Origin of the sequence: Flavobacterium sp. (assembly GCF_040379285.1) — a bacterium.
Taxonomy (GTDB): domain Bacteria; phylum Bacteroidota; class Bacteroidia; order Flavobacteriales; family Flavobacteriaceae; genus Flavobacterium.
In genome coordinates this window covers 1-46,594 of the sequence record NZ_JBEILJ010000018.1, presented here as the reverse complement: position 1 = coordinate 46,594, position 46,594 = coordinate 1, and the positions used below count along the sequence as shown (strand labels likewise).

38 protein-coding genes and 1 tRNA gene are annotated in these 46,594 nt (G+C 41.6%); 28 read left to right on the top strand and 11 right to left on the bottom strand.

Annotation, left to right across the window (positions count from 1 at the left end; translation table 11 throughout):
- Positions 1-62: 62 nt before the first annotated feature.
- Together purN and rnhA are read left to right on the top strand one after the other, a co-directional pair.
- Complete coding sequence (gene purN, locus ABWO12_RS05800) at positions 63-635, top strand: phosphoribosylglycinamide formyltransferase (protein ID WP_353087827.1); 573 nt, start codon at positions 63-65, stop codon at positions 633-635.
- Positions 636-672: 37 nt separating this feature from the next.
- Positions 673-1,149: a ribonuclease HI gene (gene rnhA / locus ABWO12_RS05795; RefSeq protein WP_353087826.1), complete on the top strand. Its 477-nt coding sequence runs from the start codon at positions 673-675 to the stop codon at positions 1,147-1,149.
- Here the strand turns inward: rnhA and ABWO12_RS05790 are convergent.
- On the bottom strand, positions 1,144-1,470 hold the full coding sequence (locus ABWO12_RS05790; RefSeq protein ID WP_353087825.1) for a helix-turn-helix domain-containing protein: 327 nt from the start codon (positions 1,468-1,470) through the stop codon (positions 1,144-1,146). The two genes, rnhA and ABWO12_RS05790, sit on opposite strands and share 6 nt — an antisense overlap.
- A gap of 320 nt (positions 1,471-1,790) precedes the next feature.
- On the opposite strand from ABWO12_RS05790, the gene ABWO12_RS05785 reads away from it, so the two are divergent.
- Together ABWO12_RS05785 and ABWO12_RS05780 are read left to right on the top strand one after the other, a co-directional pair.
- Entirely contained in the window at positions 1,791-2,714 is a 924-nt protein-coding gene (locus ABWO12_RS05785) for a PfkB family carbohydrate kinase (protein WP_353087824.1), read from the top strand.
- A gap of 121 nt (positions 2,715-2,835) precedes the next feature.
- Positions 2,836-4,734 carry an amidophosphoribosyltransferase gene (locus ABWO12_RS05780; RefSeq protein ID WP_353087823.1) on the top strand — a complete coding sequence of 633 codons (1,899 nt, stop codon included), beginning with the start codon at positions 2,836-2,838 and terminating at the stop codon, positions 4,732-4,734.
- Positions 4,735-5,150: 416 nt separating this feature from the next.
- Here the strand turns inward: ABWO12_RS05780 and ABWO12_RS05775 are convergent, their stop codons facing one another.
- Entirely contained in the window at positions 5,151-5,759 is a 609-nt protein-coding gene (locus ABWO12_RS05775) for a superoxide dismutase (RefSeq protein WP_353087822.1), read from the bottom strand.
- Between the two features lie 109 nt (positions 5,760-5,868).
- Here ABWO12_RS05775 and ABWO12_RS05770 point away from each other — a divergent pair, with 109 nt between their 5' ends.
- From ABWO12_RS05770 to ABWO12_RS05750, 5 genes are all read left to right on the top strand, one after another.
- The gene (locus ABWO12_RS05770) at positions 5,869-6,402 is read left to right on the top strand and encodes a GNAT family N-acetyltransferase (protein WP_353087821.1); all 534 of its coding nucleotides are present in this window, start codon (positions 5,869-5,871) and stop codon (positions 6,400-6,402) included.
- On the top strand, positions 6,399-9,569 hold the full coding sequence (locus tag ABWO12_RS05765) for a UvrD-helicase domain-containing protein (RefSeq protein ID WP_353087820.1): 3,171 nt from the start codon (positions 6,399-6,401) through the stop codon (positions 9,567-9,569). Before ABWO12_RS05770 ends, ABWO12_RS05765 begins: the two co-directional genes overlap by 4 nt.
- Positions 9,570-9,573: 4 nt before the next feature.
- The gene (gene kbl, locus ABWO12_RS05760) at positions 9,574-10,764 is read left to right on the top strand and encodes a glycine C-acetyltransferase (protein ID WP_353087819.1); all 1,191 of its coding nucleotides are present in this window, start codon (positions 9,574-9,576) and stop codon (positions 10,762-10,764) included.
- An 86-nt stretch (positions 10,765-10,850) separates the two neighbouring features.
- Positions 10,851-12,266 carry an OmpA family protein gene (locus ABWO12_RS05755; protein ID WP_353087818.1) on the top strand — a complete coding sequence of 472 codons (1,416 nt, stop codon included), beginning with the start codon at positions 10,851-10,853 and terminating at the stop codon, positions 12,264-12,266.
- A 66-nt stretch (positions 12,267-12,332) separates the two neighbouring features.
- The gene (locus tag ABWO12_RS05750) at positions 12,333-15,101 is read left to right on the top strand and encodes a PD-(D/E)XK nuclease family protein (protein WP_353087817.1); all 2,769 of its coding nucleotides are present in this window, start codon (positions 12,333-12,335) and stop codon (positions 15,099-15,101) included.
- On the opposite strand, the gene ABWO12_RS05745 is transcribed toward ABWO12_RS05750, so the two are convergent.
- A complete protein-coding gene (locus tag ABWO12_RS05745) occupies positions 15,098-15,880 on the bottom strand; it encodes an alpha/beta fold hydrolase (RefSeq protein ID WP_353087816.1) in 783 nt (260 codons plus the stop codon). The genes ABWO12_RS05750 and ABWO12_RS05745 overlap by 4 nt on opposite strands.
- Positions 15,881-16,224: 344 nt before the next feature.
- Positions 16,225-17,520 (bottom strand): aminopeptidase P family protein, encoded by a 1,296-nt coding sequence (locus ABWO12_RS05740; RefSeq protein WP_353087815.1) that lies wholly within the window; start codon positions 17,518-17,520, stop codon positions 16,225-16,227.
- Between the two features lie 181 nt (positions 17,521-17,701).
- On the opposite strand from ABWO12_RS05740, the gene ABWO12_RS05735 reads away from it, so the two are divergent.
- The 7 genes from ABWO12_RS05735 to ABWO12_RS05705 all read left to right on the top strand — a co-directional run bounded on the left by ABWO12_RS05735 (position 17,702) and on the right by ABWO12_RS05705 (position 27,104).
- On the top strand, positions 17,702-18,553 hold the full coding sequence (locus tag ABWO12_RS05735; protein WP_353087814.1) for a ChaN family lipoprotein: 852 nt from the start codon (positions 17,702-17,704) through the stop codon (positions 18,551-18,553).
- A 28-nt stretch (positions 18,554-18,581) separates the two neighbouring features.
- Entirely contained in the window at positions 18,582-19,451 is an 870-nt protein-coding gene (locus tag ABWO12_RS05730; RefSeq protein ID WP_353087813.1) for a hypothetical protein, read from the top strand.
- A 171-nt stretch (positions 19,452-19,622) separates the two neighbouring features.
- Positions 19,623-20,513: a succinate dehydrogenase cytochrome b subunit gene (locus tag ABWO12_RS05725; RefSeq protein ID WP_353087812.1), complete on the top strand. Its 891-nt coding sequence runs from the start codon at positions 19,623-19,625 to the stop codon at positions 20,511-20,513.
- Positions 20,514-20,526: 13 nt separating this feature from the next.
- The gene (locus tag ABWO12_RS05720) at positions 20,527-22,536 is read left to right on the top strand and encodes a fumarate reductase/succinate dehydrogenase flavoprotein subunit (protein WP_353087811.1); all 2,010 of its coding nucleotides are present in this window, start codon (positions 20,527-20,529) and stop codon (positions 22,534-22,536) included.
- 7 nt (positions 22,537-22,543) lie between these two features.
- Positions 22,544-23,305, top strand: a complete 762-nt coding sequence (locus tag ABWO12_RS05715; RefSeq protein WP_353087810.1) for a succinate dehydrogenase/fumarate reductase iron-sulfur subunit — start codon at positions 22,544-22,546, stop codon at positions 23,303-23,305.
- Between the two features lie 224 nt (positions 23,306-23,529).
- The gene (locus tag ABWO12_RS05710; protein WP_353087809.1) at positions 23,530-26,340 is read left to right on the top strand and encodes a GH92 family glycosyl hydrolase; all 2,811 of its coding nucleotides are present in this window, start codon (positions 23,530-23,532) and stop codon (positions 26,338-26,340) included.
- 2 nt (positions 26,341-26,342) lie between these two features.
- Complete coding sequence (locus ABWO12_RS05705; protein WP_353087808.1) at positions 26,343-27,104, top strand: amidohydrolase; 762 nt, start codon at positions 26,343-26,345, stop codon at positions 27,102-27,104.
- Positions 27,105-27,106: 2 nt separating this feature from the next.
- Here ABWO12_RS05705 and ABWO12_RS05700 read toward each other — a convergent pair whose 3' ends face one another.
- Both ABWO12_RS05700 and ABWO12_RS05695 read right to left on the bottom strand, forming a co-directional pair.
- A complete protein-coding gene (locus ABWO12_RS05700; RefSeq protein WP_353087807.1) occupies positions 27,107-28,708 on the bottom strand; it encodes an Ig-like domain-containing protein in 1,602 nt (533 codons plus the stop codon).
- Positions 28,709-28,784: 76 nt separating this feature from the next.
- Positions 28,785-29,465 carry a ComF family protein gene (locus ABWO12_RS05695; RefSeq protein WP_353087806.1) on the bottom strand — a complete coding sequence of 227 codons (681 nt, stop codon included), beginning with the start codon at positions 29,463-29,465 and terminating at the stop codon, positions 28,785-28,787.
- Positions 29,466-29,549: 84 nt separating this feature from the next.
- Here ABWO12_RS05695 and ABWO12_RS05690 point away from each other — a divergent pair, with 84 nt between their 5' ends.
- Positions 29,550-31,094, top strand: a complete 1,545-nt coding sequence (locus tag ABWO12_RS05690) for a glycine--tRNA ligase (protein WP_353087805.1) — start codon at positions 29,550-29,552, stop codon at positions 31,092-31,094.
- A gap of 51 nt (positions 31,095-31,145) precedes the next feature.
- Here ABWO12_RS05690 and ABWO12_RS05685 read toward each other — a convergent pair whose 3' ends face one another.
- On the bottom strand, positions 31,146-31,469 hold the full coding sequence (locus ABWO12_RS05685; protein ID WP_353087804.1) for an ArsR/SmtB family transcription factor: 324 nt from the start codon (positions 31,467-31,469) through the stop codon (positions 31,146-31,148).
- A gap of 464 nt (positions 31,470-31,933) precedes the next feature.
- Between ABWO12_RS05685 and ABWO12_RS05680 the strand changes: the two genes are divergently transcribed.
- The 7 genes from ABWO12_RS05680 (at position 31,934) to ABWO12_RS05650 (ending at position 39,612) form a co-directional block, all read left to right on the top strand.
- Positions 31,934-32,941 (top strand): LytR/AlgR family response regulator transcription factor, encoded by a 1,008-nt coding sequence (locus ABWO12_RS05680; protein ID WP_353087803.1) that lies wholly within the window; start codon positions 31,934-31,936, stop codon positions 32,939-32,941.
- Positions 32,942-32,982: 41 nt separating this feature from the next.
- Positions 32,983-33,645, top strand: coding sequence for a response regulator (locus tag ABWO12_RS05675; RefSeq protein WP_353087802.1), 663 nt, complete (start codon positions 32,983-32,985; stop codon positions 33,643-33,645).
- Between the two features lie 114 nt (positions 33,646-33,759).
- On the top strand, positions 33,760-34,149 hold the full coding sequence (locus ABWO12_RS05670; RefSeq protein ID WP_353087801.1) for a hypothetical protein: 390 nt from the start codon (positions 33,760-33,762) through the stop codon (positions 34,147-34,149).
- 219 nt (positions 34,150-34,368) lie between these two features.
- Positions 34,369-36,387, top strand: coding sequence for a sensor histidine kinase (locus ABWO12_RS05665; protein WP_353087800.1), 2,019 nt, complete (start codon positions 34,369-34,371; stop codon positions 36,385-36,387).
- A gap of 244 nt (positions 36,388-36,631) precedes the next feature.
- Positions 36,632-36,853 (top strand): hypothetical protein, encoded by a 222-nt coding sequence (locus tag ABWO12_RS05660; protein ID WP_353087799.1) that lies wholly within the window; start codon positions 36,632-36,634, stop codon positions 36,851-36,853.
- A 395-nt stretch (positions 36,854-37,248) separates the two neighbouring features.
- On the top strand, positions 37,249-38,925 hold the full coding sequence (locus tag ABWO12_RS05655; protein WP_353087798.1) for a tetratricopeptide repeat-containing sensor histidine kinase: 1,677 nt from the start codon (positions 37,249-37,251) through the stop codon (positions 38,923-38,925).
- An 18-nt stretch (positions 38,926-38,943) separates the two neighbouring features.
- On the top strand, positions 38,944-39,612 hold the full coding sequence (locus ABWO12_RS05650) for a DNA-binding response regulator (RefSeq protein WP_353087797.1): 669 nt from the start codon (positions 38,944-38,946) through the stop codon (positions 39,610-39,612).
- A 3-nt stretch (positions 39,613-39,615) separates the two neighbouring features.
- Here the strand turns inward: ABWO12_RS05650 and thiL are convergent, their stop codons facing one another.
- Both thiL and lepA read right to left on the bottom strand, forming a co-directional pair.
- Positions 39,616-40,665, bottom strand: coding sequence for a thiamine-phosphate kinase (gene thiL, locus ABWO12_RS05645; RefSeq protein ID WP_353087828.1), 1,050 nt, complete (start codon positions 40,663-40,665; stop codon positions 39,616-39,618).
- A gap of 274 nt (positions 40,666-40,939) precedes the next feature.
- Positions 40,940-42,736 (bottom strand): translation elongation factor 4, encoded by a 1,797-nt coding sequence (gene lepA / locus ABWO12_RS05640; protein WP_287785102.1) that lies wholly within the window; start codon positions 42,734-42,736, stop codon positions 40,940-40,942.
- A 377-nt stretch (positions 42,737-43,113) separates the two neighbouring features.
- Here lepA and dusB point away from each other — a divergent pair, with 377 nt between their 5' ends.
- Positions 43,114-44,103: a tRNA dihydrouridine synthase DusB gene (dusB, locus tag ABWO12_RS05635; protein ID WP_353087796.1), complete on the top strand. Its 990-nt coding sequence runs from the start codon at positions 43,114-43,116 to the stop codon at positions 44,101-44,103.
- On the opposite strand, the gene ABWO12_RS05630 is transcribed toward dusB, so the two are convergent.
- Positions 44,100-45,299 (bottom strand): ABC transporter permease, encoded by a 1,200-nt coding sequence (locus tag ABWO12_RS05630; RefSeq protein ID WP_353087795.1) that lies wholly within the window; start codon positions 45,297-45,299, stop codon positions 44,100-44,102. The genes dusB and ABWO12_RS05630 overlap by 4 nt on opposite strands.
- Positions 45,300-45,692: a 30S ribosome-binding factor RbfA gene (gene rbfA / locus ABWO12_RS05625; RefSeq protein ID WP_353087794.1), complete on the bottom strand. Its 393-nt coding sequence runs from the start codon at positions 45,690-45,692 to the stop codon at positions 45,300-45,302.
- A 102-nt stretch (positions 45,693-45,794) separates the two neighbouring features.
- Here rbfA and mce point away from each other — a divergent pair, with 102 nt between their 5' ends.
- The 3 genes from mce (at position 45,795) to ABWO12_RS05610 (ending at position 46,534) form a co-directional block, all read left to right on the top strand.
- The gene (mce, locus tag ABWO12_RS05620; protein ID WP_353087793.1) at positions 45,795-46,196 is read left to right on the top strand and encodes a methylmalonyl-CoA epimerase; all 402 of its coding nucleotides are present in this window, start codon (positions 45,795-45,797) and stop codon (positions 46,194-46,196) included.
- Positions 46,197-46,306: 110 nt separating this feature from the next.
- Positions 46,307-46,380: transfer RNA gene (locus ABWO12_RS05615), tRNA-Ile, on the top strand.
- A 46-nt stretch (positions 46,381-46,426) separates the two neighbouring features.
- The gene (locus ABWO12_RS05610) at positions 46,427-46,534 is read left to right on the top strand and encodes a GIY-YIG nuclease family protein (RefSeq protein WP_353087792.1); all 108 of its coding nucleotides are present in this window, start codon (positions 46,427-46,429) and stop codon (positions 46,532-46,534) included.
- Positions 46,535-46,594: the final 60 nt, after the last annotated feature.

Genomic DNA, 46,594 nt, shown 5'->3' with positions numbered 1-46,594 from the left:
TATCTCGTCATTTATTCGTTTTTTTGTAGGCGGTATTTTTGTCGAAAAACACAACCCGTTTTATGTCCAAAATTGTTCTATTTGCCTCGGGAGAAGGCACCAATGCTGTGGCGATTATCAAGAATTTTCAAGCAAAATCTACCGCTTCGGTTGCGGCTGTTTTTTGCAATAATCCGCAAGCGGCCGTGTTGCAACGCGAGTCTGATTTAGGGGTTCCCACCGTGTTGTTTGGGAGGCAAGATCTTGAAGAGGGCAAAGTGCTACAAAAGTTGCAAACGTTTGCCCCCGATTGGATTGTACTGGCGGGATTTCTGTGGAAGTTTCCCGAAGCGATTTTGGATGTTTTTCCCAAAGTTATCAATATTCATCCCGCTTTATTGCCTAAATTTGGAGGGAAAGGCATGTATGGTAAGCATGTTCATGAAGCGGTATTGGCTCAGGGCGAGACGGTGACCGGCATTACAATTCACTATGTCAACGCGCATTATGATGAGGGTGCTGTTATCGCTCAATTTGAAACCTCGATTGCAGAGTGTACTACCGCAGCGTGTATTGCAGCCAAGGTACATGCCCTCGAACAAGAACATTTTCCAAAAGTTATTGAACAACTTCTTCATGCCCAACTAAACTCATAATTCATAACTCATAACTCATAACTCATAACTTTTATAAATGTATCAAATTCACTTATACACCGACGGCGCGGCCAAAGGAAATCCCGGTAACGGTGGGTACGGTGTGGTTTTGGAGCAAGTAGGTACAGGCTATCGCAAAGAGTTTTATGAAGGATTTCGCCTAACGACCAACAACCGTATGGAATTGCTGGCTGTGATTGTGGGTTTGGAAAAGTTAAAACAACCGGGCATGTCGGTATTGGTGGTGTCGGACAGTAAGTATGTGGTCGATGCCGTTGAAAAAGGTTGGGTAATGGGTTGGGAAAAAAAGGGATTTCAAGGCAAAAAAAACCCCGACTTATGGAGGCGTTTTTTAAAAGTATACCGCCAGCATAAAGTTGATTTTCAATGGGTAAAAGGCCACAATAACCATCCGCAAAACGAGCGGTGCGACCAATTGGCGGTCATGGCATCCATGCAATCAAATTTGTCGGTAGATATATATTATGAGCAGCATCAGGATACCCTGTTATAAATCGTCTTTATTCTTTAAAAGTAGCGAATTATAGGCTTCTAATAATTTGATGTACTTATTTTTCCAATAATCTACTGTTTCCACATCAGGATATTCTTCTGGGGGTTCGTGAAGGATTTTGGGATACATTTCCTTGATTTCTTGGGTAAAATCGTAATGGATGATTTTACCGATGGTGAGAATCGTATCGATGGAGACATTTTTTTGGTCAAATATTTGATAAAACCAACGTCGGCTTTTCCCCATCTGTTTCGCTATAGCACTGATAGGCATGCCGCTTTGGTAAATCGCATTTTTGATTATTTCTCCCCGGTGTTCCATCCCTGCAAAGTTTTACACTTATGTGGGAAAAATATTTCTCAAAAATTTCTCAGATGTGTGTATTTTTTTGTAAGTTAGCTCAAGAAAATGGATTATTTCAAAAATACTTACCGCATGGGCCTTTTCGGAGGTGCAGCAGGTCGTGTGTTTACACGGTAGTTTTCAAGACTAACGACTTGAGGACTATAATTCGAAAGTGACGCAACCCGGTTTAGGCCGGGTTTTTTTTATGAAAAAATTATACCGTTTCATTTACAAGAGAAGTTTTATTCTTATCATATGAATACGTATCTTTGCGCCTTTATTCTAAAAACGAGTTCATGAACAAGCTTTTAATCGTGGGAACCGTGGCTTTTGATGCGATCGAAACGCCCTTTGGAAAAACCGATAAAATACTAGGAGGAGCAGGTACCTTTATTGGGTTGTCGGCTTCCCATTTTAATCTTCAATCGGCTATCGTTTCGGTTGTGGGTGATGATTTTCCTCAAGATTACTTGGATTTACTTACGGCTCGCAACATTGATATTTCTGGTTTAGAAATTGTGCAAGGTGGCAAAACGTTCTTCTGGAGCGGCCGTTACCACAACGATATGAATTCCCGCGATACGTTGGCTACCGAGCTTAACGTATTGGCTGATTTTAATCCAATTGTGCCCGATAACTTCAAAGATGCTGAAGTGGTGATGTTGGGCAATTTGCATCCTTTGGTACAAACCGGTGTTTTGAATCAATTGACCGCAAAGCCTAAGTTAGTCGTATTAGACACCATGAATTTCTGGATGGACTGTGCGTTACCCGAGTTGATGGAGGTGATTAAGCGCGTTGATGTGATTACCATTAACGATGAGGAAGCCCGTCAATTGTCGGGAGAATATTCGCTAGTCAAAGCAGCGGACAAAATCCATGCGATGGGTCCAAAATATGTGGTGATTAAAAAAGGCGAACATGGAGCGTTGTTGTTCCATAACGAACATATTTTCTTTGCACCTGCGTTGCCTTTGGCCGACGTGTTTGATCCCACAGGAGCGGGCGATACCTTTGCGGGTGGATTTGCCGGGTATGTGGCGCAACAAGGGGATACTTCTTTTGAAACGTTAAAAACTGCGATCATTCAAGGGTCCAATTTGGCTTCCTTTTGTGTAGAGCAATTTGGAACGGAGCGAATGGTGCGCCTAACAAAAGAAGAAGTGGCCGAGCGCTTGAAACAATTTAAAGCACTCACCCAATTTGAAATAGAATTATAGTAACTTTATGCCTCGAAATTTCGGGGCATTTTTGTTTACTTCAACAATAGAAGTTCCGAGAATTTCATTGGTTTTCAGAACACTAAATCCCAACAATACAAACACAACATAACTACCATTTATGAGTGACGCCGTAAAACACGAATGTGGAATTGCACTCTTACGGTTGAAAAAACCGTTGGAGTATTACAAACAAAAATACGGTTCGGCTTTTTATGGGGTACAAAAAATGTACCTACTCATGGAAAAGCAACACAACCGTGGCCAAGATGGTGCCGGATTTGCCTCGATCAAGTTTGATGTGGCTCCTGGCGAACGCTACATAAGTCGTATTCGTTCCAATGACGCACAATCGATTCAAGATGTCTTTGCCCAAATCAATCAACGAATTTCCAACGACTTAACAGCACATCCCGACAAAGCCGATGACGTAGCTTGGCAAAAAGCCACTATACCCTATATTGGTGAATTGTTTTTGGGGCATGTGCGTTATGGAACGTTTGGCAAGAACAGTATCGAAAGTGTACATCCTTTTTTACGTCAAAACAACTGGATGCACCGTAATTTGATTGTCGCCGGGAATTTCAATATGACCAATGTTACCGAACTCTTTGCCAGTTTGGTCGAGTTGGGACAACATCCCAAAGAAATGGCCGATACGGTAACGGTTATGGAAAAAATAGGTCATTTCTTGGATGATGAGGTCACGGATCTGTATTTGGAATGCAAAAACGAAGGCTTGTCCAAACGAGAAGCCTCTCCAGTCATCGCCGAACGACTCAATATACAACGCATTTTAAAACGCGCTTCCAAAGGTTGGGATGGCGGTTATGCTATGGCGGGATTGTTTGGCCATGGGGATGCTTTTGTATTGCGCGATCCCGCAGGAATTCGCCCTGCCTTTTTCTACGAAGATGATGAAGTGGTCGTTGTGGCCTCAGAGCGTCCCGTAATTCAAACCGTATTTAATGTAGCGTTCGATTCGGTTCAGGAATTGCAACCAGGTCATGCGTTAATTATCAAAAAAAATGGGGCGGTTACTTCGGAGTCAATTATACCAGCGGTTGAAAAAAGAGCTTGTTCGTTTGAGCGGATTTATTTCTCCCGCGGGAGTGATGCGGCTATTTATCAAGAGCGAAAAGCCTTGGGGAAACTTGTTTTACCCGATGTGCTGGAATCCATTCAAAACGATACAGACAATACAGTTTTTTCATACATTCCCAATACGGCCGAAACTTCCTTTTTTGGAATGGTAGAAGCGGCCAATGACTTTTTGAATCAGCGCAAGAACCAATATATTTTGGACTACCAAAAAACCTTGACCAAAGAAAAGTTGGAAGAAATTTTAGCGGTCAAAATTCGCACGGAAAAAATTGCCATAAAAGACGCCAAGTTACGCACATTTATTACAGAAGACAGCAGCCGTGACGATTTGGTGGCCCATGTTTATGATGTGACGTACGGTGTGATCCAGCCCAGTGATAATTTGGTCATCATCGACGATAGTATTGTGCGCGGAACGACCTTAAAAAAAAGTATTCTCCGTATGATGGATCGTTTGAATCCGAAAAAGATTGTCGTGGTATCATCGGCGCCACAAATTCGCTATCCCGATTGTTACGGTATCGATATGGCGAAGTTGGAAGGCTTGGTTGCTTTTCAAGCTGCGATAGCACTTTTAAAAGAACGCGGGCAGTATGATTTGGTTGATACGGTTTACCAACAATGTAAAGCACAAGAAGGAAAGCCAGACGCTGAGATTATTAATCATGTGAAAACAATCTATTCGCTATTTAGCGATAAAGAGATTTCAAAAAAGATAGTTGAGCTCCTGAAACCAGCAGGTATTCATGCGGAAGTGGATATTATTTTTCAATCAGTTGACAACCTTCATAAAGCCTGTCCAGAACATGTAGGCGACTGGTATTTTACGGGAGATTATCCCACGCCAGGAGGCAACCGCGTGGTGAATAAGGCATTTATGAATTTTTATGAAGGTAAAGACGCACGTGCTTACTAAAATTCTGAAAAACACGCATTTTATCGATTTTTATGGTTATTCATCAATAATATTTTGAATCACCTTACAGGCAGGTATATATTTGAACCACCATAGCATTAGTAGGTTAAGTTTATGGTAGATTTGGGGCAAAAAGGGTGAAAGTTTACTTTCACCTTTTTTATTTTCTACAAATTTCAGTGCATTCCCTTTCAAATCGCATTCATCTACCCTTTTTTATTGCCTTTTAGCTTATTTTATAAGAAACGTTTGGGTTTCCCTACCGATATTGTTAACTTTGTTCTACCATAGGATTTAGTAGGTTAAGTTTATGGTGGATTTGGGGCAAAAAGGCGTTCGTATCCACGAACGTCTTTTTTAGTATAAAAAAACCCGATTGAGCGATCAATCGGGTTTTTGTTTTGTTTTGTTACGAATTATTTTTCAGTAGCGTAAAGGCGTGCCACTTCAGTCCAATTGATTACATTGAAAAAGGCCTCAATATAATCGGGACGTCTATTTTGGTAGTTGAGGTAGTAGGCGTGTTCCCATACATCCATTCCTAAAATAGGCATTCCACCGCAGCCTACTTCAGGCATTAATGGGTTGTCTTGATTCGGGGTAGCACACACTTCCAATTTACCTCCTTTTTGCACACAAAGCCATGCCCAACCTGATCCAAATTGGGTTGCTCCTGCCTTAGCGAATTTGGCTTTGAATTCGTCAAACGACCCAAAGTCGCGGTCAATGGCTTCAGCCAATTCCCCTGTGGGTTTTCCGCCCCCTCCAGGAGTCATAATACGCCAATAAAGATTGTGGTTATAAAATCCACCGCCATTGTTGCGAACGGCAGCGTTTTTCATATCCAAATTAATCAATATGTTTTCAATGGTTTTTCCTTCCCAATCTGTACCCGCAATGGCCGCGTTTAGGTTGGTGGTATACGCATTGTGATGTTTACTATGGTGAATTTCCATAGTACGGGCATCAATATGAGGCTCCAATGCATCGTAAGCATAGGGTAATTGTGGTAATTCAAATGCCATAACTAATTTGTTTAAAGGATTATTTAATTGACTTCAAATTTATACATTTAACTTCGGAATAGAAAATACTATTTTTCAATTTTACCATAGGTTTAACGTATCGTTTATTATGTCCATTTCACTACAACCCGCTCGTTTGGTGGGCGAAAAGGTGTATACCATACCCTTGATTCCAGCACATTTTGAGTCGCTGTACGCGGTAGCTTCCGATCCTTTGGTTTGGGCGCAACATCCGAATCCCAACCGCTACCAACGAAGTGTTTTTCAAACCTATTTTGAAGGAGCCATGGAATCCCAAGGAGCATTGTTGGTTCTCGATAAACAAACCCATTTGGTCGTTGGATGCAGCCGATTTTACGCCTATAATTTGGAGCAAAAATCAATCCTAATTGGCTATACATTTATAGGAAGAACCTATTGGGGCAAACGCTATAATGCCGATTTAAAGCAACTTATGTTTGATTACATATTCCAATATGTCGATACCGTTTACTTTCATGTGGGTTCCGAGAACATTCGCTCCCAAAAAGCCATCGAGAAAATAGGTGCTGCGAAAATTGATGAAATTCAAATAGCGTATTATGGCGAGGCAGAAAAGACTAACTTTGTGTATCAAATCCAACGTCCTAACCCAATTTCATGAGTACAACACCTGCATTTACTTTATATGACGCCTCTGCTGGATCGGGGAAGACCTATACTTTGGTAAAATCGTATTTGAAGATTATTTTAACGGCTCCACAACCCGATGCCTACCGCTCGATTTTGGCCATCACATTTACCAATAAGGCCGTACATGAAATGAAAAGCCGCGTAGTGGAGAGTTTGTCGCAATTTGCTGCCCTTCAACCGAGCGCAAAGGCCCGTGATTTACTCGATGATATAGCCGCCGAAACAGGGATGTCTACCCATACTATTCAAGAGAAATCTCGGGTGATTATTAAAAATTTGATTCACAACTATGCTGCCTTTGATATTTCAACCATTGATAAGTTTACCCATAAAGTCATTCGCTCATTTGCCCATGAATTAAAGTTGCCCATCACCTTTGAAGTGTCTTTGGATACCGATGGATTGTTGCAAGAAGCCGTTGATGCCATCATTGCGCAGGCGGGTGAAGACGAAACGTTGACGCAATTGTTGGTGAATTTTACCATGGAAAAAACCGATGAAGATAAAAGTTGGGATATTTCTCGGGAAATTATTGAAACGGGGAAATTGATGTTGAATGAAAACAACCGCGAGGAAATTCATCAATTGCAAGACAAGTCCATCGAAGACTTTATTGTTCTCAAAAATAAGTTGATAGCGTTAAGCCATGCCATGGAGGAACAGGCAGCACAAGAGGCGCTTTCTATTTTAGGGTTATTGGAAAAAAATGGGGTGGATTTAAAATCATTTTCTCGTGAAACTTTTCCCAACCATGTAAAAAGCATTGCGCGTAAGGACTACAATCCCAATCATAAAACCTATCGCGAAGCAGAAGCGATTCAAATCAATAAAACCGCTTCCGATAGAGCGCTCATCGAGTCGTTAGTACCCGAAATGGTGTCGCATTTGACCCAAATGTATGGCGCTTTAGAGAAAATGCTGTTCTACAAAGCCTTTTTAAAAAATGTCACCCCGCTTTCTTTGCTCAATACCCTTCAAAAAAAATTGAAAGCCATTCAAGAAGCCCAAAATATCCTTTCGATTACCGAATTCAACACCTTAATTCAAGAGCAAATACAACAGCAACCGGCGCCGTTTATTTATGAAAAAATGGGCGAAAAATACCGGCATTTTTTTATTGACGAGTTTCAAGACACTTCTGAATTACAATGGCACAACTTGATTCCCCTTATAGATAATGCGCTGGCCGGAGAAGAAAATGGGGTGCCCGGGTCGTTGCTTTTGGTGGGCGATCCCAAACAGTCGATTTATCGTTGGCGTGGAGGAAAAGCCGAGCAGTTTATTGCTTTGGGGAAAGGTGAAATTCCGTTTTCAAACAAAAATTTTGCCCGAAAAACCTTGGATACGAATTACCGAAGTTATTCGCAAATCATTGAATTTAACAATGATTTTTTCCAATTTCTCTCCGGAAAATTTCAGCACCCTGACTATAAAGAATTATACGCAAACTATAGTTTTCAAAAAACCAATTCCAAAAAAGGAGGCTACGTTCAGTTTGAATTTATACCTGGAAAAGTTGATAATACCGAGGACGATGAAGGGTTAGAAAAAGCCGATCTTTATTTGGAAGCCCTTGTCAATACTATAGCTAATATTCGATTGCAAGGATTTGCCTATCGCGATATTGCGATATTGATTCGCAACAATAAAAATGGAGCGCTCATTGCACAATACCTCACCGAAAAACAACTGCCGATCATTTCCTCAGAAAGTTTGTTGTTGGCAGCCTCTGCTGAAGTTCGCGTCTTGGTAGCGGCGCTTCGGTTTTTGAATAATACGAAAGATCAAGAGGCCAAAGCCAATGTTTTATACTATTTGGCGTCTCATTTCGATCCAGCACACCTCCATGAATGCATCGCCGAAGGCATGGCAAAAATGCTAGAAACCGACTGGGAGCAATGGTTGAGCTCACGTTTTGGGACTACTTTTTCACATTTTTCATTACAAAACCTTCGCAAAAAGTCGCTGTATGAAGTAGTTGAATACTTAAGTCATTTGTTTATCCCCCCGTCAAAACACAGTGCGTATGTACAATTTTTTCAAGATGTCGTATTGGAACACGATTTGCGCAAACAAGCCGGGATAGTTGATTTCTTGACTTTTTGGGAGCGTCAAGCGCAAAAGTTAAGCATCGCTTCTCCAGAAGGGAACGATGCTATTCGAATTATGACCATTCACAAATCAAAAGGACTCGAATTCCCCGTCGTTATTTTTCCTTTTGCCGAAGAAAATTTTGCCCAAAATAAGCAAGATAAGTTGTGGCTCGATCTTCCCGATACCGACTTAGGTATTCCCAAAGCTCTAGTGGCCAAAAACAAAGAAGTTGAAACCTTCAGTCCTGAAGCGGCTGCGGTATATAAACAACGAAACGAAGAAGAATTGCTGGACAATATCAATGTATTGTATGTTGCCATGACTCGAGCCGAAGAGCAGTTGTATGTGATTTCTGCCGAAAATCGTACGAGTAATGGCGAACTGCCGTCCAATTTGTCGTCCTTCTTCTTGGCGTTTTTAGAATCCAAAGGCTGTGTACTGGATCAAGGTAAAGTGCGATTTGGTGAGGCAACGCGCCGTTCCACACCCGATGCGGTGAGCGTTACTTCTATGCTCATCCCAAAAGTGAACGCTTTGTTTCGTCCGAGCAACATCAAAATTGCCCAGCGGGAAAGTTTAATGTGGAATACGAAACAGGGCGATGCCATTGCTTATGGAAATTTGGTGCACGAACTTTTAGCTTCAGTTACCACCCTGCGCGATATTGATTTGGTTTTAGCCAAAGCTATAGAAGAAGGCCTATTAGCGACTTCACAAAGGGATGTGATTCAGCAAACCCTTTTGGGGGTAGTCACCCACCCGGAGTTGCGTGAGTTTTTTTCAGAAAAAGGACGTGTGTACAACGAGCAAACTTTTTTACTGCCCCAAGGACCCGTTTTAAAGCCCGATCGTGTGGTAGTTTTTGACGATCAAACCGCTGTTTTATTAGATTACAAAACAGGGAGCCACAAAGAGGTCTATCGTGCCCAAGTAGCAGGGTATCAAACGGCTTTGGAAGCAATGGGTTGGCAAGTGAGGAAAAAATGTTTGGTTTATATTGGCGAACACGTTGAAGTTGTACATTTGCAAGAACAAACGAATTAAGATTATGTACGGAAAAATTCAAGCGCATTTGCAACAGGAAATTCAAGCTATTAAAGACGGAGGCTTGTACAAAAAAGAACGAATCATCACCTCGCCTCAAGGGGCTGAAATCATAGTCAACGGGGAGACTGTTTTGAACTTTTGTGCCAACAACTACCTCGGATTGTCTTCGCATCCAGAAGTCGTTCAAGCAGCCAAAGAAACGCTCGATACGCATGGTTTCGGCATGTCTTCAGTGCGTTTTATTTGCGGGACACAAGACATTCACAAAACCTTGGAGCAAAAAATTGCCGATTTCTATGGCACAGAGGATACCATTTTATATGCCGCCGCTTTCGATGCCAACGGAGGGGTTTTTGAGCCTTTGTTGGGCGAAGATGACTGTATTATTTCCGATAGTTTGAACCATGCTTCGATTATTGATGGCGTTCGTTTGTGTAAAGCCGCTCGTTATCGTTATGAAAATAATAATATGGCTGATTTGGAGGTGCAACTTCAAAAAGCGACAGCGGCAGGGCATCGATTTAAATTGATTGTTACCGATGGCGTGTTTTCTATGGATGGCTTGGTGGCTCCGTTGGACAAAATATGTGATTTGGCCGATCAATACGATGCGATGGTGATGGTCGACGAATGTCATGCCGCAGGTTTTATCGGTGCTACGGGTAAAGGAACGCTCGAAGCAAAAGGCGTCATGGGACGTGTGGATATTATCACGGGAACCCTAGGCAAAGCCCTTGGGGGTGCTATGGGAGGCTACACCACAGCCAAAAAAGAAATTATTGAGATTTTGCGTCAACGCTCTCGTCCATATTTGTTTTCCAATTCGTTGGCTCCGGCTATTGTTGGGGCTTCAATTAAAGTTTTTGAGTTGTTGGAAAAAGATACGACACTGCGTGATCAGTTGGAATGGAATACTAATTATTTCAAAAAAGGCATGAAAGCGGTGGGATTTGACATCATTGATGGCGACTCTGCTATTGTTCCTGTAATGTTATATGATGCCAAGTTATCTCAAGTTATGGCCGACCAATTGTTGGCCGAAGGTATCTATGTAATCGGTTTCTTTTACCCTGTGGTGCCCAAAGAAAAAGCACGTATTCGGGTGCAACTTTCGGCGGCTCATACCCAAGCGCATTTGGATAAAGCAATTGCGGCATTTACCGAAGTTGGACAAAGCTTGGGTGTAATCTAATCGAAAAATGCCTTAACATTTTGATAATTCATTAATTGGTTATAATTTTGTCGTCATATTCATATATAAATCTAACAAAATTAAGTATGAGACATCTTAAAAAATTATTTGCTATTTTGATGCTTGCTGGTATAAGCGTTCAAGCTCAGGATAGTAACAACCAATGGGCTATTTCGTTTGGTGTAAACGCAATCGATGGTGCTCGTGTAAGCGCGGCTTCCAAAATCGAAGATCAGTTTTCTCAATTCTATAATGCAAAGAGAAACTGGAGCATCATTCCAGCCGTTTCGTCTGTTAATGTTTCCAAGTATGTTGGGAATAACTTCTCTTTTGGTGTAACCGGTTCGATCAACAGAGTGAACAAGATTGTTGGGGAGCGTTTTTATGATGCTGCAACCAACACAAATGATTATCCTGTAGCGAATCCAGGCGATTTGATGTACTACAGCTTTGATGGGGTTGTTCGTTACAGCTTCATGAGCTTGTTAAAGTCCAAAACGATTGAGCCATTGGCACATATTGGAGGGGGTTATACCTTTTTGGGTGATGCTTCTGCAGGTACAGTGAATGGAGGTTTAGGATTGACCTATTGGTTTGGAAAACAAATTGGTTTGACCTATACTGCTACGTACAAGCATTCATTTGATGATTCAAGAGATCCTTCTGTAGATGTTGCTCCTCACGTTCAACACTTTGCTGGTTTAGTATTAAAATTTGGTGCTAAAGATTCTGACAACGATGGTTTTTATGATAATGAAGATGCTTGTCCTACCGAAGCTGGAACCGCAGAATTCAGAGGTTGTCCAGATTCAGACGGTGACAAAATCATTGACAAAGAAGATGCTTGTCCAGATACTCCTGGTTTAGCACAATTCGGAGGTTGTCCTGATACAGATGGTGACGGCATCCAAGATAAAGAAGATGCTTGTCCAGATGCAGCAGGAGTTAAAGCTTTAGGCGGATGTCCTGATGCTGACGGTGATGGTATCGCTGACAAAGATGACAAATGTAAAGATGTTAAAGGTCCTAAAGAAAATGGCGGTTGTCCATGGCCAGATAGAGACGGTGACAACGTGTTAGACAAAGATGATCAGTGTCCAGATGTAAAAGGAACTGCTGCTAACAAAGGTTGTCCAGAAGTTACCGATGAGGTAATGAAACAATTAAACGACTACGGTAAAACAATTCTTTTCGATACAGGTAAAGAGTCATTCCAAAAACAAACGTTCCCTGTATTGGAAGCGATGGCTGCAATATTGAAAGAGTATCCTTCTGCACAGTTCTCTATCGAGGGTCACACCGATAGCGATGGTAAAGATGCAACGAACCAAAAATTATCTGAAGATCGTGCAGCCGCTGTGAAAAACTATTTAGTTTCTAACGGAATAGATGCTTCTCGTTTATCTTCTAAAGGATTCGGTGAGTCTATGCCAGTTGCTTCTAACAAAACAAAAGCAGGTAAAGCACAAAACCGTCGTGTAGAGGTGAAATTGGTAAAATAATTTTCCTACACCACAATATATTGAAAAACGCGCCGATTTGTTCGGGGCGTTTTTTATTTTTATAGCATGCAAAAGAACTCCTTTCTCTTCGATATCGCCGCCACACTTTTAGAGGAGCATAGCCATCAAATGGAAAACCTAACGGTTATTCTTCCCAATAAACGTGCCCGCATTTTTTTGATAAATGCATTGAAAGCCCAAACCAAGGTTCCCTTGGTGGCCCCTGAAATCATCAGTATTGAGTCGTTTGTGCAAGAAGTTTCAGGAATTACCGCTTTGGATTCGATCGAATTATTATTTGAATTTTACGCGGTATATGGTCGGTTAACGCCCGAGCAACCCGAACCTTTTGAATCTTTTGCTCCCTGGGCTAAAACATTATTACAGGATTTTAATGAAATAGACCGCTATTTGTTGAACCCCAATACGATTCTGACCTACCTCGAAAACATCAAAGAAATTGAACACTGGTCAGTAAGTGTCGAGAAACACACTGCATTGATTGAACGTCATTTGGCTTTTTGGCGGAAACTGCCGTTGTATTACCACGAGTTTTACCAACATTTACGAGATAAGAAGCGAGGGTATCAAGGGCTTATGTATCGTGAATCCGTCGCTAATCTCCCTCATTTTATTCAACATTCCTCGGCTCGTAAGTACTGCTTTGTTGGGTTTAATGCCCTGACCAAAGCCGAGGAAACTATCGTACAACAATTAATGGCCGCCGATCGTGCTACTGTGTATTGGGATGCCGATCGCTCATTTTTGGAGGATCCATTGCATGATGCGGGACTTTTTTTACGACGGTACTTGAAAGAATGGCCCCACTACAAAACAAAGCCGTTTCAGCAAGTGTATTCACAGTTTCAAGAGGCTAAAAAAATCACGGTAATCGGAACCTCCAAATCTATCGGGCAGGCTAAATTGGTGGGAAGTATACTAGAAAAACATCTTGAAGACCATCCCGATACCGCCCTTCAAGATTGTGCCGTAGTCTTAGGAGAAGAGAGTTTATTAGTGCCTGTTTTGTACAACCTCCCCGCTTCAATTCCTGCCCTGAATATTACCATGGGGTATTCGAGCAAAAACAATCCCGCTCAAGTATTAGCGCACAAATGGTTTAAAATGCACCTCAATGCACAACAACGCAATCCCCAACAGTATGTATTTTATTTTCGGGATGTTTTGGATGTCATTACGCATCCGCTGGTTGAACCCTATATTCAAGCCGACGTTTTATTGAAATATGTACGACAAAATAACGTCACGTTTATTCCTCAGAATCGATTGTTTACCTTATTGGAGAAACCGCCAACAGCTCTTTTTCAACTCCTTTTTCAAAAATGGGAGGCTCATGCTTCGGAAGCGCTTCAAACCCTAGCAACGTTGCTCCTGGAAATCAAAGCACAATTGAATTACACGTCAAACGACGAGAAAATTGCCAATGCTTTTTTGTATTCATTGTACAAAATTGTCAACAAACTCATCTCGTATTTTGAGCAGCATCCTGTGGATAACCAACCCGAAACGGCTTTTGCTTTGTACAAACAGATTGTCGATTTGGCCGAAGTTTCTTTTGAAGGTGAGCCGCTCGAAGGACTCCAAATTATGGGGGTACTGGAAAGTCGTGTGCTCGATTTTGAAACCGTGATTATCACGTCGGTTAATGAAGGGAAATTTCCTTCAGGGAAGTCCAATAACTCCTTTATCCCGTATGATGTGAAGCGCGAGTACGGCTTGCCTACCTACAAAGAAAAAGACGCCATTTATACCTATCATTTCTACCACTTGTTGCAGCGTGCCAAAAATGTGTATTTGCTGTATAATTCCGATTCAGAAGGACTCGACGCGGGAGAACGCAGCCGTTTTATCACGCAATTGGAAGTAGAAAAGCAACCCCAACACCAATTGATATTTGAACAATACCATCCTGAAGTGCCTCAAATTGCTTACGAACCCATGGTGGTTCCCAAAGATGAAGCGGTGATGCACCAATTGAAAGCAATAGCCACTGAAAAATACTTCTCCCCTTCTTCCTTAACCAATTATGTGCGGAATCCGATACGGTTTTATTTCCAGCGGTTATTGCGCATTTCAGAGGCCGAGGAGGTCGAAGAAAATATTGCGGTGAATACGTTGGGTACGATTATACATGCTGTTTTAGAAGATTTATATACCCCTTTTATCGGTCGAATTTTAACGGTTCATGATATCGAAGCTTGTTTTTCGAAAATCGAAGCAAAAGTTGTAGAAAAATTTAAAGACGTTTACAAGGAAGGTGAAATCCAAAAAGGGCGGAATTTACTGGCTTTTGAAGTGGCGAAGCGCAACGTATTTAATTTTTTGAAGCTCGAACTCGAAACGCTAAAAAAAGGCGAAGTGGTGCAAATTCTGGCTTTGGAAAAAGGGTTTGAACGTGAATTTGTGCATCCAAAGTTGCCTTTTCCCATTAAAATTGGTGGGAATGTTGACCGCATCGAACTACGGGACGGCCGTGTGCGCATTATCGATTACAAAACCGGAAAAGTAGAGGGTAAATCCGTAACACTTTCTTCCTGGAAGGGATTGACCGAAGACATCAAAAACGACAAAATTATACAGGTTTTAGCCTATGCTTTTCTCTATGAAAAAGAAGCGAAATGCTTACCTATGGAGGTAGGAATCATATCGTTTAAAAATTTAAAAAGCGGATTTTTACCGTTTAAGTTCAAAGCGGATAAAGAAGTACAAACCGAAGTCACTCCTGAAATCCTTGCGGCCTATTTGGAGGAATTAGCAACGTTATTGGCGGAGATTTTTAATCCTGAAATTCCGTTTAAGGAGAAAATAGTTTAAATCCCCTTCAAAAAGCTTACAATTGTTTTCTCCAAGGCTTTTTGGTTTTCCAAATGACTCATGTGCCCGTCGTGGAAGGTGGTAAGTTGCACGCGCGTATTTTCGACTTGGGTGACATTGTCGTCATATGGAAGTACGCCGTCTTTTTTACCCAAAATTAATGCAATAGGATACGGGCCAAAATGCAAAAGCACTTCGCGGTCGTTCCGGATTTTCATGCCTTCCAAAGCGGCGACAATGCCTTGTAAAGGGGTTTTTAACGCTTCGAGTTTTACGTTTTCGATGGTTTCGGCTAATTTTTCGCGGTTGTCTTCGCTGAATAAGTTGGCAATCGACATGCGCACAAAAGCCGTGTAGTTTTGCTTCACCGCTGCAATGGCGCGATCGCGGTTCAATTTGCGTTCGTCACTGTCGGCGCGGGAAGTTGAATTGAGTAGAACCAAACCTTTTACATTATCGGGATAGAGTTCAGCAAATGCCAACGCCACATAGCCGCCCATGGAATGCCCAATCAAGACCAATTTTCGGATTTTGAGTTCGTGCAACACATGATGCACCATATCGGCTTGGTCTTCCATGGTGTGCACATAGCCCAAACAATCGGTGTTGCCATGACCCAATAAATCTATCGTAATCACGCGGTATTTGGTCGCCAAAACGGGAGCCAAATACTGCCACATGGTTTGGTTTTCCAAAAAACCATGCAACAACACCACCGCAGTACCTTTGCCCGTTGCGGTGTAGTCAATCGTGATATTTTTATACTGGATTTGTGCCATAACCGATTGCAAAAATAAGAGAACTAAACATTCAATTAAAAAATTAAACCGTCTTATTAGCAGTTAACTCCTAATTCATAATTGATAATTCATAACTCATAATTTATAATTCAAAACAACCCCTCTCTCCAGCCCCGATTGCAGCAAGCTATCCTGCCGTTCTCCTTTGTTGATTTGAAAACAACACTTCCTGCGGCAGATAGCGCGGAAAGCGGGTGCTTGCGGAATAGATGCAGGGCGTTGTTGCTGCATAAAAAAACGGCCCATAAGGCCGTCTCTTGTCATTATAGCAATGATGAACTTTTCACGGCAAACAAACTGTTCACTGCGACTGCGACTGCAAACTATTTTCCGTTCATAAGTGATTCAATCTCTGCCGCTTCAATCGGGATGTTGCGCATGAGGTTGAACGGTGCGCCGCTCGCCTGAATCACCACGTCGTCTTCTAAACGAATCCCGAAGCCTTCGGCTGGGATGTAAATGCCGGGTTCGACGGTAAACACCATATTCGGTTGCATCGCCTCGTGCAATAAACCATAATCGTGGGTATCTAAGCCCAAATGGTGCGAGGTGCCGTGCATAAAATATTTTTTGTAGGCAGGCCATGCGGGATCTTCGTTTTGCACATCGGCTTTGTCCAACAAGCCCAAGCCGAGCAATTCGGAGGTCATGATTTTACCCACTTCCACATGGTATTCTTTCCAAAGCGTGCCGGGAACCAACAGTTGGGTCGCTTCGTTTTTCACCTTCAAAACCGCATTGTACACCGCGCGTTGGCGATCGGTGAAACGACCCGAAACGGGAATTGTGCGACTCAAATCGCTGGAATAATTGGCGTATTCGGCACCCACATCCAAAAGCAATAGATCGCCGGCCTTACATTCTTGGTTGTTTTCAATGTAATGTAACACGTTGGCATTGGCACCACTCGCGATAATTGGGGTATAGGCAAAACCTTTGGAACGGTTGCGCAAGAATTCGTGGGCAAATTCGGCTTCGATTTCGTATTCCATCACGCCGGGTTTCACGAAGTTTAAGATGCGACGGAACCCTTTTTCGGTAATGTCGCAAGCCGTTTGCATTAAGGCCAATTCTTGGTTTTCTTTTACCGAACGCAGGCGCTGTAAAATCGGGTTGGATTTCTCGACTTTGTGCGCGGGATAGGTTTCTTTCCACCATTTGATAAAACGATCTTCGCGGGTTTGCGTTTCAACGGCCGAACGGTAATGTTCGTTGGTGTTGATGTACATCGTGTCGGCGTAGGTCATTACCTCTTTGAGCATTTTTTGGAAATCTTGCAACCAAACAATGTTACGGATACCTGAAACTTCAAAGGCACGTTCTTTGGTTAGTTTTTCACCTTCCCAAATGGCGATATGTTCGTTGGTTTCGCGTAAAAACAAGATTTCCCGTAAATGCGCATAGGGAGCATCGGGGAATAACAACAAGATACTTTCCTCTTGATCGGCACCCGATAAATAAAAGATATCGCGGTGTTGGGCAAAAGGCAATGTGCTGTCGGCCGATACAGGATAAATATCGTTGGAGTTAAAAATGGCAACGCTATTGGGTTTCATTTGTGCCGTAAACTTGGCGCGGTTGGCGATAAACAGTTCGCGGTCGATAGCATGGTATTTCATAATCTTTTATTTGAAGATTTTTTAATTTGAAAATTTGAAAATGATTTACCAAAATTACGGATAAGTCTAAAGCGATTCTTAGACAAATGGCGTTATTTTAGATTTTTTCGAAATTAGATTTCAATATTAGGCAATTTTTGGAAATGAAGCGAAAAGTGTACTTTTAGAAAAAAATAAATCTATGAAAAAGGTTGTTTTTATTCTAATCTTGCTTATTGGTGTTTCGTTGCAGGCACAAGACAAGCCCGCGTATCAATTGTATGATAAAAAAGGGAAGAAGGTAACGTATAGGAAAATGCTAAAAGCTGCCGCGGCAACCGAAGTGGTGTTGTTTGGCGAATACCATAACAATGCGATTTGTCATTGGTTGCAATTGGAATTGACCAAGGATTTGGCCGAAGTAAAGCCTTTGGTGATGGGCGCCGAAATGTTTGAAGCCGACAATCAACTCGCGGTGAATCGGTATTTGGCCGATAGCATTACGCAAAAACAATTGGACAGTACGGCGCGGTTGTGGTCCAATTACAAAACCGATTACAAGCCGTTGTTGGATTTTGCCAAAGAAAAGAAAATAACGTTTGTGGCGACCAACATTCCCCGTCGGTATGCTTCGATGGTAGCCAAAAAAGGATTTGAAGTCTTAGAAACCTTAACACCTCACGAGAAATCCTGGATGGCGCCGCTGCCCATGCCCTATGACGCGAGTTTACCTGGGTATGTCAATATGATGAAAATGATGGGGGAGCATACCAGTCCGAACATGCCCAAAGCCCAAGCCACCAAAGATGCGACTATGGGGTATTTTATTGCACAGAACCTGCAACCAGGAACGGTTTTTTTACACTTCAACGGTACGTACCATTCTGATAATTATGACGGCATTAATTGGTATTTAAAAACCTATCAACCGGGGGTAAAAATTATGACCATCGCTGCGGTAGAGCAAAAGGATGTCGGAAAACTCGAAGCGGAGCATTACAATAAAGCCGACTATATTCTCGTTATCGATGAGGATGTAACAAAGACGTATTAGTTTCGTCTATAAGGTAAATGCTATACGTATGAAAAAATGGATCGCTTTTGGAATTGTTTTATTGGTTTTTGTGCCCTTTTACTCTTGTGATCAGGAAGAAACGGTTACGGAGCCGTATTTGGTAGTTCGGTTTCAATTTGACCCCAATCAAGTGCGCTTAAACAATTTGGGGCAACCGGCGGCGGTACCTTCGGGACATGCAGCACAATCGCCTTCATTCAACACCATTGGAGCTCATTATTTGGAGTTAGCCCAAAATGCCAATACACAATTGGGCCAAGGCTTGGTGGTTTATCATGCGCCTGAAACCAATGCTGGCGGTGCTACAGCTATTGACTTTAATCAATCAAAGATCGTTGCCGAAGGAGCGGTTTTTCTAAAAATACCCTTACGCACACTGGCACAAGGGACGTACGAGTGGGTCCGCGTTTCGTTATCGTATCAAAATTACGGGATTTCTGTTCGGCATGCTGGTGCTGATTATGCGGGGACCTTGGCAAGTTTTGTGGGGTATAACACCTACATTACAAGCCATGCCATAGGGAATAATTTTTTCGCTGTCGATGGCAATCGGACGCAAGGGTATTGGGCGTTTGCGTTAAATGATTTCCCATATTCATCTTCTGGCCAAGCTCCTGCCGGGGCAACCACGGTACCCAATCCTTTAGCGGCCACATCCCCAATTCCTGCGGGCTCATGTGTGGTCACAGGGAAATTTCCCGTAGCATTACAAATCACAGGCAACGAAACCCACGATATTGAACTCACGCTTTCATTGTCCAACAACAACAGTTTTGAATGGATTGAAGTGGTGTCTGATGGTAAGTTCGAACCTGCGGCAAGCGAAACGGTAGTTGACATGGGGTTGCGGGGTTTGCTTCCAACCTTTGAAAAATAAGCGTTTATTTTTTTTGTATTCCTTTTTTTGTTGTCGATTTACCTACATTTTTGCAGTCCCCTAAACGCTTTTTAAATTCATTATAAATTAGTGTGAAAAGGTTGTAGTTAACTGCAAGAACCCTTATTTTTGTTTGATTTTTTAAAAAACTATTACAATCAAATAAAAATTATGGCAAAATCTGCACTTCTGAAGTCCTCCATTGCAAAAAAATATTGGATGGCGCTAACGGGTTTATTTTTATGCTTGTTTTTGGTCGGTCACTTGCTGGGGAATCTCCAGTTGATTTTCAGTGATGCCAAGCATTTCAACGATTATGCGTTGTTTATGACGACCAATCCAGCGGTAAAAATTCTTTCTTACCTTACTTACATTTCCATCATTTTCCATGCGGTAGATGGTATTTTATTGACGGTTCAGAATAAAGCGGCTCGTCCCGTAGGCTATGCCAAAGTGAATGCGTCGGCTAGTAGTAGCTTGGCGTCCCGCAACATGGCGGTGTTGGGGACATTAATCTTAGTTTTTATTGTAACCCACATGGCTAATTTCTGGGCTCGCATGCATTTTGATGAAAACATGCCTATTGTAGTCAAGGAAATGAACACGGGTATGGGGGTTAAACAGCGAGTGGCTGTGGGAACGAAAGAGTCTCCAAATCCGTATTTTCAAGTGGATGAAAATGGACAATTTGGCCCTAAAGTAATCGAGGATATCAAAAGGCAATCCATGGGTCAATACGACTTAGCCGTTCGCGATTTGACTACCGTTTACAACAAAAAAGATGGTGAAGTCATTTTTATTGGACAAAAAGACTTGTACAAAATTACCATCGACTTGTTTAAAGATAAAAAATGGGGAATGGCCGCCACAGGATTATACGTTTTGGCCATGTTGGTTTTGGCATTTCACTTATTGCACGGGTTTCAAAGTGCGTTCCAATCGATGGGCGTAACCAGTCGTAAGTTAACGCCAATCATCAAAACATTCGGAACTGCTTTCGCTATTTTGGTTCCTGCCTTGTTTGCTGCGATTCCTGTTTACATTCATTTTTTCTTAAAATAATCAACATCACGATATGAAGTTAGATTCAAAAATACCGGAAGGTCACATTTCAGAAAAATGGACCAATCACAAAAATAACTTAAAGCTAGTAGCGCCCAATAACCGTCCCAAAATCGACATTATTGTGGTAGGTACTGGATTGGCGGGTGCCTCTGCAGCCGCTTCCTTAGGAGAAATGGGGTACAATGTAAAGGCATTCTGTTTCCAAGATTCACCGCGTCGTGCGCACTCCATTGCCGCACAAGGGGGAATCAATGCTGCCAAAAACTACCAAAATGACGGAGACTCTGTGTACCGTTTGTTTTATGATACCATCAAGGGAGGCGACTACCGTGCCCGCGAGGCCAACGTACACCGTTTGGCTGAAGTGTCGGGTAATATCATCGACCAATGTGTAGCACAAGGGGTTCCTTTTGCTCGTGAATATGGTGGAATGTTGGACAACCGTTCTTTTGGTGGAACGCAAGTACAGCGTACATTCTATGCAGCGGGTCAAACAGGGCAACAATTGTTGTTAGGAGCCTATTCTGCTTTGTCACGTCAAATCGGATTAGGTCGTGTGCAGATGTTCAACCGCCACGAAATGTTGGATTTAGTAAAAGTTGACGGGAAAGCCCGCGGTATTATTGCGCGTAACTTGGTTACAGGTGAAATCGAACGTCACTCAGCACACGCGGTCATTATTGCTTCTGGAGGATATGGAAATGTATATTTCTTGTCGACCAATGCTATGGGAAGTAACGTAACTGCAGCGTGGAAAGTACACAAACAAGGCGCCTTATTTTCCAATCCTTGTTTCGTGCAAATTCACCCAACGTGTATTCCTGTTCATGGAACCAATCAATCCAAGTTGACATTGATGTCGGAGTCTCTCCGTAACTCAGGTCGTATTTGGGTACCTAAGAAAAAAGAAGATGCAGAAGCCATTCGCGCTGGGCAATTGAAACCCACGCAAATTGCGGAAGAAGATAGAGATTATTTCTTGGAAAGAAGATACCCGGCGTTTGGAAACTTAGTGCCACGTGACGTAGCTTCTCGCGCTGCCAAAGAGCGTTGTGATGCGGGATATGGTATTGAAGCTAATGACACGAATGAAGGGGTGTATTTGGATTTCTCAACAGAAATTCAAAACAAAGGGAAGCAAGCGGCCTACGCCTCTGGAAATCATAATCCTTCCCCCGAAGAAATTACCCGTTTAGGTAAAAAATGGTTGGAAGAAAAATACGGTAACTTGTTTACCATGTACCAAAAAATTACCGACGAGAATCCGTATGAAACCCCAATGAAAATTTACCCAGCGGTACACTATACCATGGGAGGTGTTTGGGTAGATTACAACTTACAATCGACTATACCAGGTTGTTTCGTGGCAGGGGAAGCCAACTTCTCCGATCACGGAGCCAACCGACTTGGAGCGTCCGCCTTGATGCAAGGATTGGCCGATGGGTACTTCGTATTGCCCTACACGGTTTCTAACTACTTGGCCGATGATATTCGTACCGGTAAAATTTCAACAAGCTTGCCCGAGTTTGACGAAGCAGAACAACGCGTTAAAGACCAAATCAACAGTTTCTTGTCGAATAACGGTACTAAGACTGTCGACTATTTCCATAAACGCTTAGGATTGATTATGTGGAATAAAGTCGGAATGGGACGTAATGAACAAGGATTAAAAGAAGCAATCAGCGAAATAGATGCGTTACGTGCAGAATTCTATAAAGACGTCTTCGTTCCAGGAAGCGCCGATGAGTTGAACCAAGAATTGGAAAAAGCACTTCGCGTGGCCGACTTCCTTGAATTGGGTCAGTTGATGGCGATGGACGCCTTAGAGCGAAACGAATCTTGCGGAGGTCACTTCCGTGAAGAATACCAAGACGCCGAAGGGGAGACGCTTCGCGATGACGAAAACTATGCTTTTGTGAGCGCTTGGGAATACAAAGGACCCGACATTAGTAAAGAAGAACTTCACAAGGAAGAGCTGAAATACGAGTATATTAAAATTGCAGCGAGAAACTATAAATAATTGAAACATGGCTTCTAAAAAGAACATCAATATAAACTTGAAAATTTGGCGTCAAAAAAATGGAAACGTCAAAGGACAATTGGTCGATTATAAGTTGGATAACGTCTCTACCGACAGCTCCTTCCTCGAAATGTTAGACCAGTTGAATGAACAATTGGTATCCCAAAAACAAGAGCCTGTAGCGTTCGATCACGATTGTCGTGAGGGAATTTGCGGTTCCTGCTCTTTGTTTATCAACGGACGTGCGCACGGGCCAGATACAGGTATCACCACCTGTCAGTTGCACATGCGTATGTTTAAAGATGGCGATACTATTTATGTGGAGCCATGGAGAAGCCGCGCGTTCCCAATCATCAAAGACTTGGTGGTAGATCGCAGTGCCTTCGACCGTATTCAACAAGCAGGAGGTTTCGTTTCAGTAAATACCTCAGGGCGTACGATCGATGCCAACACAATTCCAGTGCCTAAAGAAAATGCCGATAAAGCATTTGAAGCAGCTGCCTGTATCGGATGTGGTGCCTGTGTGGCCACCTGTAAAAACGGTTCAGCGATGTTGTTTGTAGGCGCCAAAGTATCGCAATATGCTTTGTTACCGCAAGGAAAAGTTGAAGCTACACAGCGTGTAATGAACATGGTACGCCAAATGGACGAAGAAGGATTCGGAAACTGCACCAATACAGGGGCGTGTGAAATCGAATGTCCAAAAGGAATTTCCTTAGAAAACATTGCACGCATGAACCGCGAATATTTGAAATCAAGTCTTAAATAATTCCTCAAAAAGGTTAATTCATAAAAAAGCACTTCTTCGGAGGTGCTTTTTTTATTGGGGCGAGCCCCGTCAAGTTTTTTGCTAAAAAAAGGAATTTTAAATTTCGGGGCCGGGCTATCCGCCGTGCACGGCACTTGGCTACTACTTGCCTGCCGATAGGTAGGTCCCTCTCGCAATCCCTGCAAAAAAAACGTATATTTGAATACAACAAATAAACGACACGAATGAAATCCCTTTTTACGCTCGTACTTTCGGGATGGGCGCTACTACTCACAGCTCAAAACAACACTTCCTTTGTCAATCCAATGATCGGAACCGACGGTCATGGCCACACGTTTCCAGGAGCCACTTTACCTTATGGAATGGTTCAACTCTCCCCCGATACGCGTATTGATGGCAGTTGGGACGGATGTTCAGGCTACCACTATTCGGATTCCGTGATATTCGGATTTTCTCATACGCATTTAAACGGAACAGGGTGCTCAGATTATGGCGATATCATGCTAATGCCTACAATGGGCGATGTTTCTTTCGATCCGAAAGTTTATGGTTCTCCTTTTTCTCATACCACCGAAAAAGCCAGCGCCGGCTATTATGAAGTTCGCCTCGAAAAGTATCAAATTCAAGCGCGATTCACTGCGTCAACGCGAGTGGGTTTTCATGAATATACCTATACACAAGCAGGGTTGGCCAATTTAATCCTGGATTTAAACCATAGAGATAAATTGCTATATGGCGAAATACGTGTAGTCAATAACCGTATGCTCGAAGTGCTCCGTCGCAGCGAAGCTTGGGCCAAAGATCAATGGGTATTTGCCCGCATTGAATTAGACACCCCCATGAGTATAGCTCGTGTGGAAGCCAATCGTTCGCAACAAAATGATTTTTACACCGGGACAGATTTGAAAATCGCACTTCAGAAAAGTGTCAACGCCGGAGATAAAATTAAGGTTAAAGTTACCCTTTCACCTACATCCTACGAAGGGGCTCGTTTAAACAGCAGTGAGATTACGGGTTGGGACTTTAATCAGGTGCAAAAAAATGCCGAAAAAGCGTGGGAAGCGGAACTGTCAAAAATTCAAATTTCAACCGCCAATAGCGACCAAAAAACAGTCTTTTATACGGCGCTTTACCACACGATGAAGCAGCCCAACATCGCTCAAGACATGGATGGCTCCTACCGTGGACGCGACAATCGCATTCACAAAGCAGAGGGGTTTACCTATTACTCGGTTTTTTCCTTGTGGGATACCTTTCGTGCCGCCCATCCCTTGTATACCTTAATCGATAAAAAACGTACAGCCGATTACATTAACACGTTTATCAAACAATACGAACAGGGAGGCCGCTTGCCTGTTTGGGAATTGGCGTCCAACGAAACCGATTGTATGATTGGTTACCACGCGGTCTCCGTTATCGCTGATGCGATGGCCAAAGGAATTCAAGGATTTGATTATCAAAAAGCTTTTGAAGCCTCCAAACATTCGGCAATGCTCGATCATTTGGGACTGGAAGCATACAAAAAACAAGGATTTATTGCCATGGACGACGAGCACGAAAGTGTATCCAAAACCTTAGAATACGCATATGACGATTGGTGTATAGCCCAAATGGCCAAAATTTTAGGCAAATCTGACGATTACCAGTATTTTATGAAACGCGCCCAAGCATGGAAAAATGTTTTTGATCCAAATACAGGGTTTATGCGTCCCAAGAAAAATGGGGGATGGGATAAACCGTTTGATCCGCGCGAAATCAACAATAATTTTACCGAAGGCAATAGTTGGCAATATTCCTTTTTTGTCCCCCAAGACATCACCGGCATGATCGAGGCCTATGGTGGCAATTCAAAGTTTGAAGCCAAATTAGACGAAATGTTCAACAGTGAAAGCAAAACCACAGGACGCGAACAAGTGGATGTAACCGGACTCATCGGCCAGTATGCGCACGGAAATGAACCCAGTCATCACATGGTATACCTCTATAATTTCATTGGAAAACCCGAAAAAACTAAAGAGAAAGTCCACTATATCCTGAACACCTTCTACAAAAACAGTCCCGACGGTTTGATTGGCAACGAAGATTGTGGTCAAATGAGTGCGTGGTATGTGTTGAGCGCTTTAGGGATGTATGCGGTTACTCCCGGAATTCCCGAGTGGACGCAAACCCAACCCTTGTTTTCTTCGGCGACGATTCAAATGGAAGACGGATCTCGTGTTACCCTAACCCCTGAAACACCAAAAAGCCGTTTGGGAATTGCCACGGTTCCAATAAACACGCAAGCAAATTTATTAACCGCACCCAAAATTGTCCCCGTTCCTGTGATTGAAGCGGCACATAAAGCTTTTAAAGACCAAATGCAGGTTGCCATCACCGCTCAGCATCCCTCGCATAAGATTTTCTATTTGGTTACCGTAAAAGGAGCCGATTATTCAAGAGTAAAGCGAACCTTCGTTTCTTATGTAGCTCCATTTACTATTGATTCAACGTCAACCGTGAGTGCTTATGTCATGGAGGGAACACAAACGAGCCAAACGATTTTTGCTTCGTTTTTCAAAAAACCCAACAATTATTCAATAGCGTTAACTTCTACCTACAATCCACAATACCATGCTGGCGGCCCCGATGGCTTACTCGATGGGATTTACGGTACTACCAATTGGCGAAAAGGCGATTGGCAAGGATATCAAGCCCAAGATTTTGAAGCCGTAGTTGATTTGAAGGAAACCAAAAGCATTAGCACGTGCAAAACCTTCTGTTTACAAGATACCCGTTCTTGGATTGTTATGCCTACACAAGTAGCCTATTACAGTTCACTAGATGGGGTTAACTTCACTTTGCTGGGAACACTTACCCACACGGTCGATCCGCAAGATTATGAAAATTCGATCCATGATTTTGCATTGCAGTTGCCCAAACCCATTCAAGTCCGTTACCTCAAAGTAAAAGCCATCAATTACGGCAAATTACCCGAGTGGCATATCGGTGCAGGCGGAGATGCTTTTATTTTTGTAGATGAAATTGAAATCAACTAACGATGCAAGTAGCCTTAGTTCAAACCGCTTTGGAATGGGAAAATCCCAGTAATAATCGAGCTTTATTGGATAAAAAATTAAGCGCTATTTCGCCACATACCGATTTAGTAGTTTTGCCCGAAATGTTTACGACAGGCTTTACGATGCATCCACACCACTGCGCCGAAACGATGGAAGGTCCTACCATCAAATGGATGCAGCGTTGGGCGCAACACTTACAAGCAGCTCTTGTAGGCAGTGTAGCTATCGAAGAGAACGGTTTGTATTATAACCGATTACTTTTTGTTACTCCAGCGGGGAATGTTTTGAATTATGACAAAAAACACCGCTTTGCCTTAGCGGGAGAAGATCAGGTGTATGAAGCGGGAAAACACCGTTTGTGTATTGATTATAAAGGATGGAAAATTTGTCCTTTCATTTGCTACGACCTTCGATTCCCAGTGTTCTCACGCAATACAGAGGATTATGATATATCGCTATATGTGGCAAATTGGCCAGCGCCTCGAATTCAAGCTTGGGATGTGCTTTTGCGGGCCCGTGCAGTCGAAAATATGTGTTATACCCTTGGCGTCAACCGCGTTGGAATCGACGGCAACGGGTTGGAATACCCCGGACATTCGCAAGCCATCGATTGCTTTGGAAACTATCTTTTGTCGCCTCAACCCACAGAAGGGCTATACACGGTAGTATTGGATAAAGAAAAATTAGTAGATTCTCGATTACGATTTCCGTTCTTAAACGATCGCGACCCCTTTACTGTATAGCGTCAAGGCCCTAAATCAATGGTCTGTTCAGCATCCCAATTCATTCGAACTTCAATGGGCTCGGGATAATAATAGACTTCTTCGCTTTGTTTTAACTCCATAAAGTTGCCTGGAGTCCACTTTCCATCCTTGTCATCGTCATAAATTATACGTACCGTAAAGGTGTTGGGTTGAATCAAATCAAAGGAAAAATAAGACGATTTATCGCTATATGACGAAGCTAAAAGTTTGCCCTGACTGTCCGTCAGTTCTACGAGTATCGGAAAACGCTTGGCATTTTTAAGATTGAGTTTCAAATTCCCGTAATCAGCATAATCGCCCGTATTGGTATTCAGTTGTAGCGTGTCGTTTTTTTGTTCAAACCAATCCGTTAGAGCGCCGGGTAAAGCCGAAAATTTGTATTTTTCTTGAGGTTCTTTGTCAAAAAGCACGGCCAAGGTATTGCGGTATTCACTATACTGCAACGTAAACTTCACCTCAGAGGAATCTTTTCGTACTAAGCGCATCAAACTCGAATCCCATTTTTTAAGCGGATTAGACGGCTTGATGAACAAGGTATCCCTAAAGGGTAAATTTCCTCCTGGACCAATCCCTATTTGAAGGCTGTCTTTTTTGGCATCTTTCACTTTAAACCCAAAAGTTTTTTGATACGCATCTTTTTGAAGGTGTAACGAAAGAGAATCTCCTTTGGTAGCGTTGAACCAAACTTCTGCCGAGTCTTTTCCAGCCAATTTCACCAAGCGATGGGGAATTACCTCATTTCCTTTTTGAAGTTTCAAGGAAGCCTTAGCAATAGCGCCTTGAAAACCAACCAAAACACGTGATTTCTTAATGTGCGATGTCGAAGTAATGCGTAAATCCCGCTGAGGGCTGAACAATTCAAGTTGGTAAACAGTATCGTTGGGAATACGAACAAAATCGCGTTGGAAACCAATTTTTTCAGTTTGGGGATCAAAACGATTGTTTTTGTTGAGGTCTTTTATGGCAACCAATCGGTAGGTGCCCGATTTTAGGTTTTCCAAACGCACTACTTTGGCACTATCTAGTGAATTGGCAACATATTTGGGTGCTTTTTTAAACACGATCGAGTCGGTGTAATTGGCATCCACTTCATAGAGCATAACCGACACAAAATTGTCGGTTTTCCGTTCGAGAGCATCTTTAATTTTTACCCCCAAATGCAAGGTGTCAATGGCGGGACCTGTAGAGAAGACAAAGCGAAATTGCTGGTACGGATTTCCTTCGTTATTGTCTTGAATGCTTTGTCCAAAATTGAAACTATACGTGGTATTGGGTTGTAAGGTGTCTTTGATTTTTACTGTAAGGATTTTACTCGGGTTTTGAGGAGTCACCTCAGGAGCTGTATTCATCGGAGGCGAAACGACCAATTGCTTTTCCAAATCCTTGAGCTTAACATATTCATCAAATTGCAGTTTTATGATATTGCCCGAAAATTGGGTGCTAAAATTCTTAGGAAAACTCGAGACCAATTGCGGTGCGAGCGAATCTTTTGGCCCTCCAGTAACATTCCCACGACGAGCACAAGAAGGCATCCAACCGATGAGGGTGATAAGAAGAAGGGTGAATACTACTTTTTTAAACATAAATGCCTGTAATTACACCGCAAAGTAACAATTATAATTGGGGAAGCGAAAATCTTTTTGAGGAGATTTAACGAATTTATTGACTCATCGCCATACAGACAATGCTAATTTTTGCGCCTGGAATTTTCAAAAGTTCACGGGCACAAGCTTCCAAGGTTGACCCTGTAGTGATGACATCGTCGACCAACAGAAAATGGTTGTGGTGAAAGGCTTCTGCATTACGAAGACCAAAAATTTCATGTACCACTTCCGATCGGCCTACTATCGATTTCTTCGTTTGCGTTTTGGAATACAATTGCCGCACGAGTAAGGTGCGAAGGCAGGGAATACCCAACCGTTCTGCCAGTGCATCGGCATAGGAATCAACCTGATTGAAACCCCTTTGCCGCTGTTTCCGTGGATGCAATGGAACTGGAATGATGAAATCGGGATATGGCGATGGAAAATTTCGTTGTAAAACCCCGCCATGCCAATGACCGATGGCTGCCCCTATAGTTTCTTGTCCTTTGTATTTTAGGTGGTGAATGAGTTCCTGCACAACCCCTTTTTTGTGAAAATACAACAAGGCTCCACCATATACCAGCGGGATACGACCATAGAATTTTCGTACGACTTCATTGTCCTTTTGCAGATGGTGCAGGGTTTGCGGAAGGTCATGCCGGCATCGGGTGCAAATCACAAATTCTTGATGGAGTAAGAGTGCTTGACAGGCAGCGCAAGTTTCGGGATAAAATAGGCGAATAAAATGCGATAACATAGGCTTATAATTAAAAAAATAAAGATATAAAAAACACGGTAATCCTCATCGCTACAAGGCAGTTTTTTATATTTTTGCACCACTATGGCAAAACAAGAAGATATTTTCAAAAATGTAGTTTCGCATGCAAAAGAGTACGGATTCATCTTTCCGTCGAGCGAAATTTATGACGGATTAAGTGCCGTCTACGATTATGCACAAAACGGTGCTGAATTAAAGAAAAACATTCGCGAATATTGGTGGAAGGCAATGGTGCAAATGCACGAGAATATTGTGGGGATTGACGCGGCCATTTTAATGCACCCTACCACTTGGAAAGCTTCGGGGCACGTTGATGCTTTTAACGATCCTCTTATTGATAACAAAGATTCCAAAAAACGCTACCGCGCCGATGTTTTGCTGGAGGATTATTGCGAAAAATTACAGCAAAAAGCGCAAAAAGAAATCGACAAAGCCCGCGAACGTTTTGGCGAATCCTTTGATGAACAACAGTTTATCACGACGAATGGACGTGTCGTGGAATATTTGTCCAAAAAGAAATCCATTCTAGAACGCATGGCCAAGGCGTTGGATAGTGGCGATTTGGAAGATGTTAAAGCCTTGATTGAGGAACTGGAAATTGCCGATCCTGAAACAGGTTCAAAAAATTGGACCGAAGTACGTCAATTTAACTTGATGTTTGGCACCAAATTGGGCGCCTCTGCCGAAAATGCGATGGATTTGTATCTACGACCCGAAACGGCACAAGGAATTTTTGTCAACTTTTTAAACGTACAGAAAACAGGGCGCATGAAAGTCCCTTTTGGGATTGCGCAAACCGGAAAAGCGTTTCGTAATGAAATCGTTGCACGACAATTTATTTTCCGAATGCGAGAATTTGAGCAAATGGAAATGCAATTCTTTGTGAAGCCTGGAGAAGAGATGAAGTGGTATGATTACTGGAAAGAAACCCGACTTAAATGGCACTTGTCGTTAGGATTGGGGGCAGAAAACTACCGTTTTCACGATCATGAAAAATTAGCGCATTACGCCAATGCAGCTGCCGATATCGAATTTAATTTTCCTTTTGGCTTTAAAGAATTGGAAGGAATACATTCTCGCACCGATTTTGACCTGAAAGCACACGAGCAGTATTCGGGTAAAAAATTACAATATTTTGACACCGAAGAAAATAAAAACTATGTTCCTTATGTGGTGGAAACCTCGGTTGGTTTAGACCGTATGTTCTTGGCCGTATTTTCTAAAGCCTTGCAAGAGGAAACGTTGGAGGACGGCAGCACGCGAACAGTTTTGCGTTTGCCCAGTGTGTTAGCCCCAACCAAAGCTGCTGTATTGCCTTTGGTTAAAAAGAATGGATTGCCTGAGATTGCCCGTTCTATTATCGAGGATTTAAAATGGGATTTTAACGTAGCCTACGATGAAAAAGATGCTGTGGGTCGTCGTTACCGTCGTCAAGACGCTTTGGGCACCCCCTTCTGTATTACCGTAGATCACCAAACGCTAGAGGATCAAACTGTGACGCTTCGTCACCGCGATTCTATGGTGCAAGATCGTGTAGCTATTAGCGCGCTTCGGGGAATTATTTTAGAAGAAGTATCCATGCGCAATTGGTTGATGCGAACGAAATAATAAAGAAATCAAATAAAAAAGCGGCTCGTTTCTATGAATGAGCCACTTTTTTTATGCCTCTTCCTCCCGTGGGAGCATAATGTCAGTGAGCAAAAAGTCTTTCACCTTGTCCCACGTTTTTACATTCAGGGAGTAGTAAATGTTATTTCCTTTGGACTTCCCTTTGATCAGTTTAACGCGTTTCAATTCCGATAAGTGTTTGGAGACCGTAGATTGGGCTAACGGCAGTACTTCTAAGATTTCGCCACAGGATGAAGCAGGGGCTTGCATCAAAAACTGTAAAATTTTCAATCGTGCGGGATTTCCCATTGCCTTTAATATGTCGGCTAAATCGTTGATTTTAAATGAAAAACCCTGCGTTTTAGTGATTCCCATATCGCTAAGTATAAATTTAAAATTGCGGTTCGCGTTAAACGTTGCCCTAAAGGTAATGCAAATCGTTCAAACGAAAAAAAAACCGCCTTATTTTCATCCGTTAGTTTGTTTATAAAGTTGTTTAAAAATACTGTTTACAAGGCTTGAGGGGTAGCTGTTATAATTTCTATATTCATATATGTAAAAATAGCCTTTTATGTAAAGGGTATTTGAACGAAGTTTTGCAGATAAAAGAAGTTATTTCTTACAAACAAGACCCCTTTCGTCGACCTTTTTATCCGTTTGCCTATTTTTCAGGTTTGTGGTAACCGATGGTCGATTTCGGTTGTTTTTTGTAGAGCCATTCTTTTATTTTAGCCTTTGCGAGCCCCTGCAAACAGCGAAACTTTTAGTTTTTAGATTGTCATAGACTTAACCGCAATTCCTTTTGGAACACACTAGTGCTTTGCTCAAAAAGTAAAGCTTTGAAGACCATTTCCTTTGTAGTATTGGACGATGATCCCCAGCGGATGCAAAAAACAGCAGCCGTTGCGGGAGGATTTCCATTTATGGTCTTTTTAGGATCGGCAGGATCGGCTGATGAGGCTTTGGATTTGGTGCTAGACGTTCGTCCTGACGTCGTTTTTTTAGAAATTGAACCCGAAGAACCCGAAAATGGATTGTCTTTGGCGTTAATCAGTGAATGGTATCGGTATCTCGTTCAAGTACCCCAAGTAATCGTTACCACCAAAAATGACACCCTTTGTTTGCAAGCCTTTAAGTACGGGGTTTTCGACTATTTTACGCATCCGGTAACGACGTCTGAACTCCGAAAAACCCTTTTGCGCTTGGAGAAAACCATGGGGTATACGCTACGCCAACCTGCAGCTGTGCCAGTAACGCCTGTTGCTACACCGGTTGTACAATCGCATGCAGCGGCTCCTACCGTTTCCAATACGGAAATAGTTCCACCTATGGCGCTTGAAGAAGCCACCACAGAAGGCGATGAAGCAATTGAAAATGAGACTCTAGAAGCGACAGAAGTCATTCCTGAAGAAACACCTGAAGAAGCCGACACTACCGAGGAACCATCGGTTACTGTGGCTGTAAATCCAGCTACGGCAGTTGAAGTCAACACCCCCCAACCGCTGGTGATTTGCGTGAAATCGTATGGCGATTATCGCTACATCGATGCCGATGAAATTTGTTATTTGCAAGCCGATAACAATTCGACCGACATCCATTTGAATACGGGTGAAATGATTACCGCATTTAAAACCTTAAAGCATTTTGAAGGGGTATTGCAACCGCCTTTTATTCGTATTCATAACAGTTATATTGTCAATACAAAGTATATTGGTCGAATTCATACTGGAAATTCGGTGTGTCACTTGAAAAATTCGACGGTAAAATTGCCGTTTTCTAAGTCTTATAAAGACAATATCGACCTCATAATCAATCAAATTGCTTCAGGAAACTATTTGGAGATTTAAGGAATTTTTCTTTTTTTTGTAGTCTAAAAATAGTAAACGCCATGACCATAAATGTACTCATTGTCGATGACCACAAATTAATTATTGAAGGGTATAAAACCATTTTTTCCAACAATCGCTTAGGGGCAGAAATCGTTGTCAGTGAGGCTACTACCGCCACACAAGCCGTAGAAATTTTGAAAGCATCCGCCTCCGAAAAGGCATACGATGTCGTTATTTTGGATTATACGCTACCCGTTTGTGAAACGTATCATATTCAAAATGGTTTCGATCTGGTTCACTATGTTCGAACCTATCAACCGCTGGCCAAATTAATGATTCTAACGTCCCACTCGGAAGCGCTTATTTTGTACCGTGTAATCATGGAGTCCCGGGCAGAAGCCATTATGATAAAAAGTGATTTTTCTTCCATGGAATTGTTGGACGCCTTTGAAAATGTATATCAAGGAGGTACCTGCTACACCAAAACGGTAGCCGCTTTAAAACAGCAATTAAATGCCGATTACAAGGTGTTGGACGGCATCAACCGGCAAATGATTGCCATGCTGGCACAAGGGTTTAAAACACGCTATATCATGGATCAATTGGGACTCTCCAAAAGCGCCATTGACAAGCGAAAGGCTCTTATTCGGGAGTATTTTGCCATTGAAAAAGGGAATGATGAAACCATAGTGCAAATCGCACGGGAACGAGGATATATTTAAATTTTAACAAATTATACACTTTTTGCACACCTGAGATGGCAAATTGCCTTGGTATCTTTGTCTACGATTTGAGAATGAAAATGATGTTGTTGTTGGAATCAAATACTTTACGCCATGATAAAATACGTTCTAATTGGATTTTTTGCCATAGTATTTAATGTACTTCCCGTTCGATCACAAGCCCCTTTAGACTCCGGGAAAATAGTAGTTCGGCTGGTTTTCATGACCGATACATTACAGTTACATTTTGATTCAAAAGCGATTTGGGCGCAAGCGTGTCACGATTTGGATTTTTCCATTGCTGACTTTCCGTGGTTCCTTACGCCCGAAACTGGCATCGTTCCCACGGTTCTTGTTACGCTTTATGAATGGAACCCAATATGGGTCTTCCCGTATACGCTGTTTGGATTTTGGAAGCGCTACGGACCCATAGCTTGTGAACTGGAATGTATAACGCATGAAATCAATACGTTGTGGTACGGTGATAAAATTGCTTCACGTTAAATTTTAACAAAATGTACACTTTTAGTGTAACAATAGTTAAAAAATAGCCTTGTAATTTTACCATGTACAAGCACTTAAAATTGGGTTTCTGCCGATACTATGATAAATCCCCTCACTCGGAATTTACTGTTGTCACTTTCGTTAATTCTGTTGTATACGCCCGGATTCTTTATTTTTTCTACGCCTTTCCGAGTAGGGGATTTTTATTTATTTGTTAACTTGAGCGGATTAATCCGCTTTTTTTATAGACTTATGCGATACGTTGTTTTGATTAGTTTTTTACTCGTTTTAACCACCTGTAGTAACCCACAAAAAAAGGAAGGACCAAGTCCTCAAACCTTACTGAAGGTGGATAGTCTCTTTAATGTTAATAATAGAAGTTCCTTGGAGCCTGATTTAGTGCGGAAAAACTTGGACGAAGCCATAAAAATCATAGGCACAGCGGGAGATTCACTTACCCAAGAGTACAAGTTTAAAATATTGTGGAACAGTTTTTTTTGTTTGAAAAGTAAACACCAAAAGTACATTGCGGATTTTGAGAAGTATTGTAAAATGTATCCTAGGGATTCGGTTCTTACAGGAAGGTTGTATTTAGCAAGGGGAAGGTATTTTATAAGTATTGATGAGTCTGATAAAGGATTTTCAAATTATTACAAGGCTGAAAAAGTTTTTACAAGAATAAAGGATAAACAAGGTTTGTGCGAAACATATTTGAGAATGTCCGAAATGTTGGCAATTTTAAATGATTATACAGTAGCCGAGCACTATTTAAATAAGGCAGAAGAAATTTTAAAACAATTGAAGGATTCTCAAAAATATAGAAGATTAATTCTTATCAAATCATCAATTTTAAATAAACATTATAAGTACGATTCTTCAATAAAATTATTACAAGATGCTTTAAATAATGGGATAAATGATATTGCTTTTGAAAACTTTGATAGAGTTCAATTTAAAAAGGCTTTGATGTTAGCTTATAGTTTTAACAAAATGTATAAAGAAAGTCATCAATTAATGAATGAATTAAAAAATGATAAATCAAGTGGAGATATAAATTATGAATTGATAGTAGATATCCAGAACAAGATAAATATTATAAATAATTATGATGCAATTTGGGATTATGAATATTATTTAAAAAAATGTAAAGGATATAAAAATCTAGAGTTACTTATATATTTTGACTACGCCGATTATTTATTATCTATCAAATCAATTGATAAAGCGAAACAAATAGCTCATCGTACATACGAATTATGTAAAAATGGATCATCGCCATTTGGTCATTTGAATTCATTAGTGTTGTTAGGCAGAGCAGATCCTTCTCAACGTCTTTTCGCTATAACAGAATACGATCGTGTAATCGATGAACTTTTGTTGAAAAAACGATACCAGCAAAATAACTTTTACAAAATACAGCTGGAGACCAATCAGTTGGCCTTGGCTAAAGTCAAAACCGAGCGCCAACGTAACCAATTGATGTGGGGACTACTTGGCGCCAGTTTGTTGTCGCTGATCATTTTCCTAATTTACCGCAATCGATTGTTTCAATTGCGTCATGAAATCAACAAAAAAAATCAAAAAAGCAATGCGCGTATTGAAGAGTTATTGGTCAAAAATCAAGAAATCGAAGCCCAAACCCGCAAGCATCTGCTGCGGGGTATTGCTATGGAAATTCACGACAATGTGCTCAACCGCTTGGCCAGTACCCGGTACCAGCTTTTTAAATTGCATTTTAAGCAAGACAAGCAAACGCTACACGAAGCCATGGAAGGTATCGATCATATACAACAAGTGGAAAACGAATTACGTTTGTTAACCCATAACCTTACCAACGAAAGTCAATCGGCGACCATTTCTTTACTTTCTATGATTCAAGAGTTGATCGATATCCATCATGAGGTATACGATCAAGAAGTAGAGTTTACTGTATCCCAATGGGATTGGGAACAGTTGCCCAATGAAACTAAAATTAATTGTTTGCGCATCGTACAAGAGGCCTTACTCAACATCACCAAACATGCCAAAGCGACCCGAATATCGATTCAATTTATTCACGATACTCATTATTTACGATTTCGAATTTCCGACAACGGGAAGGGCATGGAAGCCGTTAAAACAATAAAGGGCATAGGCTTAAAAAATCTAGAAGAACGCGCTCAAATGATGGCCGCCAAGATAGAGGTTTATTCAACCCCTGCCGAGGGCACAACCTTGCAAATCACACTGCCGATATAATTTAAACAATTGAAATTCAATGTTTTAGAGCATAAAATAGCCTTATTTTTACCTGTTTTTTAAAAAACGTGCATTCACCCAAATTTGAGCTTCATTCACTCACAAACAGCCATCATTCACTATATATAGGCGTGAGGCTATCAATTACCTCACAATGCTCTAGTAGTTTTACATCGTGAAAGTCCCAAATGTATTGGCTTTACGAAACTAAAAAGTCTAACAAAAACTATTAAAGCATACAATTATGAAAAAGTCAGCAATTATTTCAGTAATGTTTACAATGATGATGGTATTAACTTCATTTAGCACTCCATCAGGAATAGGAGGAACTCGTGGAACTGGCGGAGGTGGAAAAAATCCAACCGATGGAACTCTTTCTGTAGGTGGTGAAAACAATACAACTATTGGAACTCTATCTGTTGGTGGTACTGGCGGTGGTGGAAAAAATCCAAAAGGAACTATATAAATTTTTCACACTAAATATATTGGTGTAAATAATTATCAAATTTAAATAAATATCAAAATCCGCAATACTGCGGATTTTTTTATTTTTGTATATTTAATTACAATTTTTAACAGAATATTCAATTGTCAAAGTATATAACATTAAGTTATGTTTTAATTCTAATCAACTTTGGGTTGATTAATGCAAATAATAATTTCTTATTGTTTAATAATGGGTTATTGGCTAAAGATTCTACTTCAATAAGTAATTTAAAGTTAGAAAAATTAAAAGAAGATTTTTTGAATAAGAATTGGGTAAAATTTAATAAAACATATTCAGAATTATTAGCCAAATCAATTAAAAGAAAGGATACTTTTTTAATAGCAAATTGCTATAAGTTTAAGGCAAGTTATTTCATGATGCAAAATCAAAATGATAGTGCTTATACATATTATCTTAGAGCTGAAAAAAATTTTAAAAAATTAAAAAATAATCTAGAGTTAGCAAAAGTATATTTAAATAAAAGTGTAGTACAATACAATGTTGGTGATTTTTCAGGGGCTTCCTTAAATGCGTCAAAAAGCTATTTTCTCCTAAAAAACTTACCTAAGTCAGAATTACTATTGTATCAGATCCTAACGATAAGTGGGAATATTGCAAATGAATTAGGAGAATATGAAAAGGCTCTTGATTTTCATAAAAAAGCACTTGAAATAGTTAAGACTAATGATTTTAAAAATGACCAACCTAACATTGGTGTATGTTTGAATAATATTGGAAATACCTACAAAAATAAGGGGGAGTATAAAAAAAGTATTGATTATTTTCAAAAAGGATTAAAGGATGATAACCTAAAAAATGATCCCGAACTTTTGGCACTATTGTACGACAATTTGGGGTACTCTAAACTAAAGTTAAAAAAATATGATGATTTACCCAATGTATTTTTTAAAGCAAAAAAAATATCCGATAGTTTAAATTTTATTTCAACATCTATTTTTACTGTTATTCACTTGTCTGAATATTATTCAACTGTAGGTCAACCTGCAAATGCTATAAATTATGCTAAAATTGCTCTTTTTAAATCTAAAAAGGAGAATTTTTCAGCGGGTGTTTTAGTTTCATTAAAACAGTTATCATTGGTTGATAAATTGAATTCCTCTAAATATACAGAATCGTATATAAAACTGAGCGATAGTCTTCAAACTGTAGAAAGAAATTCAAGAGATAGATTTGCTAAAATCGAACTCGAAACCGACGAAATCCTCCAACAAAAAGACTCCCTCGAGAAGAAAAACCGAAATATCCTCAACTATTTTATAGGAACTATTGCCGTAGGCGGGCTGTTGTTTTTTATGCGGGCGCAACGAGCGAAGAGTCGTGAATTATTGCTGCGGCAAGCACAACAACGCGCCAACGAAGATATTTACCGCTTGATTATTTCGCAGCAAAACAAACTTGAAGAAGGACGTGTGCTCGAGAAAAACCGAATCGCCAAAGAACTCCACGACGGTGTGCTCGGACGCCTCTTCGGTTTGCGCCTCAACCTCGACGGACTCAATCACCGCAATGATGAAGATGCTATTCATCAACGCATTCACTGCCTTGAAGAACTCAAAAATATCGAGCAAGACCTACGGGAAATCTCCCATGAGCTGAGCCGAGAAAAATATGTACTCGTCAATAACTTTGTCGCCATCGTCAACAACCTTCTCGACGAACAGGCCAAAGTTAATCCAGCGAAACTCAATGCCGTAATTAGAGAAAACATCGATTGGGACCAACTAAACAACACCACCAAAATCAACCTATACCGAATTTTGCAAGAGAGTTTGCAAAACATCAACAAATACGCCAATGCCAAAACCATTAAAGTTGAATTTCGTAAAGATAAAAAAGGTAATTTAGTGCTCAACATCACCGACGACGGCGATGGATTTGAAGTCGATAAAAAAAGTAAAGGCATCGGACTGAAAAATATTGTGACACGAACCCATGAGAGCAACGGAATTATTGAAATTAAATCGGCACCTGGAAAAGGAACCCGCATCAGTATTACCGCGCCCCTCGAACATAAAAATATTAAAAGCTAACCCCAATTTTCCGCAAATATGTCCCAAAAAGTCAATATTCTTATCGTAGACGATCATCCCTTTATTATTCAAGGGTACAAAAATGTGATTAATCTATTTCCCGATAAATCGATAACGTTTCAGTTTTTTGAAGCGACCGATTGCCGCTCGGGTTATGACATTATTATGCAAGCCAATGAACCCTATGATATTGCGTTTCTCGATGTAAGTATGCCCGAATATGAAGAGAAAAACATCCATACAGGAGAAGATTTGGCCAAACTTTTAAATGCCGAAATGCCCCAGTGCAAAGTGGCGTTGCTCACCATGCATTCGGAATCCCTTAAAGTGCAATCCATTATCGATGAGATCAATCCCTTAGGTTTAGTCATCAAAAACGACCTTACCTTTGACAATATGATTTTGGCCTTGACTACCATTTTGAAAGGGGAAACGTATTACAGCGATTCGGTGATTAAATTCCTAAACAACCAACAAAAAGAGAAAGTATATGTCGATGTCATTGACCGCCAAATTTTGCATTATCTCAGCAAAGGCATCAACTACGACGACATTCCGTTATACATTTCCATCTCATCCAGTTCGGTGAAAACCCGCAAAGAAAACATGAAAGAATTACTCAATATTTCGGGAAGTGACGATGAAACCTTAGTGGCCATCGCTAAAGAACGCGGTATATTACTCTAGGCTTTAGGCTTCGTAGAGGGCGTTCCAACCGCGCGCCTTCATGGCAATTTTGGTCTGGGCTCGGGTCACCAAATGCATGCCTTCCTGCGCGGCAGTCATGTGTCCGATGACCGTTAAGTTCGGATTCCCTTTGATTTTATCAAAATCAGCGAGGTTGATGGTAAACAACAACTCGTAATCTTCACCGCCATTGATGGCCAAGGTTGTGCTGTCGACATTAAATTCTTCACACGTACTGATAAATTGAGGGTCAAGCGGCAATTTGTCTTCAAATAGATTACATCCCGTTCCGCTGTTTTTACACAAATGAATGAGCTCCGACGAAAGTCCGTCCGAAATGTCAATCATCGAGGTGGGTTGCACCTCCAACTGCGCCAACAAGCCCTTGATATCTGTACGCGCTTCGGGTTTTAACTGCCGTTCAATCAAATACGTATAGTTGTCTAAATCGGGTTGGTTGTTGGGATTCACTTGAAAAACTTGCTTCTCGCGTTCCAGGACTTGCAACCCTAGATAAGCTGCGCCCAAGTCGCCCGTCACCACAATCAAGTCGTTTTCTTGGGCACCGCTACGATACACCAACTCGTGCTCTTGCGCTACACCCAAGGCCGTAATCGAAAGAATCAACCCTTTTTGCGATGAGGTGGTATCGCCGCCAATAATGTCAACGTTGTAGGTTTTGGCCGCCAAGCGAATTCCTTCGTACAATTCCTCTAAAGCTTCTAAGGGAAAGCGATTGGAAACGGCGATGGAAACCGTAATTTGCGTTGGCGTCGCGTTCATGGCACACACATCCGACAAATTGACGACCACCGCTTTATAGCCCAAATGTTTCAACGGCATATACGACAAATCAAAATGAACACCCTCCACAAGTAAATCGGTAGTCACTACAGTTTGGGTGTTTTCAAAACGTAAAACTGCGGCATCATCGCCAATTCCTTTGTGCGTAGAAGACTGACCCACCTCAATATTTTGTGTGAGGTGAGCGATTAAACCAAATTCGCCAAATTGCGATAAGGGAGTTCGTTGTGGGGATTTGTCTTCCAGCATGATTCGTACCATTTTAGGGGGCAAAGGTACGATAAGCCCGTTCGATTTCCAAGTTGAAATTGCAGGCATAACGGGTTTTGAAAACGACTCGTGTATTCAGCCCCGATCGCAGCGGCATCCTCTGGAGCTTCCTTGGTAAAGGAGCGCCAGAGATAAAGCGGAGAGCGGGAGGATACGACCTTTTGCGCACAGGCCGCTGCTGCCCATAAAAAAAGTCCGGCGAAAACCGAACTTAATTTATAATGTATCATTTAGAATTTAGAATAGTTGAATGTTAGTCGTTCAACTTCAACACCGCCATAAATGCCGACTGTGGAATTTCGACATTCCCTACCTGGCGCATACGTTTTTTACCGGCTTTCTGTTTTTCCAACAATTTACGTTTACGCGAAATATCTCCTCCGTAACATTTGGCCGTTACGTCTTTACGCAAGGCTTTGATGGTTTCACGGGCGATAATTTTAGCGCCAATCGCGGCTTGAATCGGAATATCAAATTGTTGTCTTGGGATCAATTCGCGCAATTTCTCGCACATTTTCTTCCCAATATGGTACGCGTTATCTTCGTGAATCAAGGCCGACAAGGCATCTACAGAATTGGCATTCAACAGCACATCCAATCGCACCAACTTCGACGTACGCATCCCAATCGGGTGGTAGTCAAACGACGCATATCCTTTGGAAACCGTTTTCAAGCGGTCGTAAAAGTCAAACACAATCTCCGCCAACGGCATGTCGAAGTTCAACTCCACACGCTCCGTGGTTAAATAGGTTTGATTGGTGATAATCCCGCGTTTTTCGATACATAAACTCATTACATTTCCTACGAAATCCGACTTCGTGATGATCGTTGCTTTGATATACGGTTCTTCCACACGATCCAATTTTGACGGCTCGGGTAAGTCCGACGGATTGTTCACAATAATCGGCGTTTCGGGCTCTTTTTTGGTATAGGCCAAATACGATACGTTGGGTACCGTAGTGATCACCGTCATGTTGAATTCGCGTTCCAAACGTTCCTGGATAATTTCTAAGTGCAACATGCCCAAGAAACCGCAACGGAAACCGAAGCCCAAAGCGGCCGAACTCTCGGGGGCAAACACCAGTGAGGCATCGTTCAACTGCAATTTTTCCATGGAAGCCCGCAAATCCTCGTAATCCTCGGTGTCCACTGGATAAATTCCCGCAAAAACCATCGGTTTTACATCTTCAAATCCTTGAATCATTTGCGTAGTTGGCGTTTTGGCGTCGGTAATCGTGTCGCCCACTTTTACGTCTTTCGCTTCTTTAATTCCCGAAATCAAATAGCCTACATCCCCGCATCCTATTACGTCTTTGGGGACTTGGTTCAATTTTAAGGTGCCCACTTCATCGGCAAAGTATTCGTTGCCCGTCGACATGAATTTGATTTTCTGCCCTTTACGGATTTCCCCATTTTTCACCCGGAAAATAACTTCAATACCGCGAAACGGATTATATACCGAGTCAAAAATCAACGCCTGTAAGGGTTCGTCCTTGTCGCCTTTGGGAGCTGGAATGCGCTCCACAATGGCTTCCAAAATTTTATCGACGCCAAAGCCCGTTTTTCCAGAGGCATGAATAATATCCTCCAATTTACAGCCGAGCAAGTCCACAATGTCATCGCTCACCTCTTCGGGATTGGCACTGGGTAAGTCTACTTTATTGAGTACAGGAATAATTTCAAGGTCGTTTTCCAAAGCCAAATACAGGTTCGAAATCGTCTGCGCCTGAATGCTTTGAGCCGCGTCTACTATCAACAACGCGCCTTCACAAGCAGCAATCGAACGTGAAACCTCATACGAAAAGTCTACGTGACCGGGCGTGTCGATCAAATTTAAAATGTATTTTTCTCCTTTATAGGTGTATTCCATCTGAATCGCGTGACTCTTTATAGTAATCCCACGTTCCCGCTCCAAATCCATATTGTCCAAAAGCTGCGCCTGCGCCTCGCGTGCCGTTACCGTTTGCGTCGAGTCCAATAAGCGATCGGCCAGCGTACTTTTTCCGTGGTCAATGTGGGCAATAATGCAAAAATTCCGAATGTTCTTCATCGTCAATAGTCCTTTTTTTGTAGCGCAATAATTTAAAAATTCAAAATTTCTAATTCAAAATTTCTAATTCAAAATTTAGAATAATAGTTAGGGCGCTCTCGTCGTTCCTCCTCACCGGGCTTTCCGCAGTACGCGCCTGCCTCACGGCTACGGCGGGGTACTTTGCTTCAATCCCTAGCGCAACAACGTGCAAATATAGTTTAAAGTTTACAATTTTGTGGGCCTCACTAGGGAATAGAAGCGTTTGTTTTTGTGTGTTTTTTTATCTTTATGATTGATTAACAAATGTTTAGCACTAGGATTAATTGCTTTTCCTTTGGTTTTCACAAGATTAATTCCCTAATAGTACTATTTTTGCACTCAGAAAAACCACCTGTATGCCCAAAATTGGTCCTATCGAACTCCCTGATTTTCCGTTGTTACTCGCGCCTATGGAGGATGTGAGTGATCCGCCATTTCGTCGATTGTGTAAAATGCACGGCGCCGATTTGATGTATTCGGAGTTTATTTCCTCCGAAGGCTTAATTCGTGACGCCATTAAGAGCCGGATGAAACTGGATATTTTTGATTACGAGCGTCCGATAGGGATTCAAATTTTTGGTGGTGACGAAGAGGCAATGGCCATGAGTGCCAAAATTGTTGAAGCCGTGGAGCCTGATTTATTGGACATCAATTTTGGTTGCCCCGTAAAGAAAGTAGTGTGCAAAGGTGCCGGCGCCGGGGTGTTAAAGGATGTCGATTTGATGGTGCGGTTAACCAAAGCCGTCGTCAAAAGCACCCATTTACCCGTTACCGTAAAAACCCGTTTAGGTTGGGACGAGAGTTCGATCAATATCGATGAGGTTGCCGAACGATTGCAGGATGTTGGCATTCAAGCCTTGACCATTCACGGACGCACACGCGCCCAAATGTACAAGGGCCATTCCGATTGGACGCATATCGCACGGGTCAAAAACAATCCGCGTATTCATATTCCGATATTCGGTAATGGTGATATTGATTCTCCCGAGAAAGCCTTAGAATATAAGAACAAATTTGGATTGGACGGCATCATGATCGGTCGAGCTGCTATTGGCTATCCTTGGATTTTTAACGAAATCAAACATTTTTTTCAAACCGGGCAACACCTGCCGGTTCCTACGCTGGTTGATCGGGTGGAAGCCGCACGCAACCACTTGCTTTGGTCCATGGAATGGAAAGGGGAACGCTTGGGCATTGTAGAAATGCGTCGCCATTATACCAATTATTTCAAAGGCATTCCCAATTTTAAAGAATACAAAAATCGCTTAGTCACCACCGATGATCGCGAAGCCCTACTTGGGGTTTTTGAAGAAATTATTGAGTCGTTTTCTGGCGTAGTATTTTAATCCAACATTTTCTCGGAAACGCGACTGCTAGCAATACCACTCGAAATCATTCCCAAAACGATAACAGTAAGCCATACTAAGGCCAAATTTTCCCAATGAAATTCGATGGGATAGGCCAAGGTTTCGGTAATCATAATGAGTTGGTAGTGCTGTTGCATCACCACCAATACCGATCCGAGGATGAGGCCCACCATTCCCCCGAAAATACTCAAAAGTGTTCCTTGTAAAAAGAAAATTTTCCGTAATTGAGGCAAGGTTACGCCCAAACTGAACAAGGTTTTTAAATTATTTTTCTTGTCCAAAATCATCATGATTAAAGCGCCTGCTAAACTAAAAAGCGCCATAATGATGACGAGGGTAAATATAAGGTACACCGCAACATTCTCCGAGTTCAACATTTTGTACAATGTTTCATTGAGTTGTGCCCGGTTTTTGACCGTAGTGTTTGGAATATATTTTTCGAGAGCAGCAACTACTTGTTCTTCCGATGCGTTAGGATGCAGTCGAATCTCGAGGTTGGTAATTTCATTGGGTTTTAATTGTACCACTGCTTGCGCCAACCGTAAGTCGGCAAACACATAACGGTTGTCCATTTCTTCATTAATGGCATAAATCCCTACCGGATAAATGCGTTCTATGATAAAGGAGTCCTCGGGATTTAATCCCAAATCGCCACGACCGGGTTTGGGAGCATACACTTCAAAAGCATTTTGGTAATCCATGAGTCCCAACGACAGTTTTTCAGAGAGTCCGTACCCTATAACGACTTGATAGCTATTGGGTTCGAGCCACTGTCCGTTGAATAATTTTTCAGGCGTTTTTGAGACGCGGCCAAACTGTGCATCGACGCCTTTGAGAAAAGAAAATTGCGTTTTTCCATCAAATAAAAACATAACGCGTTTTTCTACAACCTGACTAAAATGGGATACTCCCTCAATGTTTTTTATTTTTTGTGCTTGCGCTGGCGTGAAGGTAAAATGGGTGCCCGATTTCGGAAAGACTTTTAAATCAGGATCCAAATCATTTGAAAAAGAAAGGCTAAAGGTGCGTAGTCCACTAAAAACGGAAAGCACCACAAACAAGGCCATCGCGCCCACGATCACACTCAAGGAAGCAATACCCGTAATGATATTGATAGCGGTGTTTTTACTGCGTGAAAACAAATACCGACGGGCGATGTAGAGCGAAAGGTCCACTTACGATTTTTTGCGTTTGGCTAAAAGGTCGCGGTTTTCAATAGGATTTTCCTCACCCGCTAGAGCGCGGTCAATTTTTTCGATGTATTCTAAGGAGTCATCGATATAAAAAAGCAAGTTGGGCACTTTGCGCAACTGCAACTTCACCCGTTGCGATAAATCGTGTTTGATCAAAGGGGTATTGGAACGAATTCCTTCCAGAATTTCGGGCCCTTTTTCGGCGGGAAAAATGCTGAGAAAAACTTTCGCAATAGACAAGTCCGTGGTTACATTGACTTTGGAAACCGATATAATCAAATTGGCAATACCATTTTTACGAACTTCGCCTTGCAAAATATCGACCAAGTCTTTTTGCAATACGGTTCCTATTTTTTTCTGTCTATTTGATTCCATGCGACAAAAATACAATATTAATCGTAATTTGCTTTCTGACTTTTACGACAAAAATACGGCTACCTTTTGGGGTTTTAATATCTTTGTTGGAAAGAAATAAAAATGCAAAAAATAGAACACATCGGAATTGCTGTAAAATCGCTCGCAGCATCCAACCCCCTTTTTGAAGCCTTGCTGGGCGTGCCGTGTTATAAAGAGGAAGAAGTGAGTAGTGAAGGCGTAAAAACTTCTTTTTTCAAGAACGGTCCCAACAAAATTGAACTCCTAGAAGCGACCCGCCCCGACAGTCCTATTGCCAAATTTATCGAAAAAAAAGGTGAAGGGATTCATCACATTGCTTTTGATGTGGCCGATATAGAAGCCGAAATGAAACGGTTAACTGCAGCAGGATTTGTATTGCTCAACGAGCAGCCTAAGCGCGGAGCCGATAATAAATTAGTGGTTTTTCTTCATCCCAAATCGACCAACGGCGTTTTGATTGAGTTGTGTCAAGACGTAGGGTGATGTTAACTCCAAAAAAGTATTGCAAGAAACTATAATAAATAGTAATATTGCATCGCTGAATGCTTGACGGATGACAATATGTTTATTCTCTAGCTAGTAATCAGCTCATAGGTCCTATAGCTCAGTTGGTTAGAGCACCTGACTCATAATCAGGTGGTCCTTGGTTCGAGCCCAAGTGGGACCACAAAAGTGCCTTTACGGCACTTTTTTTATTAAATGAAGTATATGCCATGCCTTATTGTTACATATTATATAGCCCTTCACAGAACACATATTACACTGGTTTCACCCAAACCGATTTAACAGAGAGAATCTCCACACACTATTCTGGTTTTTAGATCAATACATATTCTTCAGTTTGTATTGATTGTTCGCTATAGTTGAGTATTGAATCCAAT

Excerpts from the sequence above, each read along its gene's own strand:
- purN (WP_353087827.1), top strand. The coding sequence starts at position 63 with ATGTCCAAAATTGTTCTATTTGCCTCGGGAGAAGGCACCAATGCTGTG.
- rnhA (WP_353087826.1), top strand. The coding sequence starts at position 673 with ATGTATCAAATTCACTTATACACCGACGGCGCGGCCAAAGGAAATCCC.
- ABWO12_RS05790 (WP_353087825.1), bottom strand. The coding sequence starts at position 1,470 with ATGGAACACCGGGGAGAAATAATCAAAAATGCGATTTACCAAAGCGGC.
- ABWO12_RS05785 (WP_353087824.1), top strand. The coding sequence starts at position 1,791 with ATGAACAAGCTTTTAATCGTGGGAACCGTGGCTTTTGATGCGATCGAA.
- ABWO12_RS05780 (WP_353087823.1), top strand. The coding sequence starts at position 2,836 with ATGAGTGACGCCGTAAAACACGAATGTGGAATTGCACTCTTACGGTTG.
- ABWO12_RS05775 (WP_353087822.1), bottom strand. The coding sequence starts at position 5,759 with ATGGCATTTGAATTACCACAATTACCCTATGCTTACGATGCATTGGAG.
- ABWO12_RS05770 (WP_353087821.1), top strand. The coding sequence starts at position 5,869 with ATGTCCATTTCACTACAACCCGCTCGTTTGGTGGGCGAAAAGGTGTAT.
- ABWO12_RS05765 (WP_353087820.1), top strand. The coding sequence starts at position 6,399 with ATGAGTACAACACCTGCATTTACTTTATATGACGCCTCTGCTGGATCG.
- kbl (WP_353087819.1), top strand. The coding sequence starts at position 9,574 with ATGTACGGAAAAATTCAAGCGCATTTGCAACAGGAAATTCAAGCTATT.
- ABWO12_RS05755 (WP_353087818.1), top strand. The coding sequence starts at position 10,851 with ATGAGACATCTTAAAAAATTATTTGCTATTTTGATGCTTGCTGGTATA.
- ABWO12_RS05750 (WP_353087817.1), top strand. The coding sequence starts at position 12,333 with ATGCAAAAGAACTCCTTTCTCTTCGATATCGCCGCCACACTTTTAGAG.
- ABWO12_RS05745 (WP_353087816.1), bottom strand. The coding sequence starts at position 15,880 with ATGGCACAAATCCAGTATAAAAATATCACGATTGACTACACCGCAACG.
- ABWO12_RS05740 (WP_353087815.1), bottom strand. The coding sequence starts at position 17,520 with ATGAAATACCATGCTATCGACCGCGAACTGTTTATCGCCAACCGCGCC.
- ABWO12_RS05735 (WP_353087814.1), top strand. The coding sequence starts at position 17,702 with ATGAAAAAGGTTGTTTTTATTCTAATCTTGCTTATTGGTGTTTCGTTG.
- ABWO12_RS05730 (WP_353087813.1), top strand. The coding sequence starts at position 18,582 with ATGAAAAAATGGATCGCTTTTGGAATTGTTTTATTGGTTTTTGTGCCC.
- ABWO12_RS05725 (WP_353087812.1), top strand. The coding sequence starts at position 19,623 with ATGGCAAAATCTGCACTTCTGAAGTCCTCCATTGCAAAAAAATATTGG.
- ABWO12_RS05720 (WP_353087811.1), top strand. The coding sequence starts at position 20,527 with ATGAAGTTAGATTCAAAAATACCGGAAGGTCACATTTCAGAAAAATGG.
- ABWO12_RS05715 (WP_353087810.1), top strand. The coding sequence starts at position 22,544 with ATGGCTTCTAAAAAGAACATCAATATAAACTTGAAAATTTGGCGTCAA.
- ABWO12_RS05710 (WP_353087809.1), top strand. The coding sequence starts at position 23,530 with ATGAAATCCCTTTTTACGCTCGTACTTTCGGGATGGGCGCTACTACTC.
- ABWO12_RS05705 (WP_353087808.1), top strand. The coding sequence starts at position 26,343 with ATGCAAGTAGCCTTAGTTCAAACCGCTTTGGAATGGGAAAATCCCAGT.
- ABWO12_RS05700 (WP_353087807.1), bottom strand. The coding sequence starts at position 28,708 with ATGTTTAAAAAAGTAGTATTCACCCTTCTTCTTATCACCCTCATCGGT.
- ABWO12_RS05695 (WP_353087806.1), bottom strand. The coding sequence starts at position 29,465 with ATGTTATCGCATTTTATTCGCCTATTTTATCCCGAAACTTGCGCTGCC.
- ABWO12_RS05690 (WP_353087805.1), top strand. The coding sequence starts at position 29,550 with ATGGCAAAACAAGAAGATATTTTCAAAAATGTAGTTTCGCATGCAAAA.
- ABWO12_RS05685 (WP_353087804.1), bottom strand. The coding sequence starts at position 31,469 with ATGGGAATCACTAAAACGCAGGGTTTTTCATTTAAAATCAACGATTTA.
- ABWO12_RS05675 (WP_353087802.1), top strand. The coding sequence starts at position 32,983 with ATGACCATAAATGTACTCATTGTCGATGACCACAAATTAATTATTGAA.
- ABWO12_RS05670 (WP_353087801.1), top strand. The coding sequence starts at position 33,760 with ATGATAAAATACGTTCTAATTGGATTTTTTGCCATAGTATTTAATGTA.
- ABWO12_RS05660 (WP_353087799.1), top strand. The coding sequence starts at position 36,632 with ATGAAAAAGTCAGCAATTATTTCAGTAATGTTTACAATGATGATGGTA.
- ABWO12_RS05655 (WP_353087798.1), top strand. The coding sequence starts at position 37,249 with ATGATGCAAAATCAAAATGATAGTGCTTATACATATTATCTTAGAGCT.
- ABWO12_RS05650 (WP_353087797.1), top strand. The coding sequence starts at position 38,944 with ATGTCCCAAAAAGTCAATATTCTTATCGTAGACGATCATCCCTTTATT.
- thiL (WP_353087828.1), bottom strand. The coding sequence starts at position 40,665 with ATGCTGGAAGACAAATCCCCACAACGAACTCCCTTATCGCAATTTGGC.
- lepA (WP_287785102.1), bottom strand. The coding sequence starts at position 42,736 with ATGAAGAACATTCGGAATTTTTGCATTATTGCCCACATTGACCACGGA.
- dusB (WP_353087796.1), top strand. The coding sequence starts at position 43,114 with ATGCCCAAAATTGGTCCTATCGAACTCCCTGATTTTCCGTTGTTACTC.
- rbfA (WP_353087794.1), bottom strand. The coding sequence starts at position 45,692 with ATGGAATCAAATAGACAGAAAAAAATAGGAACCGTATTGCAAAAAGAC.
- mce (WP_353087793.1), top strand. The coding sequence starts at position 45,795 with ATGCAAAAAATAGAACACATCGGAATTGCTGTAAAATCGCTCGCAGCA.
- ABWO12_RS05610 (WP_353087792.1), top strand. The coding sequence starts at position 46,427 with ATGCCTTATTGTTACATATTATATAGCCCTTCACAGAACACATATTAC.